This is a genomic window from Paenibacillus sp. J22P59 (genome assembly GCF_059383895.1).
On sequence record NZ_JBXENX010000006.1, the window covers coordinates 57,672 to 115,342 of the forward strand.

Annotated in this window: 56 protein-coding genes and 1 riboswitch (1 of these 57 only partly in view); of the genes, 29 read left to right on the forward strand and 27 right to left on the reverse strand. The window is 46.6% G+C overall.

Going from position 1 to position 57,671, the window contains the following annotated elements; genetic code table 11:
• The 4 genes from AC50YO_RS11750 to AC50YO_RS11765 form a co-directional block, all read right to left on the reverse strand.
• Window positions 1–1,001, reverse strand: partial view of a YhgE/Pip family protein gene (locus tag AC50YO_RS11750; protein ID WP_494847034.1) — the beginning only. Its footprint begins 1,144 nt before the window's first position; the window shows 1,001 of its 2,145 coding nt (coding positions 1–1,001); the start codon lies at window positions 999–1,001; its stop codon lies beyond the left edge, outside the window.
• Window positions 1,002–1,082: 81 nt separating this feature from the next.
• Window positions 1,083–2,675 (reverse strand): sensor domain-containing diguanylate cyclase, encoded by a 1,593-nt coding sequence (locus tag AC50YO_RS11755; protein WP_494847035.1) that lies wholly within the window; start codon window positions 2,673–2,675, stop codon window positions 1,083–1,085.
• 298 nt (window positions 2,676–2,973) lie between these two features.
• A complete protein-coding gene (ytxJ, locus tag AC50YO_RS11760; protein WP_494847036.1) occupies window positions 2,974–3,318 on the reverse strand; it encodes a bacillithiol system redox-active protein YtxJ in 345 nt (114 codons plus the stop codon).
• Window positions 3,319–3,469: 151 nt separating this feature from the next.
• The gene (locus AC50YO_RS11765) at window positions 3,470–3,826 is read right to left on the reverse strand and encodes a hypothetical protein (RefSeq protein ID WP_494847037.1); all 357 of its coding nucleotides are present in this window, start codon (window positions 3,824–3,826) and stop codon (window positions 3,470–3,472) included.
• Between the two features lie 475 nt (window positions 3,827–4,301).
• On the opposite strand from AC50YO_RS11765, the gene AC50YO_RS11770 reads away from it, so the two are divergent.
• From AC50YO_RS11770 to AC50YO_RS11805, 8 genes are all read left to right on the forward strand, one after another.
• Window positions 4,302–5,405, forward strand: coding sequence for an ABC transporter ATP-binding protein (locus AC50YO_RS11770; protein WP_494847038.1), 1,104 nt, complete (start codon window positions 4,302–4,304; stop codon window positions 5,403–5,405).
• Entirely contained in the window at window positions 5,395–6,222 is an 828-nt protein-coding gene (locus AC50YO_RS11775; RefSeq protein WP_494847039.1) for an ABC transporter permease, read from the forward strand. The genes AC50YO_RS11770 and AC50YO_RS11775 overlap by 11 nt, the downstream gene beginning before the upstream one ends.
• A complete protein-coding gene (locus AC50YO_RS11780) occupies window positions 6,197–7,003 on the forward strand; it encodes an ABC transporter permease (RefSeq protein ID WP_494847040.1) in 807 nt (268 codons plus the stop codon). The genes AC50YO_RS11775 and AC50YO_RS11780 overlap by 26 nt, the downstream gene beginning before the upstream one ends.
• Window positions 7,000–8,070, forward strand: coding sequence for an ABC transporter substrate-binding protein (locus tag AC50YO_RS11785; RefSeq protein ID WP_494847041.1), 1,071 nt, complete (start codon window positions 7,000–7,002; stop codon window positions 8,068–8,070). Before AC50YO_RS11780 ends, AC50YO_RS11785 begins: the two co-directional genes overlap by 4 nt.
• Before the next feature lie 193 nt (window positions 8,071–8,263).
• Window positions 8,264–8,755, forward strand: a complete 492-nt coding sequence (locus tag AC50YO_RS11790; protein ID WP_494847042.1) for a VanZ family protein — start codon at window positions 8,264–8,266, stop codon at window positions 8,753–8,755.
• A 124-nt stretch (window positions 8,756–8,879) separates the two neighbouring features.
• On the forward strand, window positions 8,880–10,322 hold the full coding sequence (locus tag AC50YO_RS11795) for a nicotinate phosphoribosyltransferase (protein WP_494847043.1): 1,443 nt from the start codon (window positions 8,880–8,882) through the stop codon (window positions 10,320–10,322).
• An 18-nt stretch (window positions 10,323–10,340) separates the two neighbouring features.
• Window positions 10,341–10,829 carry a translation initiation factor IF-3 gene (infC, locus tag AC50YO_RS11800; RefSeq protein ID WP_494847044.1) on the forward strand — a complete coding sequence of 163 codons (489 nt, stop codon included), beginning with the start codon at window positions 10,341–10,343 and terminating at the stop codon, window positions 10,827–10,829.
• 60 nt (window positions 10,830–10,889) lie between these two features.
• Window positions 10,890–12,611 carry an ABC transporter ATP-binding protein gene (locus AC50YO_RS11805; RefSeq protein ID WP_494847547.1) on the forward strand — a complete coding sequence of 574 codons (1,722 nt, stop codon included), beginning with the start codon at window positions 10,890–10,892 and terminating at the stop codon, window positions 12,609–12,611.
• 392 nt (window positions 12,612–13,003) lie between these two features.
• Here the strand turns inward: AC50YO_RS11805 and AC50YO_RS11810 are convergent, their stop codons facing one another.
• The 3 genes from AC50YO_RS11810 to AC50YO_RS11820 form a co-directional block, all read right to left on the reverse strand.
• Window positions 13,004–14,221: a cation:proton antiporter gene (locus AC50YO_RS11810; RefSeq protein ID WP_494847045.1), complete on the reverse strand. Its 1,218-nt coding sequence runs from the start codon at window positions 14,219–14,221 to the stop codon at window positions 13,004–13,006.
• Window positions 14,222–14,223: 2 nt separating this feature from the next.
• On the reverse strand, window positions 14,224–14,715 hold the full coding sequence (locus AC50YO_RS11815; RefSeq protein ID WP_494847046.1) for a cation:proton antiporter regulatory subunit: 492 nt from the start codon (window positions 14,713–14,715) through the stop codon (window positions 14,224–14,226).
• A gap of 71 nt (window positions 14,716–14,786) precedes the next feature.
• A complete protein-coding gene (locus AC50YO_RS11820; RefSeq protein ID WP_494847047.1) occupies window positions 14,787–15,155 on the reverse strand; it encodes a hypothetical protein in 369 nt (122 codons plus the stop codon).
• Between the two features lie 174 nt (window positions 15,156–15,329).
• On the opposite strand from AC50YO_RS11820, the gene AC50YO_RS11825 reads away from it, so the two are divergent.
• Both AC50YO_RS11825 and AC50YO_RS11830 read left to right on the forward strand, forming a co-directional pair.
• On the forward strand, window positions 15,330–15,791 hold the full coding sequence (locus tag AC50YO_RS11825; RefSeq protein WP_494847048.1) for a cupin domain-containing protein: 462 nt from the start codon (window positions 15,330–15,332) through the stop codon (window positions 15,789–15,791).
• Window positions 15,792–15,838: 47 nt separating this feature from the next.
• Window positions 15,839–15,987: riboswitch (cyclic di-AMP (ydaO/yuaA leader) on the forward strand.
• Between the two features lie 124 nt (window positions 15,988–16,111).
• Entirely contained in the window at window positions 16,112–16,687 is a 576-nt protein-coding gene (locus AC50YO_RS11830) for a hypothetical protein (protein WP_494847049.1), read from the forward strand.
• A 94-nt stretch (window positions 16,688–16,781) separates the two neighbouring features.
• On the opposite strand, the gene AC50YO_RS11835 is transcribed toward AC50YO_RS11830, so the two are convergent.
• Entirely contained in the window at window positions 16,782–18,341 is a 1,560-nt protein-coding gene (locus tag AC50YO_RS11835; protein ID WP_494847050.1) for a bifunctional metallophosphatase/5'-nucleotidase, read from the reverse strand.
• A 177-nt stretch (window positions 18,342–18,518) separates the two neighbouring features.
• On the opposite strand from AC50YO_RS11835, the gene AC50YO_RS11840 reads away from it, so the two are divergent.
• Window positions 18,519–19,370 (forward strand): hypothetical protein, encoded by an 852-nt coding sequence (locus AC50YO_RS11840; RefSeq protein WP_494847051.1) that lies wholly within the window; start codon window positions 18,519–18,521, stop codon window positions 19,368–19,370.
• Between the two features lie 130 nt (window positions 19,371–19,500).
• Here the strand turns inward: AC50YO_RS11840 and AC50YO_RS11845 are convergent, their stop codons facing one another.
• Window positions 19,501–20,328 carry a purine-nucleoside phosphorylase gene (locus AC50YO_RS11845; protein WP_494847052.1) on the reverse strand — a complete coding sequence of 276 codons (828 nt, stop codon included), beginning with the start codon at window positions 20,326–20,328 and terminating at the stop codon, window positions 19,501–19,503.
• Between the two features lie 184 nt (window positions 20,329–20,512).
• Here AC50YO_RS11845 and deoC point away from each other — a divergent pair, with 184 nt between their 5' ends.
• From deoC to AC50YO_RS11860, 3 genes are read left to right on the forward strand one after another with little or no spacing between them, the layout of a single operon-like run.
• Window positions 20,513–21,202 carry a deoxyribose-phosphate aldolase gene (deoC, locus tag AC50YO_RS11850; protein ID WP_494847053.1) on the forward strand — a complete coding sequence of 230 codons (690 nt, stop codon included), beginning with the start codon at window positions 20,513–20,515 and terminating at the stop codon, window positions 21,200–21,202.
• Window positions 21,203–21,250: 48 nt separating this feature from the next.
• Window positions 21,251–21,379: a hypothetical protein gene (locus AC50YO_RS11855; protein ID WP_494847054.1), complete on the forward strand. Its 129-nt coding sequence runs from the start codon at window positions 21,251–21,253 to the stop codon at window positions 21,377–21,379.
• A gap of 11 nt (window positions 21,380–21,390) precedes the next feature.
• Window positions 21,391–22,785, forward strand: a complete 1,395-nt coding sequence (locus tag AC50YO_RS11860; RefSeq protein WP_494847055.1) for a SulP family inorganic anion transporter — start codon at window positions 21,391–21,393, stop codon at window positions 22,783–22,785.
• Between the two features lie 102 nt (window positions 22,786–22,887).
• Here the strand turns inward: AC50YO_RS11860 and AC50YO_RS11865 are convergent, their stop codons facing one another.
• On the reverse strand, window positions 22,888–23,754 hold the full coding sequence (locus AC50YO_RS11865) for an aldose epimerase family protein (RefSeq protein WP_494847056.1): 867 nt from the start codon (window positions 23,752–23,754) through the stop codon (window positions 22,888–22,890).
• Window positions 23,755–23,881: 127 nt separating this feature from the next.
• Complete coding sequence (locus AC50YO_RS11870; protein ID WP_494847057.1) at window positions 23,882–24,988, reverse strand: foldase protein PrsA; 1,107 nt, start codon at window positions 24,986–24,988, stop codon at window positions 23,882–23,884.
• A gap of 301 nt (window positions 24,989–25,289) precedes the next feature.
• Here AC50YO_RS11870 and mgrA point away from each other — a divergent pair, with 301 nt between their 5' ends.
• From mgrA to AC50YO_RS11890, 4 genes are all read left to right on the forward strand, one after another.
• The gene (gene mgrA / locus AC50YO_RS11875) at window positions 25,290–26,282 is read left to right on the forward strand and encodes an L-glyceraldehyde 3-phosphate reductase (RefSeq protein WP_494847058.1); all 993 of its coding nucleotides are present in this window, start codon (window positions 25,290–25,292) and stop codon (window positions 26,280–26,282) included.
• 262 nt (window positions 26,283–26,544) lie between these two features.
• Window positions 26,545–30,393 carry a response regulator gene (locus AC50YO_RS11880; RefSeq protein ID WP_494847059.1) on the forward strand — a complete coding sequence of 1,283 codons (3,849 nt, stop codon included), beginning with the start codon at window positions 26,545–26,547 and terminating at the stop codon, window positions 30,391–30,393.
• Window positions 30,394–30,503: 110 nt separating this feature from the next.
• A complete protein-coding gene (locus AC50YO_RS11885; RefSeq protein ID WP_494847060.1) occupies window positions 30,504–31,229 on the forward strand; it encodes a response regulator transcription factor in 726 nt (241 codons plus the stop codon).
• A 199-nt stretch (window positions 31,230–31,428) separates the two neighbouring features.
• Window positions 31,429–32,721, forward strand: coding sequence for a putative bifunctional diguanylate cyclase/phosphodiesterase (locus AC50YO_RS11890; protein WP_494847061.1), 1,293 nt, complete (start codon window positions 31,429–31,431; stop codon window positions 32,719–32,721).
• A 159-nt stretch (window positions 32,722–32,880) separates the two neighbouring features.
• Here the strand turns inward: AC50YO_RS11890 and AC50YO_RS11895 are convergent, their stop codons facing one another.
• The 3 genes from AC50YO_RS11895 to AC50YO_RS11905 form a co-directional block, all read right to left on the reverse strand.
• Window positions 32,881–33,099 (reverse strand): hypothetical protein, encoded by a 219-nt coding sequence (locus tag AC50YO_RS11895; RefSeq protein WP_494847062.1) that lies wholly within the window; start codon window positions 33,097–33,099, stop codon window positions 32,881–32,883.
• 164 nt (window positions 33,100–33,263) lie between these two features.
• Window positions 33,264–33,899: a TraX family protein gene (locus AC50YO_RS11900; protein ID WP_494847063.1), complete on the reverse strand. Its 636-nt coding sequence runs from the start codon at window positions 33,897–33,899 to the stop codon at window positions 33,264–33,266.
• Between the two features lie 142 nt (window positions 33,900–34,041).
• The gene (locus AC50YO_RS11905; RefSeq protein ID WP_494847064.1) at window positions 34,042–34,938 is read right to left on the reverse strand and encodes a manganese catalase family protein; all 897 of its coding nucleotides are present in this window, start codon (window positions 34,936–34,938) and stop codon (window positions 34,042–34,044) included.
• A gap of 190 nt (window positions 34,939–35,128) precedes the next feature.
• On the opposite strand from AC50YO_RS11905, the gene AC50YO_RS11910 reads away from it, so the two are divergent.
• The gene (locus AC50YO_RS11910; RefSeq protein WP_494847065.1) at window positions 35,129–35,311 is read left to right on the forward strand and encodes a hypothetical protein; all 183 of its coding nucleotides are present in this window, start codon (window positions 35,129–35,131) and stop codon (window positions 35,309–35,311) included.
• Between the two features lie 119 nt (window positions 35,312–35,430).
• A complete protein-coding gene (locus AC50YO_RS11915) occupies window positions 35,431–35,715 on the forward strand; it encodes a phage holin family protein (protein WP_494847066.1) in 285 nt (94 codons plus the stop codon).
• 273 nt (window positions 35,716–35,988) lie between these two features.
• Here AC50YO_RS11915 and AC50YO_RS11920 read toward each other — a convergent pair whose 3' ends face one another.
• Complete coding sequence (locus AC50YO_RS11920) at window positions 35,989–36,534, reverse strand: superoxide dismutase family protein (RefSeq protein WP_494847067.1); 546 nt, start codon at window positions 36,532–36,534, stop codon at window positions 35,989–35,991.
• Between the two features lie 220 nt (window positions 36,535–36,754).
• On the opposite strand from AC50YO_RS11920, the gene AC50YO_RS11925 reads away from it, so the two are divergent.
• Complete coding sequence (locus AC50YO_RS11925) at window positions 36,755–37,186, forward strand: hypothetical protein (protein WP_494847068.1); 432 nt, start codon at window positions 36,755–36,757, stop codon at window positions 37,184–37,186.
• 64 nt (window positions 37,187–37,250) lie between these two features.
• Here AC50YO_RS11925 and AC50YO_RS11930 read toward each other — a convergent pair whose 3' ends face one another.
• The 5 genes from AC50YO_RS11930 to mscL all read right to left on the reverse strand — a co-directional run bounded on the left by AC50YO_RS11930 (window position 37,251) and on the right by mscL (window position 42,877).
• Window positions 37,251–38,306, reverse strand: a complete 1,056-nt coding sequence (locus AC50YO_RS11930; RefSeq protein WP_494847069.1) for a serine hydrolase domain-containing protein — start codon at window positions 38,304–38,306, stop codon at window positions 37,251–37,253.
• Window positions 38,303–39,277, reverse strand: a complete 975-nt coding sequence (locus AC50YO_RS11935; protein WP_494847070.1) for an ABC transporter substrate-binding protein — start codon at window positions 39,275–39,277, stop codon at window positions 38,303–38,305. Before AC50YO_RS11935 ends, AC50YO_RS11930 begins: the two co-directional genes overlap by 4 nt.
• Window positions 39,278–39,365: 88 nt before the next feature.
• Complete coding sequence (locus tag AC50YO_RS11940; RefSeq protein ID WP_494847071.1) at window positions 39,366–41,000, reverse strand: helix-turn-helix domain-containing protein; 1,635 nt, start codon at window positions 40,998–41,000, stop codon at window positions 39,366–39,368.
• A gap of 724 nt (window positions 41,001–41,724) precedes the next feature.
• Entirely contained in the window at window positions 41,725–42,360 is a 636-nt protein-coding gene (locus tag AC50YO_RS11945; RefSeq protein ID WP_494847072.1) for an NUDIX hydrolase, read from the reverse strand.
• Between the two features lie 25 nt (window positions 42,361–42,385).
• Window positions 42,386–42,877, reverse strand: coding sequence for a large conductance mechanosensitive channel protein MscL (gene mscL, locus AC50YO_RS11950; RefSeq protein WP_494847073.1), 492 nt, complete (start codon window positions 42,875–42,877; stop codon window positions 42,386–42,388).
• Between the two features lie 236 nt (window positions 42,878–43,113).
• Here mscL and AC50YO_RS11955 point away from each other — a divergent pair, with 236 nt between their 5' ends.
• The gene (locus AC50YO_RS11955) at window positions 43,114–44,781 is read left to right on the forward strand and encodes an ATP-binding protein (RefSeq protein WP_494847074.1); all 1,668 of its coding nucleotides are present in this window, start codon (window positions 43,114–43,116) and stop codon (window positions 44,779–44,781) included.
• Here AC50YO_RS11955 and AC50YO_RS11960 read toward each other — a convergent pair.
• On the reverse strand, window positions 44,765–45,697 hold the full coding sequence (locus AC50YO_RS11960) for a diacylglycerol/lipid kinase family protein (protein WP_494847075.1): 933 nt from the start codon (window positions 45,695–45,697) through the stop codon (window positions 44,765–44,767). The two genes, AC50YO_RS11955 and AC50YO_RS11960, sit on opposite strands and share 17 nt — an antisense overlap.
• A gap of 143 nt (window positions 45,698–45,840) precedes the next feature.
• On the opposite strand from AC50YO_RS11960, the gene AC50YO_RS11965 reads away from it, so the two are divergent.
• The 3 genes from AC50YO_RS11965 (at window position 45,841) to AC50YO_RS11975 (ending at window position 49,013) form a co-directional block, all read left to right on the forward strand.
• On the forward strand, window positions 45,841–46,608 hold the full coding sequence (locus AC50YO_RS11965) for a sporulation protein (RefSeq protein ID WP_494847076.1): 768 nt from the start codon (window positions 45,841–45,843) through the stop codon (window positions 46,606–46,608).
• 181 nt (window positions 46,609–46,789) lie between these two features.
• Window positions 46,790–47,905, forward strand: coding sequence for a DNA alkylation repair protein (locus tag AC50YO_RS11970; protein ID WP_494847077.1), 1,116 nt, complete (start codon window positions 46,790–46,792; stop codon window positions 47,903–47,905).
• Window positions 47,906–47,939: 34 nt separating this feature from the next.
• Window positions 47,940–49,013, forward strand: a complete 1,074-nt coding sequence (locus AC50YO_RS11975; protein ID WP_494847078.1) for an FUSC family protein — start codon at window positions 47,940–47,942, stop codon at window positions 49,011–49,013.
• A 76-nt stretch (window positions 49,014–49,089) separates the two neighbouring features.
• Here the strand turns inward: AC50YO_RS11975 and AC50YO_RS11980 are convergent, their stop codons facing one another.
• The 6 genes from AC50YO_RS11980 to ilvA all read right to left on the reverse strand — a co-directional run bounded on the left by AC50YO_RS11980 (window position 49,090) and on the right by ilvA (window position 54,214).
• Window positions 49,090–49,383, reverse strand: coding sequence for a transposase (locus tag AC50YO_RS11980; protein WP_494847079.1), 294 nt, complete (start codon window positions 49,381–49,383; stop codon window positions 49,090–49,092).
• A gap of 22 nt (window positions 49,384–49,405) precedes the next feature.
• Complete coding sequence (locus AC50YO_RS11985; protein WP_494847080.1) at window positions 49,406–49,549, reverse strand: hypothetical protein; 144 nt, start codon at window positions 49,547–49,549, stop codon at window positions 49,406–49,408.
• Window positions 49,550–49,650: 101 nt separating this feature from the next.
• Window positions 49,651–50,256, reverse strand: coding sequence for a TVP38/TMEM64 family protein (locus AC50YO_RS11990; protein WP_494847081.1), 606 nt, complete (start codon window positions 50,254–50,256; stop codon window positions 49,651–49,653).
• 44 nt (window positions 50,257–50,300) lie between these two features.
• The gene (locus tag AC50YO_RS11995) at window positions 50,301–51,479 is read right to left on the reverse strand and encodes an MFS transporter (RefSeq protein WP_494847082.1); all 1,179 of its coding nucleotides are present in this window, start codon (window positions 51,477–51,479) and stop codon (window positions 50,301–50,303) included.
• Window positions 51,480–51,495: 16 nt separating this feature from the next.
• A complete protein-coding gene (locus AC50YO_RS12000; protein ID WP_494847083.1) occupies window positions 51,496–52,692 on the reverse strand; it encodes an MGDG synthase family glycosyltransferase in 1,197 nt (398 codons plus the stop codon).
• Between the two features lie 253 nt (window positions 52,693–52,945).
• On the reverse strand, window positions 52,946–54,214 hold the full coding sequence (gene ilvA, locus AC50YO_RS12005; protein WP_494847084.1) for a threonine ammonia-lyase IlvA: 1,269 nt from the start codon (window positions 54,212–54,214) through the stop codon (window positions 52,946–52,948).
• Window positions 54,215–54,355: 141 nt separating this feature from the next.
• On the opposite strand from ilvA, the gene AC50YO_RS12010 reads away from it, so the two are divergent.
• From AC50YO_RS12010 to AC50YO_RS12025, 4 genes are all read left to right on the forward strand, one after another.
• Window positions 54,356–54,913 carry a hypothetical protein gene (locus AC50YO_RS12010; RefSeq protein WP_494847085.1) on the forward strand — a complete coding sequence of 186 codons (558 nt, stop codon included), beginning with the start codon at window positions 54,356–54,358 and terminating at the stop codon, window positions 54,911–54,913.
• Between the two features lie 216 nt (window positions 54,914–55,129).
• On the forward strand, window positions 55,130–55,444 hold the full coding sequence (locus AC50YO_RS12015; RefSeq protein WP_494847086.1) for a nucleoside/nucleotide kinase family protein: 315 nt from the start codon (window positions 55,130–55,132) through the stop codon (window positions 55,442–55,444).
• A 397-nt stretch (window positions 55,445–55,841) separates the two neighbouring features.
• Complete coding sequence (locus AC50YO_RS12020) at window positions 55,842–56,429, forward strand: matrixin family metalloprotease (protein ID WP_494847087.1); 588 nt, start codon at window positions 55,842–55,844, stop codon at window positions 56,427–56,429.
• 2 nt (window positions 56,430–56,431) lie between these two features.
• The gene (locus AC50YO_RS12025) at window positions 56,432–57,052 is read left to right on the forward strand and encodes a hypothetical protein (protein ID WP_494847088.1); all 621 of its coding nucleotides are present in this window, start codon (window positions 56,432–56,434) and stop codon (window positions 57,050–57,052) included.
• Window positions 57,053–57,671 lie beyond the last annotated feature (619 nt).

A 57,671-nucleotide genomic window follows, 5' to 3' on the forward strand; every position in this document is an offset into this window, starting at 1 on the left:
TGTTTACTGTTGGTCAAGTCTCCCAGCTTGGAGAATAACGCGGAGGCGCTTGTCGCTATGCGAATACTGCTCTCCATGCGCGATGACAACTGACGAAGGGCTGCGTGTGCCTCTTCTGGGTCGATGGCATTGTTTTTCAGCATTGTTGCTAATTCGATTGCGGATAATGCGGTCTCATTCATCAGCTGCAAATCTTGTTTAATCGCAGGTCCTGCTTGCTCTAGAGCTTGTGAGCTGCTTTTGAGAAGGCTTCCAAGTCGGATAGAAAGCTGCTGCCCATTCTTCGCAAGCTGAGCCGCTTCTGGCAGAACCTTCTGCGCTTTTGCAACGATGGATTCAGCCTTGGCTGTATCTTGGCTAGCCGTATGCACAGCTTGCTTGATTTCCGGAAAAAGCTTCTCTAGCTGAAAGACGAGATTACGTGTTTTTTCAATGGTTGGCTTCTCGTTTTCCAACTCTACGCCAACCTCATTCAGAATACTGAAGATGGCTCCGTTAGCTGTTTTGATGAATGTACTGCGAATCTCTTGGATGATAGCATTCGCACCGGAAGCCGCTATTTTTGGAGAGACAGCATTAACCTTTTCATTGACGTAATATTCAATTTCAGCCTGCTCAGGCTTATCCTTCAGAACGGTGCCGATCTTGGCGGAGAAGTATTCGGGAATAATGATGGCAGCATAGTAGTCACCATGCTTAACGCCTTTTAGCGCTTTCGCTTCATCGACGAATACCCAGCCAATTTTTTTGTTAGCATGCAAAGACTCGATAACTTCCTTGCCAGCATTAAGCGACGTACCGCGAAGCGTAGTGCCCACATCATTATTGGCAACTGCGACGGCAAGTCCGCTTGTTTGTCCATAGGGGTCCCAAGATGCTTCAATATTGAACCAAGCATATAACGAAGGAAGAAAGATTAATCCGAGAATGGTGATTATGGCGGCCCAATTGCGTACCAGACCTTTTAGATCACTCAGAAATAGGTGGAAAATAGCTTTCATTGCACGCTCCTGATATCGTTTTTTACGATAGTATTGCTGAGTGGAGCGCCAATCATACGGACGGAAAACGAGAATCCCTGTTTAACCAGTCTTCTCTCCATGAATGATTGTACGATTGCGGCCTTCGCGCTTTGCTTGGTAGAGCGCTTCATCGGCATATTTGAACAGGGTCAGCGAATCTATGATGGCAAGCGGGAAGGAAGAAGCAATGCCGAGTGACAGAGTGACGGGTTTGCCGAACGGCATAATGGCGGCTTCCATCGTAAGACGAATATGCTCTGCAATTCGATAGGCATCTTGTGAGGTCGTGTAAGGAAGCAGCATCGTAAATTCTTCGCCTCCGAATCGGCAGCAATAATCACCGTCACGCTTCGTATGCAGTAGAATATGAGCCAATTGCTTAAGTACCTCATCGCCCATCTGATGACCATATTGGTCATTCACACATTTGAAATGATCTAGATCCAGCATAATGACGGAAAAGGGAACGTTCTCTGCCCACCACAAAGCCGATATGGTATCCATAGTACGGCGATTGGTCAGTCCTGTAAGGGCATCGGTGTGCGCCTCTTCGGATAGTTCAGCCGTTCTTTGCTGAAGCTTATTGAAAGCGACTGCGACCGTATTATTAAGCTGATTCGCTTCATAATTCCAATTGACTGTTGACGTATAGGGAGGAAGCTTGTCATTGCCATGAGATAATTGGGATGCATAATTGGCAAGTCGGTTCAAAGGTGCTGTTAATTTACGTGACAGCCATAGTGTAAGAATCAAGAGCACAAGCATGAAAGGCGCTGAGAATGTCAGCATTTGCTTGAGCAGACGCGTCGTCGTTACATCTATATAGCTTGTGGGCGTTTGGGTAACGATCCCCCAACCTAGCTCAGGGACATAGGAATAACCGGCCAAATAGCTTATTCCTTCTGAGTTGACGACTTGCTGCTGCCCAGAGTATCCATCGGTTACTTTTTGCACAACAGGATTTTCAATGACATTCTCTGAGATGCGTTCTTTATTAGGGTGATAGATGAGCGTCCCCTTCTTGTCCACAACGTAAAAGAATGAACCGCTGCGATTGGAAGTTTGTATGCCAAGCACCGATTGAAAAATGTTAGGCTCTTGCAAATAGATGGATCCGGCTACGAATCCACGATATTTGCCTGCGGAATCGAATATCGGATGGCTGACAAGGACGATGTAGCGGTTGGTGATGCTTTTATAAGGATCAGAGATGAATGGCTTTTGCAAAGTGATAAGCCGTTGGGATTCATCGGAAGTCAACCGAGTTCCGATGAGCTGGAGACTATTAGGTGAAGTAGATACGACGACACCATTCTTATCGGCAATAACGAGCGAATTGAAATAAGGGCTAGTCCCCATGAAGAAATCAAGATGCTCCTGGACGAGCGGGTCCTTAAAGGACATATCTTTAAATTTATCTGCGGTAATCTCCATGCTCTTCTTCATTGCTATAATGAGCGATCGCGTCGTTTTGCTTAATTCTCCTGACGCAATACGGTTTAATTCAATGGTATTGTTGAATAGGGATTCTCTCTCTGCGCGATAGCTTACAATCGTATTAATCACGATGGTTACTGTAACAGACAGGAGGACAAAGACAGATACAATGGTGGATAGCTTAAAGCCTTTACGAGGTTGTATCGGGGTAATCATTAATAACTCCTTCTCTTGGCGATTTATGTAAACAGTGTATCACCTTTTGTCGAAACTTACGATAAGATTCAAGCCGCTTCTTGCAAGCGGATCTGCTGCCTTACTAATGGTATAGACTAGTTAATATTTGTTATCCTTGGAACCTTCTCTAACAGCAATAGACATAACTTCTCCGTCTCAGGCATTGCAGCTATGAAAATTTCTTCTTTACCTTGCTTGCGTCGTTATATAAAAAAAATGGCCGAAAAGCCTCTTATAGGCTTCACGGCCATTCGCATGATCTGTGACATCCAAGAGGTTAGTCAAGGACAGCGGTAATATGCTCGTTCGTGATGGACCAGTGTGATGCCGTCCATACCTTTGCTTTTTTGTCGACGAGAATAATTTGTGGTGATTCGTGCTTGACCGCAACATCCTCAGCGATTTGGTTGGAGACCGGACGGGATTCAATTACTTTGACCAGTACATAGTCTGCATCTTGACGCGGGTTGCCTGCCAAATATTCATTGAATTCGCGAAGACCGTTCGCGCTGACCGGACAGGTCGTGCTGTGCTTGAATACAACGACTGGGCGAGTGCTTGAGCCTTCCAAAGTCTCATTCCATTGCTCTATTGATTCTATCTCACGGTATTGTGCTGCCATCGGTGTACACTCCTTCTTAGTCCATCAACTTTTTTTGCATAGTCTGATTATATCCGCAGTAGATGGAAAAGTCACTTTTATGCGCCTGAAGCAGCTGGCCTGCTGAATGAGGAGGGGATGCAGCTCCCGTTCTTGCTTGCTAAACTAACAATTAAGTGCGGAAGGAAACATTCGGTCCCATCCATGCATTAGGCACGCTGGCGACATATTTATAGGTTCCAGCAGATTGATAGCCGAGGCTTACAGAGCCTGAATGCATATCATGTCCGGGTCTGCCGCCTTCCTCTTGAAAAGTAGAGATTAGGACGTCGCCGCTTGCCGTTACTTTGTAGACCGAGATATACAGAAATCCGTGTACATGGGAATCATAAGCCGAATAATCTACATAGAGGCTGCCGCCTGTGTGTGCATAGGTGCCTGTTACCTCTGAACGGTCAGAAGCGAAGGCAGGAGATGCAAAAGCGAGCAAAAGAATAAGGACAAGGATACTGGATCTGAGTTTTTTCATTATAATAGCCTCCTCTGAATAGGATTACTTAATAAATAAGTAAATAAAGGGTGGGCAGAGCCTCCTTGCCTGCGGCAAATATAAAGAGGTTATTCTCAAAAAATGGACTAGATACAGTGTGTGAAGTGAAGTACAGTGGAAAGTATGCGTTTTGAGGGTAATGATAGGTAAATCAATCCAGAATGATACGTGAAACAGTATGTTTGTGGGGTAGCCTGATGTACGGGAAAGGGATTGTACGTGGATGAAAAAAGCAGGCACAGAAGCAATCAGCCGTCTATCACCTCCTTCTAGAGAAATATATCGGATGCCGTCCGAGCAGAGTGAATAGTACTTATGTCCCTTCATAGCCGCTTAGAAATTTACAGCAAGGATTTACGTCATGATGTATAATCAAATGCTGGTAGTATAACAGTATAGCGTTAGATACATTGAAACCTTTTCCATTATGTCCTTTGTAAGGAGTGCAAATTGCATGCAGCAGCCGATTATAAGATTTGAGCAAGTAACGAAACAATATGATGACCAGACCACTGTCCTGAAAGAAGTCAGCTTTGAGATTGAGAGAGGCAGGTTCTATACGCTTCTCGGACCGTCAGGCTGTGGAAAAACGACCATACTAAGATTGATCGCAGGCTTTATTGAGCCTTCTAAGGGAAATATTTATTTCAATGGGAAAGTGATTAATCGGGTACCTGCGAATGAGCGTCAGGTAAATACGGTATTCCAGGATTATGCGCTGTTCCCGCATCTCAATGTGTTCGAGAATGTCGCCTTTGGACTGCGGATTAAGAAACTTAAGAATGCTAAAATTACTGAAAAGGTCAAGGAAGCGCTCCGTTTCGTTAACCTTGAAGGCTATGAGAATCGTGAGATTACGGAGATGTCAGGCGGCCAGAGACAACGTGTCGCGATTGCACGTGCCATCGTGAATGAGCCGGAGATTATATTGCTGGACGAGCCGTTGTCCGCACTTGATCTCAAGCTGAGGACTGAGATGCAGTATGAGCTCAGGGAGCTTCAGCGGCGCCTTGGCATCACGTTTATTTTCGTTACGCATGACCAAGAGGAAGCGCTGGCGATGTCTGATGAGATATTCGTATTGAATCAGGGAATTATTGAGCAGAGCGGTACGCCTAATGATATTTATGATGAGCCGATTAACCGTTTCGTTGCCGATTTCATTGGGGAATCCAATATTGTTCCTGGCAGAATGAAGCAGGACTTCGAGGTTGAATTCGCTGGAAGAACGTTCGAATGTGTCGATCAGGGGCTTAACCCTAACGAGTCTGTCGAGATTGTGATCAGGCCGGAGGATCTTGAGATTACGACGGTAGAGAAAGGCAAGCTTCAGGTACGGGTCGATTCTCAGCTGTTCCGCGGCGTTCACTACGAGATATCCTGCTATGATGAATCAGGCAATGAATGGCTCGTCCATTCTACTAAGAAAGCATCTGTTGGCGAGCAAATCGGATTGTACTTCGATGCGGAAGCGATTCATGTTATGCGCTTCGGCGAGACGGAGGAAGAATTCGATAAGCGGCTGGATGCGTATAGCGAGGCACAGGATGAAGACTAATACACGCAATATTTATTTGGTTCCTTACTTGCTATGGGTGGCATTATTCGTTATTGCGCCTATTGTCCTTATTGTGTATTACTCCTTCTTCAATGTAGAAGGGCAATTCACGTTTGAGAATTATGCAAAGTTCTTTACGCCAGTCTACATGCGAATGACCTTAAGCTCATTCTGGTATGCGTTTCTAATAACGGCTTTTTCCATTCTGGTCGCTTATCCGACGGCTTATTTGCTTACGAAGACGAAGCATAAGCAGCTGTGGCTGCTGCTTATTATTTTGCCGAGCTGGATTAATCTCTTGCTAAAAGCCTATGCTTTTCTTGGCATATTCGGTACGCATGGCTTTGTTAACAGTGTGCTGGAGGTAGTTGGCATCGGCACACAGCAAATTTTGTTTACTGATTTCAGCTTTGTATTTGTATCGGTCTATATTTTCATTCCGTTTATGATTTTGCCCATTTTCAATTCACTTGAAGAGCTTAATCCCTCACTCGTCTACGCGGCACGGGATTTGGGAGCTTCCTCGTGGACAACCTTCCGGCGCGTCATATTTCCACTGACGCTCGGTGGAGTAAAGTCAGGCTGCCAAGCCGTCTTTATCCCCGCGCTGTCGCTCTTTATGATTACGCGCCTTATTGCCGGCAACAGGGTTATTACGCTGGGTACGGCAATTGAACAACATTTTCTGGTCACGCAGGATTGGGGCATGGGGGCAACCATTGCCGTATTCCTCATTATTGCGATGGCAATCATCATGCTGTTGACCGGCAGCAGAAGGAGAGGGCTGCAGGATGATACGAAGAAGAAAGCTGTCTGATCTTTATTTGATCGCTGTATTTGCAGTTCTGTATGCACCGATCCTCTATCTCGTTTTTTACTCGTTCAATAGCGGGGGCTCTATGCGCAACTTCGAGGGCTTTACTCTCGAGTGGTATCAAGAGGTATTCGCAGATACACGGCTGCTTATTATTGTACTTAATACCTTCATTATCGCTTTGTTATCCTCTGTGATCTCAACGATACTTGGTATTGCAGGGGCGCTGGCCATTCATCATATTAGACGGAATAAGCCCAAGAACACGCTCCTTACCTTGAACAATGTACTAATCGTAAGCCCAGATGTCATTATTGGCGCTTCCTTCCTCATCTTGTTCACCTTGATTGGCATTAAGCTGGGCTTTACGTCGGTGCTGCTGTCCCATATTGCTTTCAGCGTTCCGATTGTCGTTATTATGATCCTGCCTAAGCTGCAGGAAATGAGCCCGACCTTGATTGATGCGGCACGTGATCTGGGTGCCAGCAGCTGGCATGTTTTAACTAGGGTAGTGCTGCCCTTCATCAAGTCAGGCGTATTTGCTGGGTTTTTCATGGCATTGACTTACTCGCTGGATGACTTTGCCGTCACATTCTTTGTAACGGGCAATGGCTTCTCAACGCTGTCCGTCGAAATCTACTCAAGAGCTCGCCAAGGGATATCCTTGTCCATTAATGCACTGTCGACATTGATATTCTTATTCACGATTATTCTCGTGATTGGCTATTACTTTACTAATCAACGAAACAGCCGCTCAGCCGGGAGAACGGAGGGACGGAGATGAAGCAATTAGTTAGAATGCTTGCTGTTGTCCTCGTGGTTGCGCTGGGTATGATGTATTTGACCTCTTATTTGAACTCCAGCCAAGGGTATACGGGCGGCAATACGCTTACGATCTACAACTGGGGAGATTATATTGATCCTGAGTTGCTGAAGGAGTTCGAGGAGGAATACGGGATCAAAGTCATTTATCAGACCTTCGATTCGAATGAAGCGATGATGACGAAGATTGCCCAAGGCGGGACGACCTATGATGTCAGCATTCCTTCGGAATACGCCATTAGCAAGATGCTGGAGGAGGACCTGCTGCTGCCGCTCGACCATGCGAAGCTGTCTAACCTGTCCTCTATTGATCCTAGCTTCATGGATCTGTCATTCGATCCGGGCAATCGGTATTCGATTCCGTACTTCTGGGGAACAGTTGGGGTTGTCTATAATCCTGAGCTAACCGATCTAACGTTCACTTCGTGGAATGATCTGTGGGATGAGAGCTTGCGCAATCAGATTCTATTGCTCGATGGTGCGCGAGAGGTCATCGGGATGGGACTGAATAGTCTGCATTATTCGCTTAATGATACCGAGGAGGCCCATCTGCAGGAGGCGAAGGCCAAGCTTGGCAACTTGACTCCGAACGTGAAGGCTATCGTCGGCGATGAAATTAAGATGCTGCTTGCCAATGAGGAAGCGGCTGTTGGACTTGTCTGGTCCGGGGATGCCTCAGAAATTATGGACGAGAATGATAAGCTGGATTATATTGTGCCGGAGGAAGGCTCGAATCTATGGTTCGATAATATGGTCATCCCAAAAACAGCAAAAAATATAGATGGCGCACATGCGTTCATTAATTTCATGCTCGATCCAGAGCATGCGGCGCGGAATGCGGAATATGTCGGATACTCTACGCCGAATGAGCAGGCCATGGCATTCCTTCCAGAAGAGATCGCACAGGATGAGCGTTTCTATCCTGGGGAGGAGCTGACCTCCAAGCTTGAGGTGTACAAGAATCTGGGCAAAAGAATGCTGTCCCATTACAACGAGCTATTCCTTGAATTCAAGATGCATCGCAAATAACGAAAGAGCCGGTCAAGCCCTTGCAGCGCAGAGCAAGCAGCTTGCCGGCTTTTGTCTATCTAATTTCCATTTATTATCGGATTTTGTTACAATTTATACAACAACTAAGGGTAGACATTCCGTAGTGAATATCAGATAGAAGGAGCTGTCTATCATTAAGAAGAAAAGAAGCAAAGCCTCCATCGCAGGGTGGTTGTTCATAGCAGTATGCTTTATTGCAGCGATCTTCGCTTTATCCTCTCAGCCTTACCAGCAGCAGTCGATTAAGCCTGCATTATACCGTTTGATCAAACCCCCTCAACTTATTGAAATGCTCCCAGATGTTAAGGTAACTTATCGAGGCAGTTCCATTGCCGCCAAGTCTGACCCTTACAGCTTCTTGGAGTTTTTTTTCCGCAAAGGCGCTCATGTCATTATGTATGCGGGCTTGGCGGCTATTCTGTATATGCTGCTGCGTTCTCTTATGAATCGAAGAGTGGTTGCACCGATATTTCTATCCCTTATTGCTACCGTTGGAATTGCCATGCTGGATGAGCGAAATCAGCTTCACAGCATCAATCGTACTGGGAATTCAACGGATGTCATACTCGATTTTGCCGGCGCGTGTATAGGGATACTCCTCTGCTTGCTTCGTATTGGCTTCAAGAGCTGGAGGGCTCGAAGGAAGCGACGTCTGCATTCGTAAGCAAGAGAAGGGTGGCGAATCTGAGCTTCTTTTGCTAGGATGGAGAGTAAATTAAAAATCAGATCATCTTGGATGAAATGGTTATACTGTACTGTAGAGAAAAGAAAGTAGGTGCGTAGAATCAATGACTGTAGACAACTTGACGCTTCATACTGACAAATATCAGTTGAACATGATGTACGCGCATTGGAAGAACGGTACAGCAGACAATGGGGCTGTGTTCGAGACGTATTTCCGCAAGCTGCCATTTGGCAATGGATATGCGGTATTCGCAGGTTTGGAGCGAATTGTCGATTACATACAGAGGCTATCTTTTGGTGAAGAAGAGCTTCGTTTTCTAGCAGAGCAAGAGGAGCATTATGAGGAGGCCTTTCTTGAGCGGCTAAGGGAGTTCCGGTTCAAGGGGACGCTGTATTCTGTAGAGGAAGGGGCTCTTGTGTTCCCGAATGAACCGATTATTCGAGTAGAAGGGACGATCTTCGAGACCCAGCTCATAGAGACAGCCTTGCTGAATTTCATGAACTATCAGACCCTGATTGCGACGAAGGCTTCACGTATAGCACAAGTAGCGGCGGGAGATACCCTGCTGGAGTTCGGAACGAGGCGGGCGCAAGAAGCTGATGCGGCTGTATGGGGAGCAAGGGCGGCTTATATTGCCGGCTTTGATGCAACCTCCAATATGCGTGCCGGCATGATGTTCGGCATTCCGACGAAGGGAACACATGCACATTCCTGGATACAAGCTCATGACTCCGAGGAGGAGGCTTTTCTTCGTTATGCACAAGCGCTGCCCGATGGTGTAACGCTGCTGGTGGATACCTATGATACGCTGGGAAGCGGTGTGCCAAATGCGATTAAGACAGGGCGATGGCTGGAGAGTCAAGGTAAGAAGCTTACTGCCATTCGACTGGACAGCGGCGATCTCGCTTACTTGTCTAAAGGTGCGAGAAAACAGCTGGATGCTGCAGGATTCCAAGATGTGCGAATCGTGGCATCTAATGATCTGGATGAGTCGCTTATCTTCAATCTTAAGGCACAAGGTGCGCAGATTGATGTATGGGGTGTAGGAACACAGCTGATAACTGCTTCGGACCAGCCATCGCTGGGAGGCGTGTACAAGCTGACCGCGCGGGAGAAGAATGGGGTCTATGAGCCTGTTATTAAGATTTCGGCGAACCCGGAGAAAGTGACTGCTCCCGGAAGAAAGGATTTCTATCGGCTGATGAATGCCGAGACTGGGCTTGCAGTAGCTGATTATATCGCACTCCATGAAGAATCAGATGTGAGGGAAGCTACCCGTATTAAGCTGATTAATCCTCTGCATTCTTATGTATACAGGTATGTAGATAATTGCGAGGCCATTCCGATGCTGCAGAAGATCTTCGATAACGGTGAACTCGTGTATAAGCTGCCTAACCTGCAACAGATCCGCAGCCTACATCGTCAGCAACTGGCGTTGTTTCCTGCTGAGGTGCTGCGCAAGCTGAATCCGGAATGGCATCCCGTTCATCTAAGTGAAAAGGCTTGGCAGTTGAAGATGGACATGATGCAAGCTTACAAGCAATAGAACTGGGGGAAGCAAGCGATGATTATGAATGAAAAAATAAAAGCGTCTGAGGTACAGCTTGTCGGCCTGAATGGGGAGGACCTTGGTGTCGTGCCCCGAGCGGAGGCGCTGGCAATGGCTAAGCAGCTGAAGGTGGACTTGGTATGTGAATCACTGATGACAAGTCCGCCTCCCTGCAAGCTGATTGGACGCGGTGCAGCTAAGCAGCAGGCAAGCCAGCAGAAGAAAGAAGAGAAGCGCAAAGAACAGCCGACAAAGGTGAAGGAGCTGCGCCTCAGTGTCGATATCGAGCAGCATGACTATGAGACGAAGCAGCGGCAGGCGAGCAAGCTATTAGAAGCGGGCAATGCCGTGCAACTCGTCATTCGCATTAAAGGCAAAGAAGGGCCGAAGGCCAAGGAGCTGCTGGAGAGGCTGCTTCTTGACCTTGCCCCTTATGGCAATAAGCAGTCGGGCATACAACTGAGCGGCAAACAAGCCGCCGTTCAGGTTAATCCGATAGCGTAATAGGCTGTCTGGGCAGAGTTTAGTTGAATAAAGATGGTTTACATAGAAAGGGAGACTTCGATGCTGCGCAAGTTTTTTGCTTACTATCAGCCTTATCGCAAGCTGTTTATGCTCGACTTTTTTTGTGCGATCGTGCTGTCGGTCTTGGAGCTGTGCTTTCCGCTCGCGGTTAGCTATGTGATCGATACGCTGCTCCCCAAAGAGGATTGGCCGTACATTATCGTCGCCTGCTCGATTCTGCTTCTGGTATATGTCATTAATACGCTTTTGCAATTTATCGTAAATTACTGGGGGCATATGCTAGGTATTAATATTGAGACTGACATGCGCAAGAAGCTGTTCCAGCATGTTCAGAAGCTGAGCTTCCGATATTTCGATAATAATAAGACAGGCCACTTGATCTCGCGGCTTACGAATGACTTGTTCGAGATTGGAGAAGTAGCGCATCATGGTCCAGAGGATATGTTCATCGCGGCGATGACGCTCGCAGGAGCCTTCGGCATTATGGCGTTCATTAATCTGGAGCTGACGCTGCTGACCTTTGTTATTGTTCCTATCATTATTTTGCTCGTTCTCTACTTCAATAAGAAAATGACTAAAGCGGTTCATCGTCTGTTTTCTGAAATGGCTGATTTCAATGCCCGAGTAGAGGATACGGTAGGCGGTATTCGCGTCGTTCAAGCATTCTCGAATGAGCGCCATGAAGGAGAACAGTTCGCAGTGAATAACAGCCGGTTCCGGTTAGCCAAGCTATCTTCGTACAAGCTGATAGGCATGAACTCATCTATTACTTATCTATTAATGAGACTTGTTACGTTGTTCGTATTGCTATGCGGTACTTGGTTCGTGCTTCAAGGTGAGCTGCAGTATGGGGAATTCGTATTATTCGTGCTGATGACGAACATCTTCTTCAAGCCGATTGAGAAGATCAATGCGGTTATAGAGAGCTATCCAAAAGGAATAGCCGGGTTCAAACGCTATGTGGAGCTATTGGAGACTGAGCCTGATGTGGCTGATGCCCCTCATGCGAAGCAGGTGGATCGCCTTCATGGCGATATCCGTTATCAAGATGTGACATTCGGCTACGAGGGGGAAGCGAAGGTGCTCCGCCAGATCAACTTGTCGATTCAAGCGGGAGAAACCGTCGCATTCGTGGGTCCATCAGGCGCCGGGAAGACGACATTATGCAGCTTGCTGCCTCGGTTCTACGATATTGCTTCAGGCAGCATCTCGGTCGATGGCTATGATATTCGCGATCTGAAGCTGGAGTCGCTTCGCAGGCAGATTGGAATTGTCCAGCAGGATGTCTTCCTCTTCGCCGGAACGATACGCGACAATATTGCTTACGGCAAGCTGGGAGCAACCGATGCGGATATTATGGAAGCAGCGCGGAGAGCCAAGCTTGAGTCCTTCATCGCTTCGCAAGCAGATGGGCTGGATACCATCGTGGGTGAGCGCGGGGTGAAGCTGTCAGGCGGACAAAAGCAAAGAATGGCGATTGCCCGTATGTTCTTGAAGAATCCTCCGATTCTGATTCTGGACGAAGCAACATCAGCACTGGATACGGAGACGGAAGCGGCTATCCAGCAATCCTTAGCCGAGCTGTCTACGGGCAGAACCACGCTGGTCATCGCCCATCGTCTAGCGACTATCAAGAATGCGGACCGTATAGTCGTCGTTACGGAGGATGGGATTACAGAGCAAGGCAAGCATGATGAGCTTGTGGCAGCAGGAGGCATTTATAGCAGGCTGCACAAAGCCCAATTCGGAGCGTCTGTGTGAAAAGACGGTTAGTGAAGGTCTATTAACGATACAGTCGCTGTGAGGCCGAATCACATATAGGTGAGGATAAACACTTATAATTATGACGATTGGCGAAGTCAGCCGGAATGTATGAGGTAAACCTCATGCTTCAGGAGGCTGACCTCTTGAACGATGAGGCTAGCCTCATGGAATGCATATTAGCTCCGGGGAGCAGGTCATATGGATGAAGCTAGCCTCATAGATGCATGAGGCCTCTCAACAGAGCGACTCAAATGCAATAGGAATGGAGCTGCCTATTTGTGTCGAAGTGAGCAGCAATCCAATAAATAAGAAACAGGATGGATCAGATATAAATAGCTGATCCATCCTGTTTTGTTTTTAGCGTTTGTTTGGGGCAGACAGCTGCCTAGCTATTCTGTCGCTTTTTTAATCTTCTTTTTTCGGTCGAACTTGAATATGGCATTCAAGAATCTAAAGACATGCTTCGACTCTTTGGTCAGGAGCGGGCCTAGAATGGCTAGAATCAGTACATACAGCGCCGCAAAAGGCTGAAGCATTTCGAGCAAGCCGCCTGTCTTGCCGAGGTTAGCCATAATGATTGAGAATTCACCGCGTGACACGATAGTGAGTCCAATATTAGAGGAGGCCTTGGGTGAGAGGCCAGCGCTTTTGCCAGCTATCATACCTGCAAGGAAGTTGCCGAATAGAGTCAGGGCTACTGCTCCGAGCGAGAGCCAGACTGCTCCACCAAGCGCAAGCGGATCAATCGTAAGGCCGAAGCTGAAGAAGAAGATCGCACCGAAGAAATCTCGGAAGGGCAGGATCAGATGCTCAATTCGCTTCATATGCTCGGTCTCTGCAAGAACCAGTCCGACTAACAAAGCACCGATGGCTTCTGCTACGTGAATCGTCTCAGCGAAGCCGGCTACGAAGAACAGGCCGCCGAATACGACCAGCAGAAAAAGCTCGTTAGAGCGAATGTTCAGCATTTTGTTGAGCAATGGAACGGCCTTGCGGCCCACAATAATAATCAACAACATGAATCCAAGTGCATAAGCCGCCGATAGCAGGACGCCTCCGAGCGAAGAAGCACCGCTAAGAACAAGCCCGGATAGAATGGAGATATAGACGGCAAGGAAAATATCCTCGAACATAATGATGCCCAGTATCATTTCGGTCTCGGGATTGGCTGTTCGTTTCAAATCAACGAGTACCTTGGCGACGATAGCGCTTGAGGAGATCGTTGTAATTCCGGCCATAACGAGAATCTCGGCTACCGGGAACCCGGTCATCCAGCCATAAACAACGCCTAATGTGAAGTTAATGACGATATAGATGGTACCGCCAACGGCGATAGATTTGCCTGATTTGATTAATCGGCCAACGGAGAATTCCAAACCGAGGTAGAATAGCAGGAATAAGACGCCAAGCCTGCCTAGAAATTCAATGAAAGGCGCGCTCTCGATAAAGCGGAAATCGAATACGCCAAGCTTCAAAGCATGCGGCCCTACAGCCATCCCGATTAGTATATAAAAAGGAATGACAGAGAACCGTAATTTCGCGGATAATAGTCCGACTAATGCAATTAGAAGAACTGCTAGACCAATCTCAAGTACCAAATGGTCCATAATTATTCGCTCCCATTAACGAGAAGCCGCTTCAACTGCTTCAGATGCTGGCGTTCGCCTGCCACAATCAATGTGGTATCCGCTTTGAAGATATAGTCGGGGCCAGGCGTGATATGCTTGGTTTCTTTCTCTACAGCTGCAATAATCGTCGTTCCTGTGCGCTGCCTGATTTCGACCTCTCCAATGGATTTGCCGATGCAGCTTGCCCCTTGTTCGACTTTGTACCATTCGATAGTCAGATCATCAAGCGCGACTTCAATGGTTTCCAGTGCTTTGGGCTTATAGGTCATGCCGCCTACGATAGCGGCTAATTGGCGAGCTTCCTCGTCATCCATGGATACCATAGATATGCTGTCATCAGGATCTTTGTAGTCAAAGTGGTACAGCTCACGGCGTCCGTCGTCATGAATGACGACGACCAGCTTGTCGCCACCTCTTGTCTGCAATTGATATTTACGTCCAATGCCCGGTAAATCCGATTCTCTGATATTCATTTTTTCCAACTCCTGTTCATGCAATTGTTGTGTTTATGGGTAGGTGTAGTGGGAGTTATGAATAGAACGAATTAGGCATGAATGTAATTGGACGTGAATTTAACGGGCATAAGAAATAAATCCTTGATTTTTTGCGGGATAAAGGCTCTGATAATGGATAAAGGCACAGTACGAATGAGGCTTGCAGCAAGCGTTGTAACAACGATTGACTCGAGGAGCTTATCTGTAAAGGTCATTATTTTGACTACCATATGGTGTCTGCTCTTCACGTGTACATGGCTTTCTGTCATCCCAGCAATGACTGTCGCCTCATTATGCAGCTCTTGCGGACCTTCTGCTTTGTAGGAGAACAATGCGGCGGATAGGAGCAAAGCGCTGATAATGAATAATTTGAATAATCGAACCTGCGCCGCTGATATTTGCCGTAATGTTCTTGTCATAGTATCACCTCCATTCTTTTATTATATGTTTAATTATAAAGGATTATGGGACAGATGTCATAAAAGCGAGCGAATTGGAAGGAAAAGAATGTTCCATTAGGACCATATTGACGCTGAGGGAAGCCTAGGTTTAGAATGATGAGATGATTGACATAGAGAGAGGAGCAACCCTACTTGAGTACGAGCGTACAGCAATTATCTCCATTGGTAAAAGCACTTGATTTGAAGCCGCATGTGGAGGGCGGTTGGTACAAAGAGCTTTGGAAGGCATCCTTTGTTATTCCCCAAGAGGTGTTAGGAGCCCCTTATTCGGGTCCGCGTTTTGCGGCGAGCTCGATTTATTTTCTTCTTCATCCTGATGAGTTCTCGGATTGGCATACCGTTTATTCGGACGAGCTGTGGATGTGGCATTCTGGAAGTCCGCTGATGCTTACACTTGGAGGAACCAAGGAGCAGCCATCTGTGAGACAAGAAATTATTATTGGCGGAGATGTAGAGAATGGCCAGCAGCCGCAAGCATTAGTGCCTGCGACAGAATGGCAAATGGCACGTCCGCTTGGCGATGAGCCCGTTCTGGTGTCTTGTGTGGTAGCCCCAGGCTTCCACTATGATGATTTCAAGCTAATTGGACAATAGTCCTATTTTGTCGGAATTATTTGACAAATTAATAACTTTACCAGTAAACTAATATTACGCTTAGTTTCCGATTTATTCGGAAAGCGGGGGAACCAACGTTTGTGGGGCGAATGGATCTATGTGATTCTGCATGATCTTAGGGTACCATCTTACCCGAGTCCGTCAGCTAACCTCGTCGGCAGTGGATGGGTCATTGGTTTATCTTCATTCATGTATGATGACCCTTACCGAGTTACTCGTAAGGGTCTTTTTGTGTTTTTTTCGGCCCCCTCCCACTGGCGAAGCGTGCACTGCAAATTCTTATTAAAGGAGGAGCTTGGATGCCGCAGCCACATGAAAGAATCAGCTCGTATGATGAAACCGAGCATTTGCTTGAGCTTATCCACCACGCAAATTCCACGACAGCAAGCCGCAATTGTGTTACCACCCATATTAATCACCCCGAAGAAATGACAGAGGAAGCGAGAAGAGGCTTCAAGGAGCTGCATCAAGCAGGAGCCATTCTGGTAAATCAGACCTCGCTGAGAAAAGGAATTAATGATGATCCCGTTCTGCTGGCGGAGCTGCTTGACCAATTATTATGGGCAGGTGTAGCCTCCTATTTCTTCTACTTAGACCGACCAATTACGGGCGATCGCGATAGTGTAGTTCCACTCAAGGAGGCCTATACCCTTGTCGAAGAAGCAAAAGCAAAAACTGTGGGACTTGGCCGGAGAGTAAAGCTGTCGATGAGCCATACCTCTGGTAAGATCGAGATATTAGCGATTGATAACGGCAAGGCATATTTGAGGCACTACCCAGCTGCCGATGGCCGAGAAGGTGTATTTATGATGCTCGATTGCCCAGATGATGCCGCTTGGTTCGATGATTTGCCCGGCAGTGAGGATTATGGTTGAAGGAATCATGCCTTTATACGTTATAGAAAAAGAGGCAGCTAACGACCTGACGGAGGTTAACTGCCTCTTTTGAGTAAGCCTATCGTGCCGATGGCTATAGCTTGATTTCCTGTGCTATCGTAATTCTTCCTTCGATCTGAGAATTGATTAGTTTTTTCTTTTCCAAATAAGTAGTCAGCACTTCATCTAGCGTTCCATATCTTCCTGCTTGAGGGAGACTACTGAACATGGTGTACAAATCTCCTCCAGCTGCGAGAAAATCGTTCGTTGCAAGCTCATATTTTCCATTCAATTGCAGAGGCTTTCCATTGATTTCAACAGAGTGAATGCGTTCACCCTTGCGCTTGGTCTGGTCGATCTTGAAGGTCATGCCTGATACATGCGGAAAAGCGCTGTTCTCCTTCGGATAGTCGGATACGCCATTTTCTAATGCAGCTTTTAATATTGCCCCAGTTACTTGCAAGACTACGATGTGATTGCCGAATGGCAGGACATTAAGGACATCGCCTTTTGTAATGCTGCCTTTATTAATAGATGTACGAATCCCTCCGCCATTCATTAGTGCGATATCGGCCTCTGTGCTGTCACGCATCGAGTCTGCCAGCAAATTGCCTAGATTCGTTTCGCCCGTACGTACTCGCTCCCGATCTCCATCCAGCCTAACTTCTGTTGAACTAAGTTTTTGGGCAAGAATCGTTTCTTGCTTACTTAGGATAGAAGTGACGAGAGCGGTCATTTCTGTACTCGCGGGAATGCTGGCGGCTGTTGCCTGATCAACGAGTCGGGCTGTTTTTTTTACGACCTTGCTCTTATCCAGCCAAAGATCGATTACTCCCACGAATTTCGTGTATTCACCCGCGCTGGCAATCAGTGTACCATTCCCCGCAGCAAGTCCGCTCTTCAATACGCTATGACTATGCCCATCAATGAATACATCAATCCCCGGTACCTTATCAGCAATAGCTCTGCTTGTGACCGAGCTCGATTCATCCAATCCAATATGGCCTAAGGCTACAATGACATCGACTTTTTTATTCAGTTCTTTCACTATCTTCTGGGCTTCCGCGATAGGATCAGAGAAGGCGAGACCCTTCAGATTGCTCGGATGAGTCTTATAAGCGGTATCAGGGGTTGTGAGGCCGAAAATCCCGATCTTTACGCCATCCACCTCTTTGATGATATAAGGTGTAAAAAGGCGCAAGCCGTTTTTTTCAACTTTGATGTTGGCGTTAATAAGAGGATAGTCCATGAGAAGTTCCAGCTCAAGGAGACGTTCGTAGCCATAATTGAATTCATGATTGCCGGGCACGACTGCATCATAGCCCATCTGGTTCATAGCCTGTACGACGCTCTCCCCGGTAACCAGATTGGCGAATGTCGTGCCGTGTACTGCATCACCGCTATCAAGCACGAGCGTATGAGGATTCGCTTGCCTCAAGCTGTCAATGATTCCGGCAAGCTTCGCGAAGCCAAGCTCACCATCAGACCCTTCCAAGGCACGGGCATGCATGTCATTCGTATGCACAAGTGAAATCTGTTTGAGGGAAGGAGCAGGCGCTGAAGTGGAATGAGATATTCCGGCTCCGGCTATCGACCCTAGAATTAATAACAAAGCCAGCCAAGCGGAAGTAAGCCATTTGGTTTTTGTGGACATGACTGTGTATCCCCTCCATGCTTGTATTTTGTTATAAGAACGTATTCAACATTCTTCCCATTTAATCCTTTCTACTTATATTTTTGTATCAGTGAGAAAAACATGCGTTACATCCAGAGATTAGGGAATTGTGGTATGCTAATATGAAACTAATACTTAAGTAGAGGGTGTCTAGAAGTGAAAGTGAAGAAAGTACTATTGGTAATTGCTATTGCATCAACAATTATCGCGGGTTGCAGCTCTAAGAAGACAGAGGAACAAGCACCACCAGCAGCAGTAGAGCAAAGCGTGATGGAAGAGGAAGTTGTTGAAGTCGTCCAAGAAATTCCGGAGCCTTACCTTAAAGCAATTGAAAAGATTAATAGCGGTGATATAAGTACAGCTTTAACTTATTTAGATTTGACTATTAAAGATTTTCCAGATACGGAGTATGTGTTGAACTCATATATTTTGAAAGGTTATATACTATCTTCACAGTTCACAGGGGAGGTGAAAATGTTTCTTTCTTATTCTGGCGGTTCTACGAAATATCAAAAAGGGATATTTGTTACTAAAGAGGGAAGCAAAGAATTGCTAAGAGTCCTAGATGAGAGTATAGCTAAACAAGAACTCTTATCAAAAGAACTGGATGTGAGTATGAGGTATGTCGTTGAAAATTATGATAGTACGAATGAACTCATTTTAACGGAAATGGCCATATCCTATCCTAAGCCACCTGATGGAAGTTTGAGTGATTATTCGGAAAATTTCAAAATAGTAGGCTATCCTATTCCAAGTGAAGAGGATGTTAGAATTGTTAGGGATTCATATGAGAAGCTTTATTTGTATTATCAGTCTGAGATGTTTGATAAAAATAAGGTTAAATTTGTTGATTTGTTCTACTACTCAGCACAAGCGCTGAAAGTTGGAGGAAAATCGGATATAAGTAAAACCTTGCTCTTGGAAGTAATGAAATTGACCGAAACGGACAAGTATAATGAAATGAGATTAGAGGCAGAAAAAAAATTAGCTTCTATGGATAGTGAATAATTTATATTGTAAAGATGAAATAAAAAGAATGGAAATGGCTTAGGCTTCTCGATGATACAGGCGATACTCCCTTAGAGGGAATATCGCCTGTATCGGTTTATTGATCATTTTGTAAAGAATCCGATCTAGCTTAGACAACCATGCCATGGACAGTCGCTTTCACCAATGCAATGAACTTCGGCCGGGCTTGCTCTGCTACACGAACCACCTGTTCATGAGTGAGAGGTTCAAGCTCGTCGCCAATCGCCATATCGGTGATGCAGGTAATGCCGACGGCTTTCATTCCGCAATAGTTAGCGGCAATCACTTCGGGAGCAGTAGACATTCCTACTGCATCCGCGCCCCATGAAGCGAGCATGGTAAGCTCAGCTGGCGTACAATAGGTTGGTCCTGAGATGCTCACATACACGCCCTGTTGCAGCTTGATTTGAAGGACATCCGCTTGGTCAGCGACCAGTTGGCGCAGCTCTTTATTGTACGCCTCTGACATATCCGGGAACCGCGGTCCAAGCTCGCCGATATTCGTACCGATTAGCGGATTGCTTCCGGTGTAATTGATATGATCGGTGATGAGCATGAGATCGCCCGCTGAGAAGGAACGGTTCATGCCGCCTGCTGCATTCGTGACGAGCAGCTTCTCGATGCCAAGACGCTTCATGACATAGACAGGGAATACAACTTCCTTCATAGAGTAGCCTTCGTAATAATGGAAGCGGCCTTTCATGACGAGAACGATTTTATTCTCCAGCTTGCCGATAACGAGTTCGCCAGAATGCCCTTCAACAGTAGATACGGGAAAATGAGGAATATCTTCATAAGGGATGATGACAGGGTCTGTTACCTCATCGGCCATCACTCCTAGCCCAGAGCCGAGAATAAGTCCAATTTGCGGAGTAACAGCTGCTCGTTCTTGAATATATGCAGCTGCTTCATTAATCTTCATCAACAGGTTTTCCATCGTAAGTGAACCTCCCTATTATGTGTTTTGTACTCAGCGTTTATCTCATAATCATAGCGAAGAGGGCTTGTATTGTAAAATATGGATGGTCCTTATTATTTTGCGGTAAATGGGCGATGCTGCAAAGTTGTTGTTCTCATAGGTAAGCCTTATAATAAGTGCATAAGGAACTGGAGGAATGACGATGACTAACTCAGCACCATTATCGGCAGCCCAGATGGCAGCTGCAATTGATCATACAGCATTGAAGGCGGACAGCACTCGTGAGGATATTAAGAGGCTGTGTGCAGAGGCGAAGCAGTATCGGTTCGCTACGGTATGCGTGAATCCCGGATGGGTGAGCCTTGCTGCGGAGGAGCTGAAAGGCACCGAGGTAGGCATTACAACTGTGGCAGGATTTCCTCTCGGAGCTACAACCAGCCTTATCAAAGCGGCTGAAGCTCGTGATGCCATTGCAAACGGAGCGACGGAAGTGGATATGGTTCTTAACATTGGATGGCTTAAGTCGGGCGATATAGCTGGCGTGAAGAGCGATGTTGAAGGAGTCGTTGCGGAGTGCAACGGACGCGCAGTTGTAAAGGTGATTCTCGAGACAGGTCTGCTTACGGACGAGGAGAAGGTTCTGGCTTGCCAGATTTGTCTGGAAGCAGGAGCTGATTTCGTGAAGACCTCAACTGGGTTTGGTACTGGAGGCGCAACGGTAGAGGATATTGCTCTCATGCGTCGAACAGTAGGTCCAAGCATGGGGGTAAAAGCATCCGGCGGTGTGCGTGACTGGGAGACGGCGGAGCGCATGATTGCTGCAGGCGCAACCCGTATTGGTGCCAGCGCAAGCATTGCCATTGTAACGGGAGGCAAGGGCGAGGGCTATTAATAGCCCGCATGCCGATTATTACAATTGACCCTCTTCGCCATTCCGAGTATGATAAATCAATTAGATGGAATGAAAGCTGGCTCAATCGAGCGGGCTTTTTTCTTATGGAGTGGATTCGCCGGATCAGTAAGGCTGATCGGTCGTTTATCTATAGAGCAAGACCATATTCAAGCTTAGAGAGGTGAACCATGTTATTGAAGGCTTCATGGAGAGAGCAGTGGGGGACGAATGTAAAAGCTAACGTGCTCGCAGGTATGACAGCGACGCTGGCTTTAATCCCGGATTCGCTTGCTTTCTCATTCATGGCGGGCGTTCCGCCAGTGGTAGGGATTTATGCTTCGATTTGTATTCTTCTTGTAACGACATTCCTCGGCGGGAGGCCCGGGATGATGTCGGCAGCAGCTGGATCAATGGCTGTATTGATGCTGACACTCGTCAATGAGCACGGGATTCAATATTTATTCGCAGCAACTGTGTTGACTGGTATTTTGCAATATCTCATGGGTGTATTCAAATTAGGCAAGCTCATGCGATTCGTTCCGCAGGGTGTACTGACCGGATTTATTAATGCACTGGCTATTCTCATTTTTCTCTCGCAGCTGAGGTATTTCAAGGGTGAATCGTGGATGATGTATGTGCTGGTAGGAATTACGCTTCTGATTATTTATTTTCTGCCCCGCTACTTCAAGGCAATTCCATCACCGCTCGTTGCTGTTGTCTTCTTAACGTTTGTAGTCTGGGTGTCTGGCATGGGCGGTGTGACTCAGATTGGCGAGATTAATGCTTCGTTGCCGTCCTTCCTGCTGCCGGATATTCCGTTCAGCTGGGAGACGCTTGCCATTATTTTTCCTTATGCCTTGTCACTGGCGATTGTTGGTTATACGGAGACGATGCTTACCCATAATTTGCTGGATGAGATGACCGGGGAGAGAACAGACAAGAATCGGGAGATGCGGGGTCAAGGTGTAGCCAATGTCGTTGCTGGTTTTTTTGGCGGTATGGCAGGCTGCGCTCTCGTCGCGGAATCCGTGCTTAATGTCAAGATGGGCGGAATAAATAGACTATCTACTTTCGTGGCCGCTCTCTTCCTGCTTTTGTTAACGGTGCTGCTTGGCGATGTTTTGGCGTTAGTCCCTATGGCTGCATTAGTGGGAATTATGATGATGGTCTGCATCGCGATCTTTGACTGGAAATCAGTCTTTCTCATGCACCGAGTACCTGTGGGCGAGACCGTCATCATGATCGTAACGGTAGGCACTGTATTATGGACACATGACCTAGCTATTGGTGTCCTTGTGGGCGTACTGATCAGTATCATAGGATTTGCTGTTAAGGCTTCCAAGGTTCGCATTGACAGTGAATGGCACGGGACCACAAGAACCTATCGTGTTCAGGGGCCGTTATTTTTCGCCTCAGCTTCTGCATTCGAGGAGTATATTGAGCTTGATTGCAAAGCGGAGGAGATTCATATTGACCTCACGCAATCCAAGGTATGGGATCATACGGCTCAGCTTGCTGTTGATAAGACAGTAGGTCGGTTGAAGATGAAGGATAAGCGAGTAACTATCAAGCACGTCCAATAGATCTATGAAGTATGAAAAATAGATGCAAAAGAAGCCTCCATCACCACAATAAGTGGACTGGAGGCTTCTTTGCATCGCTTATTAGAATAATACGCTGGCGAATTATCTCTCGCAGCTAATGATGAGATTGGTATCTAGTGCGGCACCGGCTTCTAGGATGACAAGCTCCTCTTGGCGGTTCAATTCGCCAGCCATAGCCATCCATGGCTCCACGCATACGAATGGACGGTTCTCTACAGACCAGAGCACTACATATTTGAAGTTATCGTCATAGGAGAGGCGAACACGCGCTCCTTCAATAACAGGGAAGGCAATATCATTCTTAATTGGATCAAGCAGTGTAACGGACTCTACCATGCCGGACAGATCGAATTGACCTGGGAAAGGCTTCTCGACCATATCATTATAGTCTAGATAACGGGTAGCATCTGTTCTGTAGTCCAGGTTTTTGGTGTCAGTTAAGAAATACGGATGGAAGCCAGCATAGAACGGCATCGGTTCTTGTGATAAATTCCGGTATTGCTGACGAGTATGGAGTTCTCCATCCTTCAGTGCGTAGGTAAAGAGAAGCTCGAAGTCGAAAGGATAAACCGCTCTTGTCTCTTCGCTGCTGCGAAGGGACAGGGTGATAGAAGCCTCTCCGTCTGTATCGGTAGAGACTACCGTCCATACGGAAGTACGAGCGAAGCCATGCTGTGCCATCTGGTAGCTTGCGCCCTTCCATTCATAGGTACGGTTCTCCAGCTGCCCGCAGATGGGGAACAGAATTGGATTGCCCCCCCGAATATTTGATTCTGGGTTCTCAAAGGTCGATTGATCCAAATAAAAAAGCTCAAGTCCATGGAGCTGGCAGCCGATTACGATGCCGCCTCTCTCTGGGCATACACGTATACGAGAAGCTGTATTAGCTTCTGTTAATTCATAGATGGTGTAAGTATCGTTGTAAGACTGAACTTTATAATTACTCACAATAATTCCCTCCATTTGGTTGCTTCTCTGTTCTAAATCCTATCATAATGGACAGGAAGCCATACAACAAGAGAAGAGAGTCAATTCCTAATCAGGAATTGACTCTCTTCTAATGGTAATGGGCAACCTATTGAGCTGCTTCTGTTTCTGCTGCTGGCGATTCGCTTGCTTCAGGTTTCTCTTCCAGCGTGTTCGTAATTTTTGCGCTTGCGCGAACTTCTTCCAGCCAAGTTGTGGACATCTCAGATACTTGTTGGTTTACAAGCTGCAGGCGAATATCTTCTTTCTTCTCTTCGAAGGTTGGGTTAGTTGCTGCTTTTTCGCCTGTTTTCTTAATAATATGGAAGCCATGGGTAGATTCGACGATATCGCTTATTTCATCCACTTTAAGGGCGAAGGCTGCGTTCTCGAATTCAGCGACCATCTTGCCTTTAGGAAAGAATCCAAGGTCTCCGCCATTAACGGCAGAGCTGGTATCTGTCGACTTTTCAGTCGCCAGCTTAGCAAAGTCGGCTCCGTCTTTCAGTTGTTTCAGAATATCCTCGGCTTCTTGCTTTGTTCCAACGAGAATATGTGACGCCTGAATTTGCTCAGGTGTTGCGAACTGATCTTTATTCTGGTCATAGAATTCTTTAATTTGCTCATCTGTAACGGTAATCTTAGGCTCTAGAATTTTGCGAATTTGTACTTGAGTATTGATATTCTTAGTCAAGGTATCAATGGTCATGCCAGATTGAGCAAGTGCTTGGTCCAAGCCCGCTTGGGAACCAAATTGCTCGATTAGGGAATCAAGCTCTTTTTGAACGTCTTCATCGGTAACCGTAACCTTTGTTTTCTCTGCTTCTTGCTTGATTAATTCATAAGTGATCATGCTGTCGAGAGTAACGGATCCGCCTTGCTTCACGAGCTCTTCATACAGCTTGTCCTTGGTAATCTTTACATTGTTAACGGCTGCGACAGCATCATTGCCGCCGCCTCCGAATGGAGGCTTAATCAGTGTAACAACCAATACGATAGCTAGAACAGCAGAGATCGCGATCCATGCTTTGCTTCCGCCGTTACCTGCAGCAGGAGTCCCAGGTGCTTGCTGAACAGGAGCTTCAAGCTCGCTAGCTTCCATATCACCTACAGCCCGTACTTCCGTATTTTGCTCGTTCTCGGTTGTCAGCTGCTCTTCACTCGCAGCATTCGCCAGCTCTTCGTCTCTTTTGTGCTGCGATTCTTTGTTATCCATTCTAAATAAAACTCCCTTCAATAAAAACACACTTTTTTACAATCTCCACCTACTATAACAAAACATTTGACAAAAAACCTTAATCCAAAATAAAAAAGTACTGAAACCTTTTATTTTCCTATAATTGTATAGACCAGGGCTGAACGGATGGGGTCCGCAGCCTGAATTTTTCCAAGAGACAAGCCGTTCTAGCTGGCAATTGGCTTCGCGGAATCGAACCGCTCCTCCAACTGGTTTAAGTTCTTGAATGGGAGGTGTACAATAGAATACGTATTCATCTACCACAGAGAGGGTGTTACATATGGCTTATTTGCCCCAGAGTTCCCGTTACGAGGGAATGCAGTATAATCGTCTAGGCCGCAGTGGCTTAAAGCTGCCAGCGGTATCTCTTGGCATGTGGCATAATTTCGGCGGCGGCGACCGTCTGGAGAACGGTCGTGCGATGGTGCGCCGTGCATTCGACCTAGGAATTACACATTTTGATTTGGCTAATAATTACGGGCCGCCGCCAGGCTCCGCGGAGGAAATGTTCGGTCAATTGTTGAAGCAGGATTTGTCCGCTTATCGGGATGAACTCGTGATTTCAACGAAAGCCGGCTATCATATGTGGGAAGGTCCTTATGGAGAGTGGGGCTCCCGCAAATATTTGATCTCAAGCCTTGATCAAAGCTTAAAGCGCATGGGACTTGCGTATGTCGATATATTCTACCATCATCGTCCAGATCCGGATACGCCGATGGAAGAGACGATGGCTGCCCTTGATCATGTTGTGCGCCAAGGAAAAGCGTTATACATCGGCTTGTCGAACTATTCGGCAGAGCAGACAGCAGAGGCTGCAGCGATCTTGAAGCAGCTTGGAACGCCTTGCCTAATTCACCAGCCTTCGTATTCTATGTTCAATCGGTGGATTGAAGATGGACTTCAGGATGTATTGGATAAAGAAGGAATCGGCTCCATTGTCTTTTCCCCTCTTGCTGGCGGACTGCTCACTAATCGTTACTTGAATGGTGTGCCTTCTGATTCCCGTGCAGGTGGACCGAGTATCTTCTTGCAATCCGACCACATTACGGAAGAACGCCTGCATAAGGTTAGACAGCTCAATGAGCTCGCTCAGGAAAGAGGCCAGACGCTTGCTCAGATGGCACTCGCTTGGGTGCTGCGCGGCGGTCGTGTCACCTCGGCGCTGATCGGGGCCAGCAGAGTGGAGCAGATTGATGATAATGTTGCTGTACTTGCGAATCTGAAATTTAGCGAGCAGGAGCTTGCTCATATTGAAGCCATTCTCGCGGATTAATTAAGCTGCTTTCCCTAAGTGCTGTTTTTTTTAGAAATTTAAAATGTGCGCTTAGAGTAATAGTTGCCGGAAGAACCTTTGCCCCGCTTTCAGTTGGGGTGAAGGTTCTTTTTTATTCCTATAAGTGAGTCCCTCTTCGAGAGGATATAGGGTGTAATCGCTATCCTTTCCATAAGAATCTATTAATGTCATTAAATTATCGCCAGAAAACCATTCCAGCGTTATAATACATCTAAGAGATAGACAGGAAGGGGTCCTCTGCTTGAATAAATCGTCATTAAGGACCAAAGGCTTGCTCATTATTCTCCTTATTTCCTTCATACCGCTCTTTCTTGCGGGGATAAGCAATTATATGGTGATCAAGGGCGAAATGATAGATGCTGCAACTGAGAGGACAGCCAGCAGGCTGGAGACCAGTGCGAACCGATTGGCTTCTTGGCTGGCTATTCGCCAGGCTGAGGTTCTAGTTATGAGCCGCACCGATGTTCTAAGATTCGGAAGTGACCGAGAGCGTCTCTACTATTTGAATAGGGAGCTTGCACGCTCAGAATTAACTTATAACGCGATTGGCTTCATACAGAAGGACGGAAAAGCTTTGCGAACAGATGGGGCAGCCGTCGATATGAGCAGGGAGCCATTTTTTCAGAAAGCGCTTCAAGGCCAGTATGTGATTTCGGATTTCTATTATCCGATTTTTTCAGAGGGCAAGCAGTCCTTTATCGCTGTACCCGTACATAATAATCAGAATGAAACCATCGGTGTCGTCTATGCCGCGATGACGATTGATTCTATTAAGCCCTTCCTTCAAGTAAGGAATGAGCAAGATACCATTATTCGACTCTATAACGATGCAGGGGCTACGCTGTATTCCTCAAATTCTGTAGTGCTGCCGGGAGCGCCTATCGTATTCCAAGAGTCAGTGAAGCTGGAGAAGATTAATGATGAGCTGCTAGGTCAATCCGGAGTAGCTCACGTTATGAAGGATAATAAGGAACACACCATTTTTTATAAGACAATTGATGATACCACCATGTGGCATATGGCTTTAGAAATTCCAAGCTCGGAGCTGGAGAAGGGGCTTGATGTCGTTTTTTGGCGCATATTTATTACGATTGGCCTCTCAGAATTAATTATAGTTATTTTGTTTTTTATGTATTTTGCCAAAATCATTAAACGACTGGAAGGAATATTGTCCGTTACCAAAAAAGCAGCCGATGGCCAGTTTGAAGTAGAGCATTTGCCCCAAATACCAGAGGATGAGGTCGGCAAGCTTGCCACCTCCGTTAATGGGATGATGGAGCATTTGAAGGAAATGTTCGGCAGGCTGGAGGCGATTATTAATCAGAACCAATATGCTTTTATCGTATTGGATGAAGAATATCGGCTAGCCTACATGAATAAAGCCGCTGAGCAGTTGATCGGTTATACGAACGATGAGCTGGTAGGCCGAGCGACGCCCCTACTATTCATGGATGCTGAGGAGCTTCGGGAGGAGGCAGCGAGGTTATCGAATCTGCTGGGGAGAGTTGTTACACCAGGGCTGGATGTATTCAAGGCTCTCCGTGAGGAGCAATTCTCCTATGAGCGGGAGTGGACATTCATTGGCAAGAATGGCAAAAGAATTCCTGTTCGGCATAGCTCCAATGGCCTCAGAGACCATACTGGCAAATTCACAGGTGTCGTTGGTATGGCCTATGACATTACGGAACGCATTCAAGTGGAGAAATCTCGCGACCGATTGCTCGATGTTGTCGAGTCAGCGAAGGATCTCATCGTATCAGTTGATCAAAAAGGGCGCGTAATCTATATAAACAAAGCGGGCAAAGAATTGCTCGGCATTGCCCCTGAGGAAGCATTAGGAGATCTGATAGGAAGGCACATCGATTCAGATATGCTCGGGGTGCTTAGGAATGGCTTGAGAGTGGCTGAACAGCTGGGATTCTGGGAAAGTGAAGTTTATTTGATGACTAGCTCGGGTGAGAAAATCCATGTATCCATGGTTATGGTTGCCCATCACGAGCCTCGAACCGGTGTCCTCTTCTATTCATGTATTGCAAGGGATATTACGGAGAAGAAGGAATTTCAAGAGGTTCTTATGCAGGCAACGCAGGAAGCCGAGGAGGCCAATGCATCCAAGAGCAGGTTCCTTGCCCTTATCAGCCATGAAATTCGTACGCCGCTTAACGGAATAATCGGGCTGTCCCAATTATTGCGAAGAACGGGTCTATCGGCGTCGCAAAAGGACTACATCGACAAAATAAATACTTCTTCTGAAACGCTGTTAAGGATTATTAATGATATTCTCGACTTCTCTAAGATTGAAGCAGGCAAAGTGGAAGTGGAGCGAATTGCATTCAAGCCAGAAGAGCTGCTTAATCGGTTGTCTGATCAGCTTAGTGTTTTTATGGGAGGAAAAGAAAGATTCGAGTTCATGATTGATACTCCAGCTCAATTGCCAAGCAGGCTGCTCGGCGATGCGCTTCGTCTGGAGCAGATCCTGCTCAATCTGTGTATCAATGCGATTAAATTCACCAACTTCGGAAGGGTAACGCTGCGGCTAGAGATAGTTGAACAGGAAAAAGACCGTATCAAGCTGCAATTCGTAGTGGAGGATACCGGAATTGGAATGTCCAAGGAACAATTAAGCAAGCTATTTGTTCCCTTCACGCAAGCAGATGGATCGACAACAAGGAAGTATGGAGGTACGGGCCTCGGGCTTGTCATCTCCAGTGGGCTGGTAGAGATGATAGGCGGCAAGCTTCTCGTATCCAGCGAGCCAGCTCAAGGAAGCCGCTTCAGCTTCACTGTTGCGTTCCCGATTATTACGAATACCACTCCAGATGCCTTAGTTGTTAATAATGAGCTGGAGGAGCAAGCCGTATGGATCGTCGAGGATAACGATGCGATGCGCAGCCACTGGTGCGAGCTTGCTGAAGCCTTCCGGCTGACCCCAGTGCCATTCTCTTCATGGAGGTCAGCAAAGGAGCGACTGCAGAGGATCGGTGAAGGAGCTATGCCGAAGCTGATTCTATTAGATATGGAGATGCCGGATATGTACGGGGCTGAAACATGGCTTGCCTTGCACAAGCTGGCGGCAGCTCGTGGGATAAAGACGGCGGCGCTCACGACATCCTTCGGCAGGGATGAAATGCTGCAGATGCCTGAGCTGCAAAGGCCATCCACGCTGTTGACGAAGCCAGTGACCCGTTCGTCCTTGTTCCGTGCGCTGAGCGGGATGTTCGATAGCACGCCTGAAATCATTGCCCCTATCCTTGGACCTATTCCCGTGGCTGCTCAGGAACCTGTGGTTAGTCGTGCACGAATTCTGCTGGCAGAGGATAACAAGATTAATCAGTTGGTCGCAATGGAGATGCTCAGAGAGCAAGGATATCAGGTCGCATTGGCCGAGAATGGGCGAGAGGTGCTGAGCAAGCTGGAGCAGGGGCATTGGGATCTGCTGCTTATGGATATTCATATGCCAGAGATGGATGGTATGGAGGCAACCCGAATTATCCGCAAGAATGCCCGTTACGAGCAGCTGCCCATTATTGCGGTGACGGCGAATACGCTGCGAGCCGATCATGAAACGTATTTTCAGCTTGGCATGAATGATATTATAACGAAGCCGATTGATGCGAAGCAATTGTATGCGGCTATCAGCTATTGGCTTCAGCAAGCGAAGCAGCACCCTGATCAATCCTCATGGGAGCTGAAGCGCTCAGAGGAATTGGAGGCTGCATCGTATATCCTGCCTGACATTGCGGGAACGGATCTGGCTGAGGCGCTCGTAAGGGTAAACGGAAAGTATCCCATTCTCATGCACATGCTCGATCAATTTGAGCATGATTACGAGTATTTTGCCGAGAAGCTTAGTGTTCAATTGAATAGCGGGCAGATGGATACAGCCAAGCGAATGCTGCATACGCTGCGTGGAGCAGCGGGATATCTATCCGCGCATCAACTGGTCCAGACAGCGACAGAATTAGATGCGAGCCTGAAGGCTAATGAGAGTAAAAAGGCATGGATGCCTCTCGTAGATCTTTTGTCCAAGCAGCTGGCAGCTATTATTCTAGCCTTGAAAAGTAGGATAAGAGAAGCAGGTCGACAATAACTCCTAACAATTTGCTAACAAATTATTGTCGACCCTAACAAGTATATTGTATAGTGAATATATTGACGAATTTCGACAGCAATCTTCGATCCCAGTAAGGGGTGAACCCAGTGTATAAAGTTCTAATTATTGAGGATGACATCATGATGAGTAATATGCTTTCAATGTACTTGTCAGAGGAAGGTTATTCTGTAAGGCAAGCGGGACTGGGAGATGATGGCCTCACGGCGGCTGCGAATATGGAGCCTGATATCGTGCTGCTCGATTTGATGCTGCCAGATATGGACGGCATGGAGGTTTGTGCGCTTCTCCGGGAACGATCAAATGTACCTATTATGATATTATCGATGAAGAATGAAGTCTCTGAACGTGTTCAAGCTCTAAAGGCTGGAGCCGATGATTATATGTGCAAGCCTTTTAGCATGCATGAAATGGCAGCTAGAGTTGAAGCCCTGATCAGGCGCTCACATCTTATGTTTACAGAAACGGGGGGGAATGAAGATACAATTGAGGAGGAAAGCAATCCGATTCAATTAGACTTTGAACGTCGGCTGCTGCTTGTTAGAGGCAAGCTGGTAGAAACGACATTCTCCGAGTATGAAATGATGAAGCTTTTTTTGGCATACCCGGGCAAGGTGTTCAGCCGAGAGGAATTAATCAATGCGATTCGAGGATTCGATTCTTTTGTGACCGATCGGGCTATTGATGTACATATCGTGAATCTCCGTAAAAAAATCGAGCATAATCCGAAGGAACCGCGCCTTATTCGTACCGTATGGGGCTTCGGATATAAATATACGGAGGATAGTCACGATTTGAGCCAGAGCCATGGATAGGCTGTAACGGTAATAGTAAAGCAAACACCTGAGATCTCTCGGGTGTTTTTTTGTTTGGACAGCAACATCAAACTTTCCTAACAATAATATTAAGGCAATCCTAAATTTTTCTAATACTTGTATGGGACTATAGATGGAGTGGATAGGAAGATCGAATAGGAAAAAGGATGGTGGATAACGATTGTGTAGGCTAACTGATTTGCCTAGTAGGCAAGAGGCTTATGCGCAATTGGAATTAAGCTTAAATCGCGCAAGGGCTGCTGGTAATAGGCTTATCGTCGCGTTGATTCATATGGATAGGTTTTATTGCTTGAATGAGACAAAGGGTCCGGAAATTGGCAATCAAATGCTGGAGCAGATTCGCACCAGATTGACAGAGGTCAGCCCAACGATGCTGGTAGCCGGTGTAATTGGGAGCGGCATGCTGCTAGTCGGCAAGGAATGCGGCAGCAATCAATCCGACTGCGCGCTTGCTGTAGAGGAAATGAAGTATGCAGCAGAGTACCCTTATATAGAAGAAGAGAAGGAAATCCAACTGTCGGCAAGTATAGGAGCGAGCATATACCCGCAGGATGGGCGGACGAGTGAGCAGCTGATTAATCGGGCGGAGACTGCTTTGTTTCTCTCCAAGGAAAAGGGGGCCCAGGGTGTCGCCTTCTATTCCTCAGAGGAGAGCGAGCAAATCAATCGTTGGATGGCGGTATCTGCTGCTTTGAGACCAGCCTTATATATGAAGCAATTTCATCTCAGCTATCAGCCGATCTATCGGGCGGACAATGGAAAGCTGCGTGGCTTCGAGGCGTTAATCCGATGGACTCATCCTGAGCTAGGCTCGATAGGGCCTGCCGAATTTATTCCGATTGCGGAACAGAACGGCTTGATCGTACCTATTGGAGAATGGGTGCTGCGTGAAGCCTGTAAGATGCTTGCAGGACTGCATCAATACAATATGCAGAAATTAATCATCTCGGTTAACATTTCTATGTTGCAGCTGCAGGATAACCTGTTTTTGAATATGGTGGATAATATATTAAGCGAGACAGGACTGACGCCGCATAGCCTGGAGATGGAGATTAAAGAGACCACTCTTCTGCATTCATCAGACGTCATAATGACCAGACTGAGTCGTCTACGCGTTCAGGGCATTCGCATTATGCTGGATAATTTCGGAACGGGATACTCTTCTTTAGTAGCCCTGAATCAGCTGCCGATCAATGGGGTAAAAATTAGCAAGTCCTTTATTCGGTGCATTGATACGAATGGTCCAGAAAGGCATATTGTGGAGGCAATGATTGGGCTTGTGCATAAGCTTGGTCTCGTCATTGTAGCCAATGGGGTAGAGTTCAAAGAGCAGTATGAGCTGCTGCAAGAATGGGGTTGTGATTATGTGCAGGGCTTCTTGCTAGGTATGCCTATGCAACCGGATATTCTAGATGTGTCCATTATTCGAGATACGAACTTCATTGATTACGAAGATTGTGTCGAATGCTGAAGTATGGAAAAAGCCATAATAGAGCTGTCTCAATAGGTCTATATAGACCTGAGACAGTTCTTTTTTATTGCTTGATTGCATGAAAAAAAGAGGCTGCGTCGCAAGGAAGCAAATGACTCTGCTTGTTTGCGGCGCAGCCTCTTTGGTTGTGTACTTCGACTAGGATACTTCAAGGTATAGCTTAGTTCCATCATTATATTGAAAAATAGCCACGTCTCTGATGACTTCTACTTTGGAAATACGCTTCCACTTTTTGCGGAAATCGAAATTGAATTCAAGCTCAAGTAATTTATCATGAAGCTGTTCAACAGACGTCGCTTGTTCGTTAGGGTAATAGACAGGCACAGAACGGTTCTTGAAGGTAATGATTTTCATCATACCTTGTCCACCTCCGATCGTTTTTTCCTATTCTACCTTAAACGTTTTAGCCGCTTATGAATCAGCAGTAAGATATTTGTTTAATTTACTAACAGATTCCTTACATTTTCCACAAACAGGTCATATTAATAGAATAAAGTAACCTTTTTGCAAGAGGCTAAAAGCTAACGAATCAGTAAAATATCGACAATGGCGAGCAGCAGAAGATGAACAGGATAGAAGCTTCGCCAGACAATACGGGGAACCTGCAAGCGATCAGCCTTTTGGAAGAAGAGAGGTACATACACGAGCAGCATCGTGGCGAATACGCTGAACAGCTGCAGCGTCCAAGTAGGCTCAAGCAGCAAGAACACGATATTCAGTGCAAGGTGGAGAGCAAGCATCCACTGCACAGAGGAATAACGATAGATCAGCACCAGAAGGGGCAGATAAGCTCCATAGCTGCAAGGAATAACTTCTGCTGCGACAATGATGGATATCGCTAGCAAACCTTGCAGCAGCAAGTTGGTTTTATAGCGGTCCAATAGTGACAATAGAAGCAAGCAAATAAATAACGTGCCGACCGTATTTAATTCGAACGTATGGAAGGCTAACGAATAAGGTATTTGTGAAATGGCAGCAATGCCAAGCATTCTCCATAGGTAACGTTGAACATTATGGGTACGAAGATAACCTGTGGTCAGAGCATATGCATATAAAGGCAATGCGAGCCGACCGATGATCCGCCACGTCATATCCTGCGGGAACCATACTAGGCCAATATGGTCGAGGAGCATAGTGAGCATCGCTATAATCTGCACGGATTCACCTCATCCAGTTGGGATGCGGCTATTATAACACAAGCTTGATAAAGGAAAAAGAAAGGCCGTCTTCCGGAAATATGGGGCAAGAATGCCTCTCTTTATAGAAGGTGACAAGGCTGCAAAGGCAGAGCCTGCTAGGTTATAGGCCGGCGTTTTTTTGCAGCCTTCTTGCGATTTCGAGGAAGTCTTCCGGGGTTATACCGGGAGCGAACTCTTCGGGTATTTCTTCTAGATCGGGCATGGGAGCTCCTTGCGGGTTTCCTTGAATGACTTCAAGTGGAGCACCGGTCTCGGGATGCGTGCCATTCCATATGAGCACGATATCTTTATAATCTTGGGGACTGAAGGTATAGAGCTTGTTGCCCAATCCCTGGGCTTCGAATTTACGAGCGGTTTCAAAGGCATTATTGCTTAGATTAGGAATCGGAATAAGCTTGGTTACATCGACTCCAGTTGCTACTTCAAGGGCTTTGGCATAAGCGACAACATGAACGCCGCCGCGGACGAGCAAGTAGCCGATCATTTCACGAGCGGTCGGATGATTGGTCATCTCGTATACGCGCATTTTGTGAGTGCGTGCACCGCATTCAAGGAAGAAATTATGAAGCAGATCCAAGACGAGATTGCCGCTGCTGAATACATAATCTCCTGTCCAGGCTTTGCCCATGGAATCAATGGGAAGCGAGGTTTGGGCAGATGCGATGAAGTGATAAGTATTCCGTTTGTTCACGGCTTCCTGCAGCGGAGCAGAGTTGGGATCACCTGGGCTGGTAGACCCCGTCAGTACCATATTGATCGCTGTGGATACCAGCTCCACATGGCCGAATTCTTCTGCTGTAATGCTGGCAACTAGATCATAGAAGGGCTTCAGTTTCTTTTTATTGCGAAAGTTAAAGGACTGGTACATATAGTTGTTCAGGGTCGACATCTCACCGAACTTGCCTCCAAGCAGCTCCTGTACAGCGGCTGCTGCATTTGCATCCGCATATTTGGATGGGGGAAGCTCAATCTGGAGCTTATTGATTCGTTGAAACATGAGAGAGGCCACCTCATTTCTTCACGAGGAATAGAATACCTCTCCATACTATGACAGTCTTATCGAATATAGACCGATGTTGTCGAATGGGATCTTTAGTGATACCGCAATTCCCATATCTTATTGGTTATTACATATTTAATCATGTTATGCTACAATCCAACTATAATTTTTGGGGGGAGCGATATTTGTGGTTTCTGCAATAAATGTTAGCGGGATACTATTTCTGATCGTACTTTTTCTTCTTTTTCTCGTTATTCTTGTTCGAGTAGTTGGCTTTGTAATAAAGAAATCAGGCATTGATAATAAACTGGATGCAATCAATGCGAAATTAGACTTAATCATTCAAAAAGAAGAACAAAAGGATATATGACGGGAACAAAGCTCGTTGAATTGGCAAAGCAAATATAATAACCAAGCGAGCAGGGCAGCTACCGTCTCGTCCCATAAGAAACGATCATATCTTATCCTATACAGCAGGGAAGGGATGTGATGGATATGGAATGGGAAAGCATCACGCAATGGATTGATCCAAATCTGATGGTCGTGGTCGTTGCTTGCTGGGTTATTGGATACGCGCTGAAGCAAACGCCAAGTGTACCGAATTGGAGCATTGTGTACGCGGTAACGGTGGCGGCAGTGGTCATTGTATCGCTCTTAACTGGATTCAGCGCAGAGAGCGTTATACAAGGAGTTCTGTGCGGGGGAATAGCCGTATATGGGCATCAGTTGGTCAATCAAGGTCTGAAAGCCCTTTCTTCCAAGCAGAAGGATTAAGGTGGATGGGCAGTTTCTCTCAAAGGCAGTGTTTGAAGCTATTTAAGGAATATGCTTCGCTAATTGTTGAACCACTTCACCTTATTTCCCAGTATATTTAGAGACTTATCATTAAGTCACATGAGTTGGCTTTATTCGCGCACTTACTTGTTCATTGGTTGGTCAATACGATAGGTAAAAGGACAAAAAGAAGCTTCGGATCCATTTTTTTGGATTCGAAGCTTCTTTTGATTTAGGGATGCTAATTTTCTGGGACAGCACCTTTTTTATGGCCTACTTGATAACGCCGCAAGCGATCCGGCTGCCTGAATTGCCGGATGGGTCTGTTGTGTAATCGTCGGCTTTCTCGTGAATAACGAGAGCAGTGCCTTCTGCAGGAAACAGGGAGTTGGGCTTATCTTTGGCGAGTGTGGCGTTTTTCGTAATAATGACCGTGTCCACTGTTCCATCTGCGCCTACTTGTATATTTGGCAAATCTCCGACATGGAAGCCTTTTGGATTATGGAAGCCATGCTCTTTGTTATTCGGGTTCAGATGAGCTCCAGCTGATTCGAAGCTAGGTGCTTCACATTTGCCTACGGCATGAAAGTGAATGCCATGGACACCCGGCGGCAGCTTGGCCGCTTGAACATGAAGGTGGATGCCATCCTCTTTTTCGGAGAGTACTGCAGCACCAATGGAATCTCCCTTGGAATTGATAATCGTTACTTTGACTTCTCCATCTGCGCCGCGGTGGTCGGCATGGGTTACATTTATTAATCCCGAGCCTGCAATCAGGATGCTGAGCATACAGCTCATTACGGTGATGCGTTTTTTCATAAGGTCCTCCCAAGGTGTATTTTTCCATAATAGCTTTGACCAAATAGGAAAAAATCATGCAGCAGCAGGATAATTCCCGATCAGGCTTTTCACTCGGAAGGCATCGAACTACACGTATCTAGTAGAGTTAAATCTATGTGATTGCAGGTGCTTACTTGTCCATACTCTTTTAATCCTTATGAATAGAATATAGCAGGATGAGAGGAGAGGGGGAAATAAAGTGTCTAACAAAACAAACTTGAAATTCACCAATGTGAAAGCTGTCCGTCGTACGAAGAAACGCGCTGTGATTTCATCAGGCTGTACCTGCGAGAAGGAGCATAAGGACAATAAGAGTCATAAAAGCCAAGGCTGCAAATGTCGTAAGAAAGATTCGGCAGTAGAGGCAGTACAGGATGCCGGCAAAGAGCTAAGCCAGTTATTCGGCCATTTGAAGCATGAGGAGGTAGCCGAGCAGCTAGTGAGAGCCATTCGCTGCCGCGATGCACGGGCTATTGAGCGGATCATTGGCTGTGATTGCAAAGTGGTTAACTTCTTCTGTACACGGTGCTCGGATTGTGTCCGTATCTGCTGCGTATTCGGCAAGTGCAATGATGTTACGATTTCGTTCGATATTTGTATCAAGAAAAAATTTGATTGTTGTCACCGGTAAGGCGGAGTTATCTATAAAAGGCTCCAAGATACTAGCTGACGTTAATTTGTAAGAATGCTCATCTCTACTGGAAAAACAGCTGTTCGGCTTCCTCCATAAGGAGAGCGGCTTCAGTAGAGTCGCTATCTTCAACATTGGAAAGAACGATCAGCACTTTACCCTCATGCGGTGCCCGAACGAACCGACTCCAATACCCTGGCCAGCCGCCGCTATGACTTAATAGCAGCTGGTTGCTAGCGGATCTGGACAGAAACCATCCGAAGCCGCAGGGGGTAAAGGTGCCATCTGGCAGCCTATGAGGGGATGTGGCTCGAATGAGCGATTCCCTATTCAAGAGCTGACCATTGCTTAATGCTTGATCAAAGGCGTGGAGATCACCAAGCGTGGAATGAATGGTACCGTCCCCTTGGATTCCATCCAAAGTAATGACAAAGGAAAACGCATCGTCTTCGTCCGGCAGGCTGTAGCCAATATGGTCTCTCTTGATCCATCCGAGAGCCAGATTTGCGACAGCCTCTGGACGAATTCTTCTATTATAGACACGTGTCTTACTCATTCCTGCGGGCTGAAATACGAAATTCTGCATAAATTCAGCATAGGACATGCCTGATGCGGCCTCGATAATGCTGGCCAGACATACATAGCCTGTATTGCTGTATTCATATCTCTCGCCAGCCTGAAAGTGCGGGGAGGGAGCATGCGAAATAAGCATTGAAATGACATCTGCATTATCATAGATACGAGCTTTTTCGGTATAGGTATCTATCAAATCCATATAGTCCGGCAGCCCTGAGGTATGGGTTAGAGCATTCGTGATTGTTGCTTCTTTATAAGGGAAATTCGGCAGCCATTGGCTCAGCTTATCATCAAGCCGCAGTTGCCTCGCTTCTTCTAGGAGTTGAATAGCTACTGCTGTAAATAGCTTGGTTACAGAGGCGGTTTCATAGAGAGAATGCTGGGTAAGCTTCTGCTTATTGCGATAATCAGCTAGCCCAAAGACGCCAATATACGGTGGCTTGCCATCGTAAGCAAGGAGCAGCCCTCCAGAAAACAGCCCTCTATGATGAAGGGCTTTAAATTTGGAGAAAATCAATGCGGCGGTATCTTCTATTGTTCTCATTCAAACTGATCTCTCACGGCTTGCATAATCTTGATCTTTCCGTTAGCCGTTCCTCCTCCTGAGACCAATGGATCGACAGCATTGATGAAAAGGCGCCCTTGAGCAACAGCCTCAATCTTATTCCAGACGGGTGATTGCTGAAGCTCCTCAAAGGCTTGCTCGCTTCCACCATTCTCATAAATATCGTATTGAAGAAAAATATAATCGGGATTGGCAGCAACTAATGCTTCTAATGACAGCACGCTTTGCTGCGTGGTTGCCGTAATAAGTTTAGGTACTTTGAAGCCAAGCTGCTCATATAGAACATCATTTAAAAAGACATTCTCGGGATAAATCATCAATTCTCCTCCGCGCAATCGAATAGCAAGCACCTCGGTATCGGAATTAAGCCGAGACACGATTGCACGTGTATCTTCATTGAGCTTCTTATACTGTTCAATAATGCTCTGTGCTTTTTCTGAAGTGCCTGTAATCTGAGCAAGGAGCTCTAGATTGGCTTGCCAGTCTGGACCAAAGTGGGAGACAGGAATGACTGGCGCGATTTTGCCTAAGCGTTCATAGACGACAGAGGTCTCCATATCTGTACTGATGATAAGGTCAGGCGCTAGCTCCAGCAAATACTCTATACTTTCCTCTGTTGAGCCCATTAATGGAATTGTATTTTTCATTACCGTTCCATAAAAGCCGGGAAAGGGCTCCGCCTCATCTCCAATAGCGCTTGCGGCATACGGCTCTACGCCTAGAAGTACAGCATCCTCCATGGATTCAAAGGCGCTCATGAATAAAATGCGCTTGGGATTTACCGGAATGATATATTCTTTACCCAGATAGGTAATGCTTCGCACAGTCCCATTCCCTTCGGAATCCATACTCACTTGGTTGTTATTATTGATTGGAGCCTTTCCGCATCCAAGCAATGCAATGACTAGCAGCAGGAAGAATGACGAAAATAAATAGCGATAAAGCTTCATTGTGCTTACCTCCACTGAGAATGATTCTTACTACTGATCATAGTAGAGAAAGCTGCTTGCTGTGTCTATGTACATATGGATGTGAAAGCTATGGACAATTGACGGAAAGTATTCGGGTAATCTCCTCTACGATTAGAAGTCGGGCGATCGGGGAGTCGTCTCTCCATGGAAAAGGGGGCAGAAGATGCAGTCGTCCCAGCCGTACGGCATGCAATCTCAACCAATCCTCATCCTCTTGAAGATTGTCCCATGTATGCAAGGTTTCATTATCTTGATAGACGAGGGCCAGTAAAATATCCGGTTGAATCGCCTTTAGCTCAGCAGGAGTGATGAGTCTGCGACCGCCTGTGTGTGGAACAACAGGGGATGGTCGCAGGCCGAGATCGCCAAATAAAGTAGATGCTGCTGTAGGATCAGCATGAACAAACATCTCTTTTCCCTCTACGAGAAGAAATAGTATCGTATGACTCTTCCAACGAGAAGCGATTTGTTCTCTAGCTAGTTTGACCGACCAATTATAAGTAGAGATAAATTGTTGAGCCTCCGCTTCTGCATTCAATTGGCCTGCAATAAGCAGTAACTGTTGGTGCCAATCCGGATGTTCCAACTCAACTGTGATGACAGTCCCTAAGTTTTTCAACTGATGTTGAAGTGAATGGTCAAGCAGGGAGGAGCAAAGGATGAATTCATAGGTTTGACCAGCATGAAGGAGCGACACTGCATTTTCATTGACCACATCTCGGCTTCGACCAACCGATAGCCGAATGCTCACTTCACTCCCCAGCAGCTCTTCAAAGTATGGTCGCCAGAGGGGGTGCATAGGAGCTGCTGCAGGTGCAAAATGCAGGGGAGTTAAAAAACCTAAGCAGGCACTGTCAAGAACAGCAATCGTGCGTATGCGATTCCTCGTATAAGCAGATGGCGACATTCCCGTCTCCTGTTTAAATTTTCGGCTGAAGTAGAACTCATCATTGAAGCCGCAAGCATGGGCAACCTCCCGTAGACGACCTGCTTTTTTTGTGAGTAGACGCTTAGCGGCCTCCAGCCGGACAGCGGCCACATATTGCATCGCGCCCATTCCATATTGTTTTCTGAATAGCTCCATATAATATTTCGGACTAATATGCACTCGTCTCGCCAAGAGCCCTACGGATAGCTGTATATTGTAGGCGGTATGAATATATAGTCTGCTTTGCTCGAGTCTGGTCAGTAAAGCTTCCTCCGGTCTCAGCAGCTCGGATGCTAGGTGGTGAAGTAATTCATAGAAATGTGCTTGTGTCAAAAAGGCAGGCTGAGCAGATTGGCCCTGCTGAAGCAATGTAAATAATAATCGGCATAGCTGCTCGACTCTCTCTCCCGAAGAGTAGCATTGGGAGCTTGAGAATAATGAATCGATGGGATGCTCATAATCCAAGGTATCTTCGTTATGTTCCGGAGACGATTTATCTGATGGAAGAGCAGGAAAGATATCGAATGCAAGGATATAGACACAGGATTTCTCATTGGGAGTCAGGGTAATGCTGAAGCTTTCCTCAGGCGGGCAATAGTAAAAGGTGTCTGGAACAATATAATCATGCTGCTCTGCTAGTGTAAGGGATCCTTCTGTGCGATAGGGGATGATGAGGTAGTGGCAGCGAGTCAGCCTACGGCCAATTCGTTGGCATGCGCTGCCATGGAATAACTGAATGCTGTTTATTTGATAAAGGGTCTGGGGAATAGTCATAGGTCTTTCCTTACTCCTTTAATTGTAGTTGTATCAATGATAATGATTATCACACGGTTGGACAACTAGTATTTTCATAAGGGGATGATGTCGAGTGCGGGGGGTTTGTGCTGGCTTGCAAGTATAAAAGCGCACGCTTGCAATCCTTTCAACATAGGATAGGAAAGATTGAATAGGAATGATGAACAAGCATGGAGGTGAATGAAGATGCCCCTTATTCCGAATTTCCCTGCGGACTTGCTCCGAGAGCATCAGATTTGGCATCATCAGCATCATGTAACACCAGGGACGCCTCCTCCTCCGGGTTTCGGGGAGCAGTTTCTGAGGTTCCATCGTGATTTTATAAACCGAGTCTATGCCTGGTTCCAGAGACAAGGCTATGACGGGCGGTTAATCGCAGGTTGGAATGAAATGCCGCCTGAGGCGATTCGGCGAGCCCCTTGCTATAATCGGGAAGCGGAGAGCAGGATTCGCTTCAATCCCCGCTCCTTCAGAACGTTGGATGAGCTGGGGCGCTTCCTTGAATCGAGCGGAGTTCATGGCTGTATGCACGCGATGGCGGCGAGATTAAATAATCAACCGGAGATAGATGATTTCGATTATACGACGAGACATACGGAGTTTTACAATATTCATGGCTTGATCGACCAATGGTATCGGAACTGGGAATTTGCTTGGGGACTGCGAGAGGATGCAAAAAAAGACGGTAGCAATACCGCCTCTATCACGTACAATCGCGCAAGGCGCGTATCAGGCTTGCGTAATAGCCGGGCTCGCGCGGGACGAATTGATCTAATCGCACGGTCCGCGAGGTCAGCTTCTGCCCGCCGCCTGCAAGCGAAGCCTCGACGCCGTCGGCAGACACCTCTGATTGCGCCCCTTCGAACAGGAGAAGCAGTTCTTCGAGGTCGGCCTCATAGACGCCAGCCACTTCTTCGGCTTGAAGCTTCAATGAAGAGAGCGGCAAGGAGCAAACACAGCCGAAAACATCACTAATCTCTCGGTCAATGAACGGAATGCCATTCACCTCACCGTGGGCTTCCTCTTTTATTTGGCCCAGCGGGATCAGTTCATCGTATAAAACCTGTACGCCAATCTCCTCCTGAATCTCGCGAGCTGCATCACGCATGGTCTCTCCAGCAGAGAGGTGGCCCGCAACGGTGATATCGTAATGGTTCGGATAAGTATCCTTGCCTGACTGTCGGAGCTGGAACCGTACGAAGCGGCGGTTCCCCTCCATTCGAGTCAACCAGCAGTGGAACGTCCGATGCCAATACCCATGCAGGTGAGTCTGCGATCGACTTGCTGTACCAAGCGGATTGAGCTGTTCATCATAGATATCGAATTGTTCTTCAGCCATGCGAAAAGCTTCCCTCCTGCTTGTCCTAGGTGTTGGTGCACTGAGCTTCCAATTGTGAGGTGCAGTGCTTGCAGCGTGTTGCCTTTATGGGTACTTGGGACAAGCAGTACGGACATTCTTTTTCTGTCGGGGCCGCTTCTTCTACGACTTCCTCTGGCTTCATTGTGCGCAAAACATTAATAAACTTAACAAGAGCGAATATACAAGCAGCAACGATCAGGAAGTTAAGCATCACATTAATGAATTGGCCGTAAGCGACAACGGGAATTCCTTTATCAGTAGCCACTGCCAAAGAGGTAATGCCCCCAAGCTCCTCTGACCGTTTCGGATCTAGATTAATAAATAGGTCTTTGAAATCCGCTCCTCCAAGCAGTCTTCCCACAGGAGGCATGATAATGTCATTGACGAGAGAGGTAACAATTTTACCGAAGGCCCCCCCAATAATGACACCGACAGCAAGGTCGATGACGTTACCTTTTACAGCAAACTCTCTGAATTCTTTAACAATCTTCTTCACGTAATTCTCTCCTCCATCATAATAACTTCAACCTTCTTTATATGTATTCTAAGCGATTTTTCGAATTTCAGAAAGTATGAGAAAGGATTTCAAATCCAATTGTCGAATCTCACTAAGGAGAGTAAATTAATGGATATTTGAGGAGTTTTATGAATCCCCCTACTATATTTGGGAATGTCTATTACGAGCTATTATCATTATTTATCCTATGTTGTGCTTCTTATACGATGTTTAATATGGCAGGTCAACCGCGTTTTGGGGAATGGCATCCTCCAATCCATTGGAAGATCGGCGGTTCTCTCGTGTTCGGGCTTGGCTTATGGGCGATGCATATTGTATCCTTGCTGGGTTCGGACCATTTGATTACGATCAAGGGATCAATGGCCTCTGTTATGCTGGGCTGTTCACTATTCACGTATATAGGAATCATCCAACTGGAGCGTAAGTGGACGCTTCAATTTAGGGTTCTGATAAGCAGTTTCTTTATAACCGTTGGAGCAACACTGCTCCACTATTTCATGCTGCTGTCGGGGACGTATATCAGCAGTGATACGAGCGTATGGCTATTCATCGGGTCTTTTTTAATATCTTTTATAGGCACGTATATTGCCTTCTATTGCTTTTTATCGAGACGTCTATTGAACAAATGGATAAGCAGCTTTATATTAGGCCTCAGTATGATGGCGATGCATCTTATTGGGATGGAAGCATTTATGATCGAGCATGATGAAATTATAACGACGGATCGGCTTAATGATTATTTGCTCACCCTCGCGTTTTTGCTGGGAATTGCTACTTTGCTTATTCTTAGCTTTACCTTCACCACTTGGATGGCCGCCCATAAATATCGAATGATGGATGCACGGTACAAGCTGCTCGTGGAGAACTCGCTGGATACGATTGCCCTAATCAAAGGCGACCGATGGGATTATATGAACCAATCGGGCTTAAGACTGTTTAAAGCCAAAGAGAGCTGCGATATTATCGGTCATTCCATCTATCAATTCCTATTGGAGAAGCATCACGATGAAGTGAAGAATTGGTATAAGGAAGACTCGATTTGTAAACAAAACAAACCGATTGAGCTGTCATGGAGGACGGTGGAGGGCTTAATGATTCATACGGAAATGGTGCGAACCAGCACAAGCTGTTCCGGACATGTGATTGACCAAGTCATTATCCGGGACATTTCCGAGAGAAAGAAGAGCGAAGAGCTGCTGATTCATTCGGAGAAGCTGTCAGTCGCTGGACAGCTCGCTGCAGGCATCGCGCATGAGATCCGCAATCCGCTGACATCACTCAAAGGCTTTTTGCAATTAATCGCTTCCGGACGCAGCAGTAAACCGAGCTATTATGTTATTATGCAGGCTGAATTAATCCGTATTGAATCTATTATTAGTGAACTGCTCCTGCTCTCCAAGCCTCAATCCGTGGAATGGTCGTATCAAGATCTTCGTACCGTATTGACGGAGACCGTTACTTTGCTTGAAGCACAGGCTATTCTTCATAATATCGAGATCGAGCTCGCCTCTGCTGCTAGCCCCCTTTGGATCAAGGGAGTTGAGACGCAATTAAAACAGGTGTTTATTTCGATCGTTAAGAATGCGATCGAAGCCATGCCTGGGGGAGGGTTGATTCGAGTGGTTGCGACCTTAGAGGATAATGCCACGGTTATGGTCCGTATTCAGGATCAAGGGCCTGGCCTTGCTGAGGAGCAGCTATCACGAATGGGAGAGCCTTTCTATACCATTAAAGATTGCGGGACGGGTCTAGGCCTTATGGTTACCTATCATATCGTCGATCAGCATAAAGGTACAATCGATGCAGTGAGTGAGATAGGGGAGGGGACGACATTGGTCGTCCAGCTGCCTTATGCAGGGGAAAGAATTAAACGCGGCCTTTAATAATTCGGATACTGTTAGGAATGATCTCTGCTTGTATCGGAGCAAGCCCCAAAGCTTCGCCGTCACCATAAATAATCAGGTTAGCCGCTCGAGGAGATACCTCGTCCGCAGGAGAAATATGTATGCTTGTCCCTCGCAGCATTGTGACGTATTTTAATCGGGTATGAGAGCCGTTCAGCAGCGTAGGGAGTAAGCCGAGAAGCTGCAAGGCAGAGCAGGAATGGACGATACAAATATCGAGCAGCTTGTCGCTGGGATCGGCATCAGGACAAATCCGCAGCCCGCCTCCATAGCTTGGACCATTAGCGACAGCTGCCAGCCAGCCGCGCTCGTAGTGATATTTCTTCCCGTCGACCGTCACCTCTATTGGGATTGGCCGATAGGTGATGAGGGTCTGGAGAACTCCTATCACATAAGCAAACGAACCGATTCGGAGTCGATTGCACCATTTTTTATAGGATGAACGATTGACCGCTTCCGCGATTGCTGAGTCGAATCCGGCTGCTAAGGCGGTGAGGGTCAAGGTCGCTTCATCTAATGAAGAGCGGGTAGCTCGAATAAGATCGATGGTCTGTTCTTGGCCTTCAAGAAGGATTTCGAGGGCATGCAGAGGATTGCTTGGTATATGAAACATTCTTGCCGCATCATTGCCGGAGCCTGCTGGCAGAATGCCTATTGGAACTCCTGCGAGCAAGGGGAGCAGACTATGGAGAGTGCCGTCACCGCCTATGATTGCTACCGCTGTCGGCATTATGCTGTCGAGCTGCTTCTTAATTGCTGGAATAGCATTCTTGCTATCAGACATCATGACTGCCGTGTAGGGGATACCGCGACGCCGTAGCTCTGATTCTACAATGGTCCATACTTGCTTGCCACGGCCGTTGCCAGCCTTCTCATTAATTGCGAATAGATACATAACGTTCCCCTGTCTTTGTCGTTAGTAAGTTAGGTATTAGGCCTCATTATAAAGCTGTTCCAATGAAATTGAAACCACTTTTGTAAGTAATCGTATTATGCTGAGTATGAAGTTAATCATTCTATCATGTGGAGGCTGCTCATATGTTTAATCGTCTATTTGCTAGTATTGGAATTGGCTCTGCAAAGATTGATACCCTGCTTGACAAGACCCGCTATTCACCAGGTGAATTGGTCACTGGCGTAGTCAAGGTGAAGGGAGGAAATGCTGAACAACGCATTGAGACGATTACGCTATCAGTCATGACTGAATATATTAAGGAATCTAATGATACTAAAGTAAGGCATCATAGCGAGATCAGCCGTTGCCGCGTCTCTGATCCCTTTGTCCTGTCAGTAGGGGAATTAAAAGAGGTGCCGTTCTCGTTCCGACTGCCTCATCGGGCTCCGTTGACGATTGGAAGCACGCCGGTATGGGTGAAGACAGGGCTGGATATTAGCGGAGGGGTGGACTCTGGCGACAATGACCGGATTGATATTGCTCCTACGCCAGCAATGGAGACGATATTAAATGCAATGAAGGTGCTCGGCTTCCAATTCCGCAAGGCAGATTGCGAATATGCATCGCGACTGGGCGGTAACTTGCCTTTCGTCCAAGAATTCGAATTTGTGCCAACGACACAGTTCCGCGGACAGTTGGACGAACTGGAAATTATGTTCTTCCCTGCGGACCATGAGCTGGAGATTGTTCTTCAAATCGACCGCAAGGTACGAGGGCTCGGCAGTTTGTTCGCAGAAGCGATGAAGTTGGATGAATCCTTCGTTCGTGTTCGTTTCAGCAATCAACAGATTGCAGCGGGTCATGATGTCGTGGCTAAACAGTTATATGATATTATTTCCCGTTATACCTAGGTTGAAAAACTGGTATTATTCGATTGAATCAGCATGGCTGACAGACGCCCCCTGGGTGAATGTCAGCCATTTATTTGCGCTCATAGAGGGCTAAGATCGAATTGGAAATGGATGTTCTTGCTCCGATGCAAGAATGTGGCATAATAGGAGGAAGGAAATTAGTGAAGGCGAGGTAACAAGAATGGCTGAGCAACTCAAAGCTCTATATGATGGCGATTTCGTTGAGCAATTCGCAGAGCTTGTTCAATCGGTGTGGAGGCCGTTTAATAAGGATTCCTTTGCTGCACGTGTTCATGAAGGGGAGTGGGAGCAGCTTGCACTCAAGGCTCGTTCTCGGCGGATAACCGAAGCGCTTGGGGCAGAGCTGCCTTCTTCTTATGAAGAGGCAATTCATCTATTGGATCAGATTGCCGATCAATGCAGAGGGCTACCGTATATATTCTTTCCCGATTTCGTTGAGCGGTACGGGATGGAGCCAGCGAATTGGGATTTGTCGATGTGGGCGCTTGCGCGCTTCACCAAATACTCTACCTCTGAATTTGCAGTCAGGCCGTTTCTGCTTGCGCAGCCTGAGCGGATGCTGGCGACCATGCTGGAATGGGCAGATCATTCGGACGAGCATGTGAGAAGACTGGCGAGTGAAGGGACAAGACCAAGGCTTCCGTGGGGACAAGCGCTTCCGATGTTTATAAAGGATCCAAATCCGGTGATACCTTTATTAGAGAAGCTCAGACGGGATGATTCGCTGTATGTTCGTAAAAGCGTAGCAAACCATCTGAATGATATCGCCAAGGATAATCCGCGAATCGTTATAGACCTTGCACAGAAGTGGTATGGGGAGCACGTACATACCGATTGGATTATTCGCAGAGGCTGTCGTACTCTGGTGAAAAAGGCAGTGCCTGAGGCGATGCTGCTATTCGGTTATACCGATGCCGGCAGTCATGGTTTGGATGAGCGCTCGAAGATCGTAGAGTCTGCTGGGCTCCGCATTCTGCCAGAAGAAGTGATGATCGGCGGTGAGACGCAGCTTCACTACGAGCTGCAATTGGCAGAGGGAGGTCCCTTCAAGCTGCGAATCGAGTATGGCATAGACTTTGTCAAAGCGACAGGAAAAACCTCGCAAAAACGGTTCTTACTCTCGGATCGCGAATATACCGGAGGGGCTTCGATTGAAGGTGTAAGGGTGCACCGCTTCAAGGATCTGACCACTCGCAAGCATTATCCTGGGCTTCACCGGATATCGCTATGGGTGAATGGGCAGGAGGCAGCTTCTGCCGAGCTGTTAGTCCATTAGAGAAGGATAAGCACATCATGGGGGAGATTCAAGGATGACTATTGGAGCGCGTGTGCTTAAAACAGGAATGGCTGTCGCTCTGGCCATTTTTCTAAGTGATATATTCGGATATCCATCGCCGCTCATTACAGCGGTTGCTGCCATTCTAACGATTCAGCCTTCTATATATCGATCGTGGCAGCAGGTGCTGGATCAATTCCAGACGAATTTGCTGGGCGCCATTATAGCTTTGGTTGCGATGCGGTTATTCGGACAAACGCCTATCGCGGTTGGCTTGGTCTGTATTCTGGTCATTATGGTAAGCATTCGCCTGAAGATGGAGACGACAATCGGGGTAACGCTGGTTACCGTCGTTGCGATAATGGAGGCGCATGGACAGGAGATCACGGTAGCGCTCTCCAGATTCACAATGGTACTTGCCGGAATGGGCGCCGCATTCACAGTTAATGTCCTTGTCTTCCCGCCTCGTCCGAGGAAGCAGTTCACGGAGCAAGTGCATCAAGCTTACGCTCAGCTGTCTCTGCTGCTGCGAACTTCTATATCCGATGAGATGAAGGAGTCTGTGTTCCGTGTGGAGAAGGAGAAGCTTCATCAGACCCTGCGTAAGCTTGAGGATCGCTATTTGCTGTTCGAGGAAGAGCGTAAGGTGCTTGCACGTACCAAAAAGAGCCATGCGCGGCAGCTGCTGGTATCCAAGCAGATGATCAAGTCTTTGCAAAAAGGCTCCGACTTGCTTGAAGTGGTCGAGGAGCATTACTTCTCATCGCCTAGAGCCGGTGATTGGGCCGTCCGCTTCGATGCCCAGATTGAGGAGTTAACCAAGTACCATGAATTGATCCTGCTCAAAATTGAGAATAAAATGAAGCCGAATATGAATGTAGAGCCTGCGGAAGAGCGTGAAATGCGTCTAATTAATGAGCTGACGGATTACGTTCGGGAAGACCCGGATGAGAATAAGCGACTAATCTTTGTAGCCTCCGCGCTGTTCGAATATGCTTATCATCTCCGGCGTTTGGAGAAGGTGGTCGATCAGGTACAGCAGCGGGGAGCAGAAGCTGCAAATGCTGCCACGGATGCGGATAGACTGAGTGAAAATATAGAGAAATAACAAAGAGCAGGGTGACCTCTATTATAGCGGTTACGCTGCTCTTTGTTATGGATTTCAGATTTCACCCGGAAACGCGTTATTTTTCAGTCTTGTTGCTGCCCTTGTGGCGGCGTGGGTGCTGCATATGTGCTTCAGGATCCGCATCGTCATCCTTCGGAATAAGACGCGGGTCCGTTTTTCCTGCATGGTGGTTGTCGAAGTCCAGCTCAACAAGCTCCCATTCGGTTTTGCCGAGTATGACATCGGCAGGAAAGTCATCCCCTCGTTTGAGCTGATCCTCTTGCCCGGCTTCATTACGATATACGCCGGTAACTTCTACCGATTCGCCCGATAGGGGGGCCATTTCATTATGCTGTTCATGTTCACTCATGCTGTTCGTCCCTTCCCTATGCTTATTGTCCGTGCTTAGGTACAGCAGCGTGGTCAGCTTCCGATTGCAGTTCACTCGCTCTTTGCTTGTCTGCTCCAGAGCGATCGGCCTTCGATTGGGCTTTGCTTGCGGCTAACTGTTTGTGGGACGGCTGTTCTCCTGACATTCCGCCATCCTCCTTTCAACTGATGATCCTCCAACAGTGTGCCACAAATCAGCGATTTGTATGAGCATTTCGTTGAAGAATAGCGTGCCAGGCGAGCAATCTTAATTAACCGAATAGCGTGCTTCGAGCTTCTTGCCGCCGAACCACATGAGCAGAATGAAGGCACAGGTTACAAAAATACGCCATGGCTCTTCTCGGAAGCTCCCAATATCGAAGCTGATTAGTGAGATGCTCATAATCATAACGGCCTTCCCTAGAATCGTCGCGATAGCAAAGGTACGGAAGGGAACCGAGCTAAGCCCAGAAACAATATTGATTAGCGAAGAAGGGGAGAAAGGGAAGCAGGCGAGCAGGAATAAGGGAGTAAATCCTCTCTGGTCCACCCAATTGAAGAACCGTTCGGATCGGGGGAACCGCCGCTCGATCCGTGCTTTGACATTATGGCCAAGCTTACGGCTTATTGAAAAGACGCAGACGGCTCCAACAGATACGCCAATCCATGAGAAAAGAAAGCCAAAGCCGAGCCCGAATATATTGGCATTGGCTGCCACAATAACCAACAGCGGTAGGAAAGGCAGGAATGACTCCAGAAGCGGGAGAAGAATACCGAGCAGAGGGCCAAAATGGGCGAAGCTTTCCAGCGTTCGCTGAATATGCTCCAGATCAATATTTTTGACATAATAGATCCAATCCTGCAATATAACCATCGCTTCAAAACTCCACTCTGCCCTATGTAGAGGGCTATCTTATCTTAATCAGTCATTGTTCCTCCCCGCAGTAAGCTGGAAGGGAACAGTAAGTACAGCAATCCAATGAATCCAAACAATAATGCACTTATCCAGATGACGGAGGTTTCTCCATAGGAAGCGGCCACCAGTCCTCCTGCGATTGGCCCAATCATGCCGCCAAAGCCTTCGACAGTAGATAGTATGCCCCAGCCCAGCCCCTCCTGCTTAGGTGGTACGTAAGCAGCAAGCAGTGCGTTCCATGCCGGCAGAATAGCTGCATATGACAAGCCAAGCACCATCGCAATGATTAAACAATACCAGAACGGAAGCTTCCATGCCAGCATATATAAGCCGCCAGCGAATAGACCAAAACCCGTGACGAGGAACCACTTCCCGCCTCCTAGCTTGTCTGATAATCGTCCCATCGGAATGAGGCCAATTGCAGCGAATGCCCCTCCTGCTGTCAACAGCAGGGAGTATTGTGCACCAGCAATTCCAAGATGCTTCTCTGCAAAGCTCGGCAGAATCGGAACGAGCATACTGGCGCCTGCTGTCTGTAGAATCATGCCAGGCAATAAGAGCCTCATTTGGCGCAAACGGGAGCCGAGCACTTCAATTTGCGTGCGTAAAGGTATAGCTTGTAATTGATTGGCCCGCTTGCTGCTCATGAACAAGGACAAGATAGTGGCAAGAAGAGATAAGGACAGCAGCAAATTATAGGTTGTCTTAGTATTGTATTCAAGAAGCACGTTACAAATGATCGGTCCTGAGCCTAATCCTACAAGCCATATCGTATATAGGAAGCCCATCTGTGTAGCGCGCTGCTCCTCGCTTACTTTGGTTAGGCAAACAATCCAGATTGGGGACATCCCAATACCGTATAGCGCCGAAGCTGTAATGAACAGCCAAGGCGCGGCAGCGAATTGGAGGAGAAAGACGCCGAGCAGGGAAAGGAACAATCCAGTCTGAACGACCAGCCGGATTGAGAAGCGGTCCAGTAAGTAGCCGATGGCTACCTTGAGAATGGTATCGGTCAAATAATGCGCAGTAATGGCTATGCCTATAATATCCAAAGACAAGCCAAGCGTTTTTTGCCCGTAAATAGGCAAGAGGCTGATGAGTACGGCACCGCGGACGAATTCAACTAAGAATAAAATAACGGAGATGAGCCGCATCTCCGCTCCGAACCAGTTATTTTTCACGGATAGAAGCTCTCCTTTACCTCAAGTTAGATTTATAAGTCGGGATACGTTGATTAAGCTGATTGATACTGGATAAGATGGAGCCCGCAATACAATCTGCCGCTACTGTGGCTGTTGGAGCTTGAAGCTCCTGAATGGAAGCTCTTCTGACGCTGATTCGCACGGGATCTTGAATAAGCTCCAATAGGCTGTGAATAAGCTCACCTGCGTTATGGCTTATAGTGGCGGCCCCTTTGGATTGCAGATATAGAGCATTCTGCTTCTCCTGCCCTGGAACTGGCTTGTAGATGAAGATGGGCAAGCCTGCCGCGATGGCTTCCGAGAGCGTGATGCCTCCTGGCTTCGTAACTAGGCATGTAGCGATCGCCATGAGCTCATGAACGTTCTCCACATAGCCGAACACATAGAGGCGATTCGCATGAGGGTGGCCCTTGAATTGCTGCTGTATGGACGTGAATAGGACGTTGTTTCGGCCGCAGACTACTACGAGCTGGGCATCAGGATGCTGATTGAGCAAGCCGCTGCATATGTCTGTCAGATCAGGCATGACACCTTGAGCCCCTGCCATCAAGAGAAGAATAGGCTTGTCGGCGGATAATCCAAATTGCTGATACAGATCGTAGGAAGCTCTTACGGAGCGAAACCCTTGCTTGAGGGGGATTCCGCTTACTACAGCGTGTATGCCAAGAATATCAAGCTCGCGCTTCATATCCTCTGTAGCAACAAAATATCGATCAATTGCTGGATGAACCCAGCGTTGATGAAGATCGAAATCGGTAATGACAGCATAGGAAGGCGGCTTGGTTGGCGCATTGGCCGCCTTGCCCTTTAATCTTGGGATAGCGAACTGCGGGAAGGTATGAATGACAGCATCCGGCTTCTCGGCCTCGAGTATGCGACGAATCGTGTACCTGCCGAAGGAATGGAGAAAGCCGCCGAATAGCGAGTCATGCTTCATGGACCGTGTGAGATCATACATCCAGCCGTAAAGGCGCGGCATGTACGTATAGCTTCTAGTATAGAACCCGCGAGTCATTGTGTTCACCCAAGGATGCGATTCTGCCATCAAGTCAACCAAGAGAGTCGAACAGTTGCCGCGTTCCTCCAATGCGTCTCGAATAGCATGTGCAGCTTGTAGATGACCTTCACCATAGGATGCATACAAAATTAATATTTTCGGCTGTTGCTCCAGATTAGGACCCTGAATTACCATAGAAGCCTACACCTCCTTGCCGCAAGTATAGCGGTCGATTGTCAAATCCCTGTAAGCGGAAGCTGTGTTTGAATATATTATTTTTGTATAATGGCGTTTGTATCCAAAAAAGTCGCAAGAGCTATTCGGAGTATGAAAGTCGAGCTTAGCGGGCACTTTCAGGGGAAGGATATCGCTTAGAGGATGCAAATAAGGCGATGCTCCTCGTGCGAGCATCGCCTTGCTTGGAATGGTTAGATTAGGGGTAAGTAAATCAGATCAATAAGTTGAATAAGACAGGGTCTTTATTCAACTCAACGAACTGAATGCCTTTCTTCTGCATACGGCTTATGAGAGGCTCGTAATCCTCCCGGTGCTTAAGCTCGATGCCGACCAAAGAAGGCCCATTGTCTTTGTTATGCTTCTTCGTATATTCGAAGCGGGTAATATCATCATTCGGACCGAGCACATCGTCGAGAAATTCACGAAGGGCGCCAGCTCGCTGCGGGAAGCTCAGCATGAAATAATGTTTGAGCCCTTCATAAATTAGGGAGCGCTCCTTGATTTCTTGCATGCGGTCAATGTCGTTATTACCGCCGCTGATCACGCAGACGATCGTCTTGCCGACAATTTGATCTTTGATCAGGTCCAGCGCTGCAATCGGCAATGCTCCAGCAGGCTCCGCAACGATAGCATTCTCGTTGTACAAGTCCAGCAGAGTGGTACATACTTTTCCTTCAGGAACGGTTATAACGTCGTCCAGCAGATCGCGGCAAATCGCGAAGGTCATATCACCGACCCGTTTGACCGCTGCGCCGTCAACGAACTTATCAATCTGATCAAGCGGCACGACTTCACCAGCGTCTAATGACTGACGCATGGAGGACGCTCCTTCCGGCTCGATTCCGATTACTTGCGTAGACGGGGATACTGTCTTAACATAAGAGGCAACACCAGCTGCCAGACCGCCGCCGCCGACTGATAGGAGCACGTAGTCAGGAACGGTCTCAGCGGCTTCCATTAGCTCTTGGCCGATGGTCCCATTGCCGGCAATGATCTTCGGATCATCGAATGGATGGATGAAAGCCATGTCGCTTCGCTTGCTCTCTGCGATTGCGGCAGCATAGGCATCATCGAATGTATCTCCGGTAAGAATAACCTCGACATAAGTGCCCCCAAAAAAGGATACTTGATTGACCTTCTGCCTTGGTGTGGTGCTTGGCATATAGATTTTCCCGTTAATGCCGAGTGTCTGGCAAGAATAGGCTACACCTTGTGCGTGATTGCCTGCGCTGGCACATACAATGCCGGCGGCCAGCCGTTCAGGCGGGAGTGAGCGCATAAGATGGAAGGCGCCGCGTATTTTGAAGGAACGGACGACCTGAAGATCCTCACGCTTGAGCAATACATTACAGTTGTAACGTTCGGACAGCACACGATTATGCTGCAAGGGTGTTCGAATGATAACATCCTTCAGATGCATTTGGGCATGAACAATCTCTTCGAGCCCGATCTTGGGTTGATGAGTCGTTTGGAATTCCATGTAGATCACCTCTCATAGGTCACTTGTACAGGTATATAGGCATAGGTGGACAATTAATAATGTTTTATTATAGCACTAATATTTTTAGTATGCAGAACAAATAAAGTGAGCTGATGACCAGTTCCAAGGAGGTGCAGACGTTTGTCGAAATGGTGGAAACGATCGCTTACAGCTATTCTAATTCTTATCGTACTTCTTTTTGCTGGCGGGTGGTGGCTGCTGTCTTATATCGCGCCGCAAGAGGAGCTTGGACTAACTTATCAGCAGATCGACGTCAGGGATAAGGCTCTCACAATGGTGAAACGTCTTAAGCCAGAGCTTCTGCTGACAGAATCGGATATTAACAATCTAGTCATCAAGCAGCTGAGTGCCGGGGCAGCAAGCGACGTGCTGCCGTCTGGCACTCGACTGGACGGAGCGAGGGTGGAGCTTCAGGGTGACCGCCTGCTTGCCCATTTGAATGTAACCTATAAGAATAAGGTGCCGGCTGCACTGCTGGTTACTTATCAGCTGTCTTGGCAGGCTCCGAATGTAGTAGTGGAGCCTGTGTCACTAAGGATCAAAGGAATTGATCTGCCTCATGACAATCTGGAGCGAATCATTATTCCATTAGATCTATCCGGGCAGGATATTGTGTCGGTCGGAGATGTGCAGTTCGAGACAGACCGTGTTGTTATTAGGCTGCAGTTTGATTTGTAGGCAGTGAAAGGGCTGGCTCCATAGGAACGCTTCTCTACAAAGAGAACCGAAGATTGTTGCATGATGAAAGTGCAGGCGAGAGGGCAGAATTAGCCCAGAGCCTGCGCTTTTTTTGTATAAGGGTACTCCACTATTCCACCTTATAGCCGCTTGGCGGCAATGACATCTTCGATCTCTCGAACCCACGCATACCCTGCGCTATCAATACCTTGAGACATGGAGCCCTATAATGTTGATCAAAGAACAATCGAACTTATCATGGTTGCGGACAAACAAGCGCAACAAAAATGGTTTGAAGAGCTGGATGCAGCTGGCACTGATGCTCTAATCCTAGATCGATGCATTGGAAGTCAACATGCTTATGGATTATCAGCAAATAAAGCTGAATATCCTAATCTAGAGCATAGTGAGGCCCACTCTTGGCTATCTAACTTACTTCGATATGTGCGTAGTCCGGATCTGACTATATTAATAGATATTTCTCCAAAAGAAGGTATAAGGCGTAAAGGCAAACATGGAAAAAATGATTGATACGAATCAATTTAGATATGCTTACTGAAGTTAGACAAACTTATATTGGAAATACCTATTCTCCAGGTAAAGGTTTATCAGTAATGGTAAAAGCTGAGTTCCCAGAAAAATCTATTCATGAGGATTTCTATGGAAAAGTGTTACAGGCAGTGCCCCGACTTAAAAAGGACAGCCTCTAGTAAATTAAATTTAGATGTGCCGCTGAATTGTAAACCACAATTGTGGTTTAATCGTATGATTGATTTTGTTATAGTTTACATAAATATCTATAATATCCACATAATTTTAAAATCAGATATTTAGATTGGAGGCATGTGTATTCCTCATTGTTCTCTTTATACAATAAATTGAAGGAGTGTAGGATTTGAAAAGGAGCTATTTTAGTAGGAGAATATTGATGCCACTTATATGTGTAGTTGGTTTAACAATTGGAGGGACTTCGGGATACGCTTATACAATTAATTATAGTTATGGTTATTCTCCTCTCATTCCCACTGTCTATCCGCATCAAGATTTTGATACGGCTTCAAGAGGAGCTATGAGTATTTCCACTAATGTCTGGAATAATATTGATCCAACAGGCTCAGTAAGCAGTTTAGTAGTCACCGGTAGTGTTCATAGTAATTCTGTTTATCCTAAAAAAAATAATAGGAATGAAGTAACTAAAGGTGCCAGGGGAACAAACAAATATGTTATGGAAACCTATTATACTTCAGCTGATCCTGTCATAATTAATTATGCTGTTTGGGAAGCTGACTTTGATGTAAACACATCATTTCCTTGGACGAATAATCCTTCGAGCACTGTGGCGTTAGATGTTCAAAATGCATTTACTCATGAATTAGGTCATTTTTTAGGACTTGGTCATTCGAATGTGTCAGGAGCGACAATGTGGGATTCTGCGGTGTATGGGGAAACATCTAAAAGAAGCCTTGAAACAGATGACAAAGAGGGAATCGAAGACATTTACGGAGGGAGAAGCTAACCATGAAAGCTAAATATGTTATTGCCTTTGTATCTACCGTAATTCTGGGCGCTGTGCTTATCATATTTCTCCCCAACCTTATGCCTGCAACAACAACTACTCATAAGGTTGATGGCCTTATCTTGTACAGGGATAAAACTGATTTAATTGGCGGCTCAGTACTGATTGTTAAAGGGGAAGTAATTGAAGTACTGCCTGGTAAATGGTCTAATCCTGATCTGAAAAAAGGAGAGAATGTAAGGAATATTGTTCAAACAGACATAAAAATAGTAGTTAAAGAAACAATTAAAGGAAATGCTACTGGCAAAGAAATTGTGATTCGAATTGATAAAGGGCAGGCTGGCGATGTTAAAGTCGAATCCGATGGGTATCCTGATTTTGCAATAGGAGAGGAAGCACTTCTATTTCTAAGCAGAGATGATGGTGATCTGTTCAATCCGGAAGAAGACTATTACGTATTAACAGGAATGAAGCAGGGAAAATTCATTAAAAAAGATGATGCAGCATTTATCAATTCGAACGAAGAGGTTGTGACTATAGAAACACTAAAAAAAGAGTTGCCTGAAGAAGAAAAAAAATATGCCGAAAGACCAAGAGTTGACCCTAAATTATATCAACCATAATCAATAATAAAGGTCTTGCCCTGATTTAAAAAGGGTAAGACCTTTATTATTGAGTAGATCAAGTATAAGGGCGGAGGCTAGCACAAACAGACTAACTATTTAATTTAAACATTATCGTAAATCTTCAACGAGTTAATGCCTGCAATTAAGCAATGTAACTAATACCATCTTAGTAAAAGTCTAATGTCCCAATGGACAGGGAGGAATTAAGAGAATCCGTATGTGCTTAGCTAAATACACCAATAATCTTTATTTCTTTAATGTGATGAGAAAAAGTTTGAGAAATATTCGTTGCTTGTGAATGAATTCTTTATTTTCCTTTTTTGTATAAGTGTACTCCACTTTGGGAATCGCGATAGCAATGCGAAAACGGTCAACTAGCTGAGATAGTGCTTATTAGCAGATATAGATTTCAGAAGCAGAAACAGACCTATTAGCTAATCTAAATGAATAAATTGGTAGAAGAAATAAATTAAGCAGCTTACCTTACACTGTCTCACAGTTGAATATTCGACACCCGCCAGCCAATTGTAACCTGGTCATCTTATCAGCCATTTCGTCAAATAGCTAGCTTTACTCATTAACGAAGCATCAACTACTAATTTCCCGCAGTAACCTC

Excerpts from the sequence above, each read along its gene's own strand:
- AC50YO_RS11755 (WP_494847035.1), bottom strand. The coding sequence starts at position 2,675 with ATGATTACCCCGATACAACCTCGTAAAGGCTTTAAGCTATCCACCATT.
- ytxJ (WP_494847036.1), bottom strand. The coding sequence starts at position 3,318 with ATGGCAGCACAATACCGTGAGATAGAATCAATAGAGCAATGGAATGAG.
- AC50YO_RS11765 (WP_494847037.1), bottom strand. The coding sequence starts at position 3,826 with ATGAAAAAACTCAGATCCAGTATCCTTGTCCTTATTCTTTTGCTCGCT.
- AC50YO_RS11770 (WP_494847038.1), top strand. The coding sequence starts at position 4,302 with ATGCAGCAGCCGATTATAAGATTTGAGCAAGTAACGAAACAATATGAT.
- AC50YO_RS11775 (WP_494847039.1), top strand. The coding sequence starts at position 5,395 with ATGAAGACTAATACACGCAATATTTATTTGGTTCCTTACTTGCTATGG.
- AC50YO_RS11780 (WP_494847040.1), top strand. The coding sequence starts at position 6,197 with ATGATACGAAGAAGAAAGCTGTCTGATCTTTATTTGATCGCTGTATTT.
- AC50YO_RS11785 (WP_494847041.1), top strand. The coding sequence starts at position 7,000 with ATGAAGCAATTAGTTAGAATGCTTGCTGTTGTCCTCGTGGTTGCGCTG.
- AC50YO_RS11795 (WP_494847043.1), top strand. The coding sequence starts at position 8,880 with ATGACTGTAGACAACTTGACGCTTCATACTGACAAATATCAGTTGAAC.
- infC (WP_494847044.1), top strand. The coding sequence starts at position 10,341 with ATGATTATGAATGAAAAAATAAAAGCGTCTGAGGTACAGCTTGTCGGC.
- AC50YO_RS11805 (WP_494847547.1), top strand. The coding sequence starts at position 10,890 with ATGCTGCGCAAGTTTTTTGCTTACTATCAGCCTTATCGCAAGCTGTTT.
- AC50YO_RS11810 (WP_494847045.1), bottom strand. The coding sequence starts at position 14,221 with ATGGACCATTTGGTACTTGAGATTGGTCTAGCAGTTCTTCTAATTGCA.
- AC50YO_RS11815 (WP_494847046.1), bottom strand. The coding sequence starts at position 14,715 with ATGAATATCAGAGAATCGGATTTACCGGGCATTGGACGTAAATATCAA.
- AC50YO_RS11820 (WP_494847047.1), bottom strand. The coding sequence starts at position 15,155 with ATGACAAGAACATTACGGCAAATATCAGCGGCGCAGGTTCGATTATTC.
- AC50YO_RS11830 (WP_494847049.1), top strand. The coding sequence starts at position 16,112 with ATGCCGCAGCCACATGAAAGAATCAGCTCGTATGATGAAACCGAGCAT.
- AC50YO_RS11835 (WP_494847050.1), bottom strand. The coding sequence starts at position 18,341 with ATGTCCACAAAAACCAAATGGCTTACTTCCGCTTGGCTGGCTTTGTTA.
- AC50YO_RS11845 (WP_494847052.1), bottom strand. The coding sequence starts at position 20,328 with ATGGAAAACCTGTTGATGAAGATTAATGAAGCAGCTGCATATATTCAA.
- deoC (WP_494847053.1), top strand. The coding sequence starts at position 20,513 with ATGACTAACTCAGCACCATTATCGGCAGCCCAGATGGCAGCTGCAATT.
- AC50YO_RS11855 (WP_494847054.1), top strand. The coding sequence starts at position 21,251 with ATGATAAATCAATTAGATGGAATGAAAGCTGGCTCAATCGAGCGGGCT.
- AC50YO_RS11860 (WP_494847055.1), top strand. The coding sequence starts at position 21,391 with ATGTTATTGAAGGCTTCATGGAGAGAGCAGTGGGGGACGAATGTAAAA.
- AC50YO_RS11870 (WP_494847057.1), bottom strand. The coding sequence starts at position 24,988 with ATGGATAACAAAGAATCGCAGCACAAAAGAGACGAAGAGCTGGCGAAT.
- mgrA (WP_494847058.1), top strand. The coding sequence starts at position 25,290 with ATGGCTTATTTGCCCCAGAGTTCCCGTTACGAGGGAATGCAGTATAAT.
- AC50YO_RS11895 (WP_494847062.1), bottom strand. The coding sequence starts at position 33,099 with ATGATGAAAATCATTACCTTCAAGAACCGTTCTGTGCCTGTCTATTAC.
- AC50YO_RS11905 (WP_494847064.1), bottom strand. The coding sequence starts at position 34,938 with ATGTTTCAACGAATCAATAAGCTCCAGATTGAGCTTCCCCCATCCAAA.
- AC50YO_RS11915 (WP_494847066.1), top strand. The coding sequence starts at position 35,431 with ATGGATATGGAATGGGAAAGCATCACGCAATGGATTGATCCAAATCTG.
- AC50YO_RS11920 (WP_494847067.1), bottom strand. The coding sequence starts at position 36,534 with ATGAAAAAACGCATCACCGTAATGAGCTGTATGCTCAGCATCCTGATT.
- AC50YO_RS11930 (WP_494847069.1), bottom strand. The coding sequence starts at position 38,306 with ATGAGAACAATAGAAGATACCGCCGCATTGATTTTCTCCAAATTTAAA.
- AC50YO_RS11935 (WP_494847070.1), bottom strand. The coding sequence starts at position 39,277 with ATGAAGCTTTATCGCTATTTATTTTCGTCATTCTTCCTGCTGCTAGTC.
- AC50YO_RS11940 (WP_494847071.1), bottom strand. The coding sequence starts at position 41,000 with ATGACTATTCCCCAGACCCTTTATCAAATAAACAGCATTCAGTTATTC.
- AC50YO_RS11945 (WP_494847072.1), bottom strand. The coding sequence starts at position 42,360 with ATGGCTGAAGAACAATTCGATATCTATGATGAACAGCTCAATCCGCTT.
- AC50YO_RS11955 (WP_494847074.1), top strand. The coding sequence starts at position 43,114 with ATGGCAGGTCAACCGCGTTTTGGGGAATGGCATCCTCCAATCCATTGG.
- AC50YO_RS11960 (WP_494847075.1), bottom strand. The coding sequence starts at position 45,697 with ATGTATCTATTCGCAATTAATGAGAAGGCTGGCAACGGCCGTGGCAAG.
- AC50YO_RS11965 (WP_494847076.1), top strand. The coding sequence starts at position 45,841 with ATGTTTAATCGTCTATTTGCTAGTATTGGAATTGGCTCTGCAAAGATT.
- AC50YO_RS11970 (WP_494847077.1), top strand. The coding sequence starts at position 46,790 with ATGGCTGAGCAACTCAAAGCTCTATATGATGGCGATTTCGTTGAGCAA.
- AC50YO_RS11975 (WP_494847078.1), top strand. The coding sequence starts at position 47,940 with ATGACTATTGGAGCGCGTGTGCTTAAAACAGGAATGGCTGTCGCTCTG.
- AC50YO_RS11980 (WP_494847079.1), bottom strand. The coding sequence starts at position 49,383 with ATGAGTGAACATGAACAGCATAATGAAATGGCCCCCCTATCGGGCGAA.
- AC50YO_RS11985 (WP_494847080.1), bottom strand. The coding sequence starts at position 49,549 with ATGTCAGGAGAACAGCCGTCCCACAAACAGTTAGCCGCAAGCAAAGCC.
- AC50YO_RS11990 (WP_494847081.1), bottom strand. The coding sequence starts at position 50,256 with ATGGTTATATTGCAGGATTGGATCTATTATGTCAAAAATATTGATCTG.
- AC50YO_RS12000 (WP_494847083.1), bottom strand. The coding sequence starts at position 52,692 with ATGGTAATTCAGGGTCCTAATCTGGAGCAACAGCCGAAAATATTAATT.
- ilvA (WP_494847084.1), bottom strand. The coding sequence starts at position 54,214 with ATGGAATTCCAAACGACTCATCAACCCAAGATCGGGCTCGAAGAGATT.
- AC50YO_RS12015 (WP_494847086.1), top strand. The coding sequence starts at position 55,130 with ATGGAGCCCTATAATGTTGATCAAAGAACAATCGAACTTATCATGGTT.
- AC50YO_RS12020 (WP_494847087.1), top strand. The coding sequence starts at position 55,842 with ATGCCACTTATATGTGTAGTTGGTTTAACAATTGGAGGGACTTCGGGA.
- AC50YO_RS12025 (WP_494847088.1), top strand. The coding sequence starts at position 56,432 with ATGAAAGCTAAATATGTTATTGCCTTTGTATCTACCGTAATTCTGGGC.